The organism is Sphingobacterium sp. MYb382 (assembly GCF_037572665.1).
Classification (GTDB): Bacteria; Bacteroidota; Bacteroidia; order Sphingobacteriales; family Sphingobacteriaceae; genus Sphingobacterium.
This window is the reverse complement of record NZ_JBBGZT010000008.1, coordinates 57,672-115,342: the sequence shown is the minus strand read 5'-3', so window position 1 is coordinate 115,342 and position 57,671 is coordinate 57,672. Positions and strand designations below refer to the sequence as shown.

45 protein-coding genes and 1 other RNA gene (2 of these 46 cut by a window edge) are annotated in these 57,671 nt (G+C 40.8%); 24 read left to right on the top strand and 22 right to left on the bottom strand.

What is annotated here, in order from left to right; translation table 11 throughout:
* Positions 1 to 1,874, top strand: the 3' portion of a protein-coding gene (locus WH223_RS02400) for a TonB-dependent receptor (RefSeq protein WP_340045929.1). The gene continues 982 nt to the left of window position 1, outside the view; 1,874 of the gene's 2,856 nt are visible here — the last part of the coding sequence; the start codon falls outside the window, past its left edge; it ends in the stop codon at positions 1,872 to 1,874.
* A gap of 60 nt (positions 1,875 to 1,934) precedes the next feature.
* Positions 1,935 to 3,086 carry a Ca2+-dependent phosphoinositide-specific phospholipase C gene (locus tag WH223_RS02395; protein WP_340045928.1) on the top strand — a complete coding sequence of 384 codons (1,152 nt, stop codon included), beginning with the start codon at positions 1,935 to 1,937 and terminating at the stop codon, positions 3,084 to 3,086.
* 1,437 nt (positions 3,087 to 4,523) lie between these two features.
* On the opposite strand, the gene hemB is transcribed toward WH223_RS02395, so the two are convergent.
* From hemB to WH223_RS02375, 4 genes are all read right to left on the bottom strand, one after another.
* On the bottom strand, positions 4,524 to 5,498 hold the full coding sequence (gene hemB / locus WH223_RS02390) for a porphobilinogen synthase (protein WP_340045927.1): 975 nt from the start codon (positions 5,496 to 5,498) through the stop codon (positions 4,524 to 4,526).
* Between the two features lie 60 nt (positions 5,499 to 5,558).
* A complete protein-coding gene (hemC, locus tag WH223_RS02385; RefSeq protein ID WP_340045926.1) occupies positions 5,559 to 7,145 on the bottom strand; it encodes a hydroxymethylbilane synthase in 1,587 nt (528 codons plus the stop codon).
* Between the two features lie 105 nt (positions 7,146 to 7,250).
* Positions 7,251 to 8,492 carry a glutamyl-tRNA reductase gene (gene hemA / locus WH223_RS02380; protein WP_340045925.1) on the bottom strand — a complete coding sequence of 414 codons (1,242 nt, stop codon included), beginning with the start codon at positions 8,490 to 8,492 and terminating at the stop codon, positions 7,251 to 7,253.
* A gap of 293 nt (positions 8,493 to 8,785) precedes the next feature.
* A complete protein-coding gene (locus WH223_RS02375; RefSeq protein WP_340045924.1) occupies positions 8,786 to 9,766 on the bottom strand; it encodes a helix-turn-helix transcriptional regulator in 981 nt (326 codons plus the stop codon).
* A gap of 173 nt (positions 9,767 to 9,939) precedes the next feature.
* On the opposite strand from WH223_RS02375, the gene WH223_RS02370 reads away from it, so the two are divergent.
* The 5 genes from WH223_RS02370 (at position 9,940) to WH223_RS02350 (ending at position 18,271) form a co-directional block, all read left to right on the top strand.
* Complete coding sequence (locus WH223_RS02370) at positions 9,940 to 10,758, top strand: siderophore-interacting protein (protein WP_340045923.1); 819 nt, start codon at positions 9,940 to 9,942, stop codon at positions 10,756 to 10,758.
* A 653-nt stretch (positions 10,759 to 11,411) separates the two neighbouring features.
* Positions 11,412 to 14,642 carry a SusC/RagA family TonB-linked outer membrane protein gene (locus WH223_RS02365; protein ID WP_340045922.1) on the top strand — a complete coding sequence of 1,077 codons (3,231 nt, stop codon included), beginning with the start codon at positions 11,412 to 11,414 and terminating at the stop codon, positions 14,640 to 14,642.
* A gap of 11 nt (positions 14,643 to 14,653) precedes the next feature.
* On the top strand, positions 14,654 to 16,183 hold the full coding sequence (locus WH223_RS02360; protein WP_340045921.1) for a SusD/RagB family nutrient-binding outer membrane lipoprotein: 1,530 nt from the start codon (positions 14,654 to 14,656) through the stop codon (positions 16,181 to 16,183).
* Between the two features lie 12 nt (positions 16,184 to 16,195).
* Positions 16,196 to 17,725: a DUF5689 domain-containing protein gene (locus WH223_RS02355; protein WP_340045920.1), complete on the top strand. Its 1,530-nt coding sequence runs from the start codon at positions 16,196 to 16,198 to the stop codon at positions 17,723 to 17,725.
* Between the two features lie 141 nt (positions 17,726 to 17,866).
* Complete coding sequence (locus WH223_RS02350; protein WP_340045919.1) at positions 17,867 to 18,271, top strand: hypothetical protein; 405 nt, start codon at positions 17,867 to 17,869, stop codon at positions 18,269 to 18,271.
* 26 nt (positions 18,272 to 18,297) lie between these two features.
* Here WH223_RS02350 and WH223_RS02345 read toward each other — a convergent pair whose 3' ends face one another.
* From WH223_RS02345 to rbfA, 4 genes are read right to left on the bottom strand one after another with little or no spacing between them, the layout of a single operon-like run.
* On the bottom strand, positions 18,298 to 18,954 hold the full coding sequence (locus WH223_RS02345; RefSeq protein ID WP_340045918.1) for a hypothetical protein: 657 nt from the start codon (positions 18,952 to 18,954) through the stop codon (positions 18,298 to 18,300).
* Between the two features lie 9 nt (positions 18,955 to 18,963).
* A complete protein-coding gene (locus WH223_RS02340) occupies positions 18,964 to 20,040 on the bottom strand; it encodes an aminotransferase class V-fold PLP-dependent enzyme (protein ID WP_340045917.1) in 1,077 nt (358 codons plus the stop codon).
* Complete coding sequence (aat, locus tag WH223_RS02335; protein WP_340045916.1) at positions 20,030 to 20,686, bottom strand: leucyl/phenylalanyl-tRNA--protein transferase; 657 nt, start codon at positions 20,684 to 20,686, stop codon at positions 20,030 to 20,032. The genes WH223_RS02340 and aat overlap by 11 nt, the downstream gene beginning before the upstream one ends.
* Before the next feature lie 35 nt (positions 20,687 to 20,721).
* Positions 20,722 to 21,093, bottom strand: a complete 372-nt coding sequence (gene rbfA, locus WH223_RS02330) for a 30S ribosome-binding factor RbfA (protein WP_340045915.1) — start codon at positions 21,091 to 21,093, stop codon at positions 20,722 to 20,724.
* 555 nt (positions 21,094 to 21,648) lie between these two features.
* On the opposite strand from rbfA, the gene argH reads away from it, so the two are divergent.
* Positions 21,649 to 22,980, top strand: a complete 1,332-nt coding sequence (argH, locus tag WH223_RS02325) for an argininosuccinate lyase (protein WP_340045914.1) — start codon at positions 21,649 to 21,651, stop codon at positions 22,978 to 22,980.
* Positions 22,981 to 23,020: 40 nt separating this feature from the next.
* On the opposite strand, the gene WH223_RS02320 is transcribed toward argH, so the two are convergent.
* Positions 23,021 to 24,088 (bottom strand): aldose epimerase family protein, encoded by a 1,068-nt coding sequence (locus WH223_RS02320; RefSeq protein WP_340045913.1) that lies wholly within the window; start codon positions 24,086 to 24,088, stop codon positions 23,021 to 23,023.
* A 133-nt stretch (positions 24,089 to 24,221) separates the two neighbouring features.
* Between WH223_RS02320 and WH223_RS02315 the strand changes: the two genes are divergently transcribed.
* From WH223_RS02315 to WH223_RS02300, 4 genes are all read left to right on the top strand, one after another.
* Entirely contained in the window at positions 24,222 to 25,568 is a 1,347-nt protein-coding gene (locus WH223_RS02315; protein ID WP_340045912.1) for a deoxyguanosinetriphosphate triphosphohydrolase, read from the top strand.
* 118 nt (positions 25,569 to 25,686) lie between these two features.
* Positions 25,687 to 27,798: a type IA DNA topoisomerase gene (gene topB / locus WH223_RS02310; protein ID WP_340045911.1), complete on the top strand. Its 2,112-nt coding sequence runs from the start codon at positions 25,687 to 25,689 to the stop codon at positions 27,796 to 27,798.
* A 93-nt stretch (positions 27,799 to 27,891) separates the two neighbouring features.
* A complete protein-coding gene (gene mutS / locus WH223_RS02305) occupies positions 27,892 to 30,468 on the top strand; it encodes a DNA mismatch repair protein MutS (protein ID WP_340046042.1) in 2,577 nt (858 codons plus the stop codon).
* Positions 30,469 to 30,633: 165 nt separating this feature from the next.
* On the top strand, positions 30,634 to 33,825 hold the full coding sequence (locus WH223_RS02300) for an AsmA family protein (protein WP_340045910.1): 3,192 nt from the start codon (positions 30,634 to 30,636) through the stop codon (positions 33,823 to 33,825).
* A 33-nt stretch (positions 33,826 to 33,858) separates the two neighbouring features.
* On the opposite strand, the gene WH223_RS02295 is transcribed toward WH223_RS02300, so the two are convergent.
* Entirely contained in the window at positions 33,859 to 34,950 is a 1,092-nt protein-coding gene (locus WH223_RS02295; protein ID WP_340045909.1) for a hypothetical protein, read from the bottom strand.
* Positions 34,951 to 35,097: 147 nt separating this feature from the next.
* Between WH223_RS02295 and WH223_RS02290 the strand changes: the two genes are divergently transcribed.
* Together WH223_RS02290 and WH223_RS02285 are read left to right on the top strand one after the other, a co-directional pair.
* Positions 35,098 to 35,808 carry a tRNA1(Val) (adenine(37)-N6)-methyltransferase gene (locus WH223_RS02290; RefSeq protein WP_340045908.1) on the top strand — a complete coding sequence of 237 codons (711 nt, stop codon included), beginning with the start codon at positions 35,098 to 35,100 and terminating at the stop codon, positions 35,806 to 35,808.
* 18 nt (positions 35,809 to 35,826) lie between these two features.
* Positions 35,827 to 36,321, top strand: a complete 495-nt coding sequence (locus tag WH223_RS02285; protein WP_340045907.1) for a metallophosphoesterase family protein — start codon at positions 35,827 to 35,829, stop codon at positions 36,319 to 36,321.
* Positions 36,322 to 36,329: 8 nt separating this feature from the next.
* Here WH223_RS02285 and WH223_RS02280 read toward each other — a convergent pair whose 3' ends face one another.
* Positions 36,330 to 36,665, bottom strand: a complete 336-nt coding sequence (locus WH223_RS02280) for a MerR family transcriptional regulator (RefSeq protein ID WP_340045906.1) — start codon at positions 36,663 to 36,665, stop codon at positions 36,330 to 36,332.
* Positions 36,666 to 36,765: 100 nt separating this feature from the next.
* Here WH223_RS02280 and WH223_RS02275 point away from each other — a divergent pair, with 100 nt between their 5' ends.
* Positions 36,766 to 37,116, top strand: a complete 351-nt coding sequence (locus WH223_RS02275; RefSeq protein ID WP_340045905.1) for a hypothetical protein — start codon at positions 36,766 to 36,768, stop codon at positions 37,114 to 37,116.
* Positions 37,117 to 37,187: 71 nt separating this feature from the next.
* Here the strand turns inward: WH223_RS02275 and accD are convergent, their stop codons facing one another.
* The 6 genes from accD to WH223_RS02245 all read right to left on the bottom strand — a co-directional run bounded on the left by accD (position 37,188) and on the right by WH223_RS02245 (position 41,285).
* The gene (gene accD / locus WH223_RS02270) at positions 37,188 to 38,033 is read right to left on the bottom strand and encodes an acetyl-CoA carboxylase, carboxyltransferase subunit beta (RefSeq protein ID WP_340045904.1); all 846 of its coding nucleotides are present in this window, start codon (positions 38,031 to 38,033) and stop codon (positions 37,188 to 37,190) included.
* Between the two features lie 182 nt (positions 38,034 to 38,215).
* Positions 38,216 to 38,313, bottom strand: an RNA gene (gene ffs, locus WH223_RS02265) — signal recognition particle sRNA small type.
* An 82-nt stretch (positions 38,314 to 38,395) separates the two neighbouring features.
* Positions 38,396 to 38,623, bottom strand: a complete 228-nt coding sequence (locus WH223_RS02260; protein ID WP_340045903.1) for a DUF6814 family protein — start codon at positions 38,621 to 38,623, stop codon at positions 38,396 to 38,398.
* 2 nt (positions 38,624 to 38,625) lie between these two features.
* A complete protein-coding gene (locus WH223_RS02255) occupies positions 38,626 to 40,164 on the bottom strand; it encodes an MFS transporter (protein WP_340045902.1) in 1,539 nt (512 codons plus the stop codon).
* Between the two features lie 17 nt (positions 40,165 to 40,181).
* Complete coding sequence (gene dprA / locus WH223_RS02250) at positions 40,182 to 41,060, bottom strand: DNA-processing protein DprA (RefSeq protein ID WP_340046041.1); 879 nt, start codon at positions 41,058 to 41,060, stop codon at positions 40,182 to 40,184.
* Between the two features lie 9 nt (positions 41,061 to 41,069).
* Positions 41,070 to 41,285 (bottom strand): helix-hairpin-helix domain-containing protein, encoded by a 216-nt coding sequence (locus WH223_RS02245; RefSeq protein ID WP_340045901.1) that lies wholly within the window; start codon positions 41,283 to 41,285, stop codon positions 41,070 to 41,072.
* 65 nt (positions 41,286 to 41,350) lie between these two features.
* On the opposite strand from WH223_RS02245, the gene WH223_RS02240 reads away from it, so the two are divergent.
* Positions 41,351 to 41,593, top strand: coding sequence for a hypothetical protein (locus WH223_RS02240; protein WP_340045900.1), 243 nt, complete (start codon positions 41,351 to 41,353; stop codon positions 41,591 to 41,593).
* 49 nt (positions 41,594 to 41,642) lie between these two features.
* Here the strand turns inward: WH223_RS02240 and WH223_RS02235 are convergent, their stop codons facing one another.
* The 3 genes from WH223_RS02235 to WH223_RS02225 form a co-directional block, all read right to left on the bottom strand.
* Entirely contained in the window at positions 41,643 to 41,951 is a 309-nt protein-coding gene (locus WH223_RS02235; RefSeq protein ID WP_340045899.1) for a helix-turn-helix domain-containing protein, read from the bottom strand.
* 162 nt (positions 41,952 to 42,113) lie between these two features.
* Positions 42,114 to 42,749 carry a 16S rRNA (guanine(527)-N(7))-methyltransferase RsmG gene (rsmG, locus tag WH223_RS02230; RefSeq protein WP_340046040.1) on the bottom strand — a complete coding sequence of 212 codons (636 nt, stop codon included), beginning with the start codon at positions 42,747 to 42,749 and terminating at the stop codon, positions 42,114 to 42,116.
* A 22-nt stretch (positions 42,750 to 42,771) separates the two neighbouring features.
* Entirely contained in the window at positions 42,772 to 43,917 is a 1,146-nt protein-coding gene (locus WH223_RS02225; RefSeq protein ID WP_340045898.1) for a glycosyltransferase, read from the bottom strand.
* Between the two features lie 157 nt (positions 43,918 to 44,074).
* Between WH223_RS02225 and tgt the strand changes: the two genes are divergently transcribed.
* The 3 genes from tgt to WH223_RS02210 all read left to right on the top strand — a co-directional run bounded on the left by tgt (position 44,075) and on the right by WH223_RS02210 (position 47,303).
* Positions 44,075 to 45,205, top strand: a complete 1,131-nt coding sequence (gene tgt, locus WH223_RS02220; RefSeq protein ID WP_340045897.1) for a tRNA guanosine(34) transglycosylase Tgt — start codon at positions 44,075 to 44,077, stop codon at positions 45,203 to 45,205.
* 107 nt (positions 45,206 to 45,312) lie between these two features.
* Positions 45,313 to 46,395, top strand: coding sequence for an LptF/LptG family permease (locus WH223_RS02215; protein ID WP_340045896.1), 1,083 nt, complete (start codon positions 45,313 to 45,315; stop codon positions 46,393 to 46,395).
* Between the two features lie 2 nt (positions 46,396 to 46,397).
* Positions 46,398 to 47,303, top strand: a complete 906-nt coding sequence (locus WH223_RS02210) for a DMT family transporter (protein WP_340045895.1) — start codon at positions 46,398 to 46,400, stop codon at positions 47,301 to 47,303.
* 81 nt (positions 47,304 to 47,384) lie between these two features.
* Here the strand turns inward: WH223_RS02210 and WH223_RS02205 are convergent, their stop codons facing one another.
* Together WH223_RS02205 and gltB are read right to left on the bottom strand one after the other, a co-directional pair.
* Complete coding sequence (locus tag WH223_RS02205; RefSeq protein ID WP_340045893.1) at positions 47,385 to 48,851, bottom strand: glutamate synthase subunit beta; 1,467 nt, start codon at positions 48,849 to 48,851, stop codon at positions 47,385 to 47,387.
* Positions 48,852 to 48,871: 20 nt separating this feature from the next.
* Positions 48,872 to 53,386 (bottom strand): glutamate synthase large subunit, encoded by a 4,515-nt coding sequence (gene gltB, locus WH223_RS02200; RefSeq protein WP_340045891.1) that lies wholly within the window; start codon positions 53,384 to 53,386, stop codon positions 48,872 to 48,874.
* Positions 53,387 to 53,701: 315 nt separating this feature from the next.
* Between gltB and WH223_RS02195 the strand changes: the two genes are divergently transcribed.
* From WH223_RS02195 to WH223_RS02175, 5 genes are all read left to right on the top strand, one after another.
* A complete protein-coding gene (locus tag WH223_RS02195; protein ID WP_340045890.1) occupies positions 53,702 to 54,799 on the top strand; it encodes a mandelate racemase/muconate lactonizing enzyme family protein in 1,098 nt (365 codons plus the stop codon).
* 64 nt (positions 54,800 to 54,863) lie between these two features.
* Positions 54,864 to 55,880, top strand: a complete 1,017-nt coding sequence (locus WH223_RS02190) for a LacI family DNA-binding transcriptional regulator (protein WP_340045889.1) — start codon at positions 54,864 to 54,866, stop codon at positions 55,878 to 55,880.
* Between the two features lie 105 nt (positions 55,881 to 55,985).
* Positions 55,986 to 56,966 (top strand): deoxyhypusine synthase family protein, encoded by a 981-nt coding sequence (locus WH223_RS02185; RefSeq protein ID WP_340045888.1) that lies wholly within the window; start codon positions 55,986 to 55,988, stop codon positions 56,964 to 56,966.
* Positions 56,967 to 57,027: 61 nt separating this feature from the next.
* A complete protein-coding gene (locus tag WH223_RS02180; RefSeq protein ID WP_340045887.1) occupies positions 57,028 to 57,579 on the top strand; it encodes a hypothetical protein in 552 nt (183 codons plus the stop codon).
* Positions 57,580 to 57,604: 25 nt separating this feature from the next.
* On the top strand, positions 57,605 to 57,671 hold the 5' portion of the coding sequence (locus tag WH223_RS02175; protein ID WP_340045886.1) for a non-canonical purine NTP diphosphatase. The gene runs 506 nt beyond the window's last position; only the first 67 of its 573 coding nucleotides appear in the window; it begins with the start codon at positions 57,605 to 57,607; its stop codon lies beyond the right edge, outside the window.

Sequence of the window (57,671 nt, the reverse complement as noted above, 5' to 3'; positions counted from 1 at the left end):
GACGCACATTGGGATTTAATGGTGCGCTAGACTATAAGTTCAATGATCGTCATAATGTTTATTTTAAGGGTTTATATAGCCAGTATTTGGATCAGCAGAATGTACGTGAAACATATTTTAACTTTAATCAGAACAACGTAAACTTGCAGGCTCGTCATGCTGATTATGTTACAAGTTTGTACAATCTACAGATTGGCGGTAAATCTAAGCTTAACGACCGATTAACCTTGGATTGGTCAATGTATACAGCACGTTCTTCTTTTAATTTTGATTCGCCAAAGAACGTGGAGAAAGAAAATCGTGGTTACCCAATTGTGAGCTTTACACAACCGATGGAGTACCTAAACTTGGCAGCTGATGGTAAAAAGTATCAGGATATCGATTGGCCAGAAAGCAAGCTTAATGACAAAACGATTTTGCCGTATACAGCAACAGCATTGGACCCCACGAAAATGAAGTTGAATCAAGTGGCATTAATTCAAAACCTGCAAAATACAGATCGTGATTATGCTTTTAAATTTGATTTGAAACAGGAAGTCTCTGATAAGTTTACTTTGCAGACTGGTTTCAAAGGATTGAACAAGCGTAAAGATTTAAGGGCGCAAACACTCGTGTCTCGACCTGCGTCGGGCTTAGGAATGCCGAATACCCCTATTACTTACCTTAGCCAGTTGGAGACGGAGGCATTTCCTGCCAACGGTGGTTTCTTAACGGAGCTTAATCGTCCTTTTGACAATGTCATTATTGACCAGATTAGTAATGCACAGATTGATGAGTTTTATACACCAGAGGGTAAAGAGAAATATAAGCTTGTCGAGGTGCAAGGTCCTAAAGCAGCGTCAAATTTAGCGAATAGCTATTATGGTCATGAGAACGTATATGCGGCGTATGTAATGGGAACTTGGCGCGTAACAGAAGGATTTCAGTTGTTAGCCGGATTACGGAATGAGTATAATGATATTACTTTCAATGGTAAGAAAGCGACCAATACTGCTACAGGCGTAAAAGAGGAAGATGTAAAAAATAAAAACCACTACAATCTCTTGTTGCCGATGCTGCATGCTAAATGGGAGCTTACGGATAATAGCTTATTGCGTGCTGCTTTGACACGTTCGTTTGCTCGTCCCGACTTTAATAGTTTAAATCCAGGGACGGTTGTCAATGAATTAAATAATACGATTACTGAAGGAAATACCTTCCTTAAGCCTACAGTTTCTAATAACGCTGATCTGATGTTTGAGCATTATTTTGATAACGTAGGTATCATTACCGCTGGTGCTTTTTATAAGAATTTGCGCAATATTATTTATGATAACCAATCGGTGGTAACCATCAACGATAAGCTTTATGTGAAATCTACACCTGAGAATTTAGACAAAGGCCGATTGTTAGGTTTCGAATTAGGAATTAGTAAGCGTTTTGTTGAGTTGCCTGGTTTCTTATCCCGTTTTGGTGTGGAGGTAAATTATTCTTTTGTAGACTCGAAGATGGATTTACCGAAGTATGATAAAGGAATGCAGGTAGGCGTGATTGCGACAACCTTACCAAAACAAGCAAAGAATATTTTTAATACCATTTTATTTTATGAAGATGGAAAATTGATGGCGCGTATTGCTGGAAACTACAAGGGAAATTACCTTAATGTAATCCGCAGTCAAGCGGGAGAAGGCCATTATCAGTGGTTTGACAAGAACTTTACGGTAGATTTCTCGGCTTCTTATGCCTTGAAGAGTAACCTACGTTTGTTTGTCGAGATGAATAACATTACAAATGAGCCTAACCGTTTTTACCACGGTATAAAAGATAGAGTAGAGAATGTCTCTTACGTTTCGTTTAGAGGGCAAGTTGGTATCAGTTTCAATTTAAAAAATTAAGCATTACATCTTATGAAAGGTATATATAAGCAAGGATTATTTTTGTGGTCCTGTATAAGCATGATGAGCACTGGAGTTGCTCAAACAAAAAATCCAGCATTGGAAAGTTTGAAAATCAATCAAATTCAGGTTTTGGGTACGCATAATAGCTATGCACGTCCGGTAGATCCTCGGCTTTTTCAAGCGATTAAGCCCATTTTGGATAATATGGAGAAGACCTATTTCGCGAAAATGCCTGCTGCGCAGAAAGAGAAATTTTTGGAGTACCATCCGAATGGGATGAGTCTAATCGAAGGATTGAAGTATGACCATCCTCCTTTATCCGAACAACTAGATTCAGGCCTTCGTAGTTTAGAACTTGATGTGTATAACGATCCGGATGGTGGACGATTTGCTGAACCAGCAGGCTATGTAGCACTCCGCAAAGCTGGTGTGCAGAACCTTGCCTACATGGATAAAACAGACCTTGAAAAGCCAGGGTTTAAGCTTTTGCACATGGCTGATCTCGACTTCCGTACGTATCATACCACCTTGGTTAGTGCGCTGAAAGAATTGAAAAGCTGGTCGCAACAGAATCCTGACCATGCACCAATTTTTATTATGATTGAGGCGAAGGATAATGGTATCCCTTTGTTTCCAAATGCAACTCAGGTGTTGCCGTTTGACCAAAAAGCATTTGAATTGCTTGATCAGGATATTTTACAAACCATGGGTAGAGACCGTTTGATTCTTCCTGACGATGTGCGTGGAGGCTACAAAACCTTACGTGATGCGGTTAAAGCGGGCCATTGGCCAACAGTTGCTCAAGCCCGCGGTAAGTTTGTGTTTTTACTGCTACCTTCTGCTGCTGGACTCGGCGAGGAGGGAGGTGCCTATGTGAAAGATGCACCTAATTTGGAAAAGAAAGTGATGTTCGTGCAGTCTTCGCCCGAATCAAGCTTTGGTGCTTTTCTATTGCTTGATAACGCTAAAATGCGCCAATCTGAAATTCAACGCTATGTAAAAGAGGGTTTCCTCGTACGTACACGTGCTGATATCGAGACTTACGAAGCTAAGGTGAATGATTACTCTCGAGCAGAAGCCGCCTTCAGCAGTGGAGCGCAAATCATATCTACCGACTTCTTTAAGGCGACAAATACGTATGGAACACCTTACCGTGTTCAGCTGCCTAAAGCGCGGGATATGCAAGCAAACCCTATTAATGCACACTAGTTATTAACAAAATGTTGATAACCTCGTTGGTAACCAACAATGCCGGGCTTATTACGCTCGGCATTGTTCATTTTTAGGGATAAGCTTTGCGGAATATGCGTGTATACGATTTTTGTTTAGCTAGTGGATTGCTTGTTTTGAACAGTTGTTGTACGGAGTGTTAGCTAACGCTTTGGTTTATAGTTGCTAATATCGCTATTTTTTCCTGTTTGATTCAATTCCCCGTTGCTCGGTCTAGTCAAAGGTGCTTAGTTATGCACAGTAGTTATTAACAAAGTGTTGATAACATCGTTGGTAAACTAGCCTGCTAGGCTCGTTAAAGCTGGATATTGCTCATGTGTAGGAATAGCTTTGTGGAATAGTGCTGAGCTCCTTTTTAATTTAAAGCTATTTCAACGCGTCCATACGTAACTTTTCATAGTTGCGGGCTGAAATTTCATTAACTATTTGATTTGTAGCAGAAAATGCTACTTGGGCTGTACGTTTAACGCTGCTTTTGCGAACGCGATAAAGGGAAGAATGTTCAGTTATACACAGTAGTTATTAACAAAGTGTTGATAACATCGTTGATAAACCTGCCTACAAGGTTCATTAAAGCTTGCTGTTGCTCATGTATAGCGATAGGCTTTGTGGAATAGTACTGAACTTTCTTTTAGTTCAGCTACTGCATAGCCTAATTCCGACTGTTGGATCTTGTTATTTATCTAAGCTATTGGTTTATAGATTTAAGGATGGTTCTTATTGCTTATTTAATGCTGTTTTGTAAGGAAGGTCTGGTTAAAAGTAGCTAGTTATGCACAGTAGTTATTAACAAAGTGTTGATAACATCGTTGGTAAACCAACCTAAAAGGCTCCTTATAGCTTGCTGTTGTTAATTTGTCGGAATAAGTACTGTGGAATAGTCCAGAACTTTTTTTAATTCAGCTACTGCACAGACTAATTTCGATTGTTGGATTTTGTAACTAATCTAAGTTGCTGATTCATAGTTGGAAGTATGGCTTACGTTTCTTGTTTAGCGCTATTTTGTAAGGGAGGTCTGGAGGAAAGTGGCTAGTTATACACAGTAGTTATTAACAAAGTGTTGATAACATCGTTGGTAAACCTGCCTAAAAGGCTCGTTGTAGCTTGTTATTGTTCATGAGTAGGACTAAGTACGGTGGAATACGTATGAAGTTTTATTTTATTCAGTAAGCGTATAGGTGGTTTTTAACAGTATTATCTTTTTGATGCGCTAACAGGTTGTTTCAGAGGTTTTACGGTCTGTAGCACGGGGTGTTGGGCTTCGCAGGATTAGCTAGGTATCGCTAAGAAGAGCCTGTTATGCACAATAGTTATTAACAAAGTGTTTATAACATCGTTGATAAACAACAATGCCGAGCTCGTTAAAGCTCGGCATTGTTTATTTTAAGGAAAATCCGTGTGGAATAAATCTGAATTTTATTTTAACCAACCTTTTTCTAACACTTCTTTAGCGTGGTAGGTTAATATAGAAGTCGCACCTGCACGACGGAAGCTCAATAGCGTCTCCATAATAGCGCGTTCTTCATTCAACCAACCATTTTGTGCAGCAGCTTTTAACATCGCGTATTCGCCTGATACGTTGTAAGCAGCAATAGGTAAGTCAAAATTATCGTGCAATAACTTGATGATATCTAAGTATGGCAATCCTGGTTTCACCATCAAGAAGTCAGCTCCTTCTTCCATATCCAACTGCGCTTCGATTAAAGCCTCACGTGAGTTTGCTGGGTTCATCTGGTATGATTTTTTATCACCAGCTTTTGGTGCTGAGTTTAAAGCATCACGGAAAGGACCATAGAAGGCTGAAGCATACTTCGCTGTGTACGACATTAAGGAAACATCGGTAAAGCCATTTTGATCTAAGGTTTGACGGATATAACCAATACGTCCATCCATCATATCTGAAGGAGCAATGATATCAGCACCAGCTTCAGCATGTGCTAAGGCCATTTTTCCTAAGATAGCTAAGGTTTCATCGTTCAGGATTTCTCCATTTTCAACGATACCATCATGCCCATCAGAGCTGTATGGATCCATTGCTACGTCGGTAACGACACAAGCTTCTGGGAAGTTTTTCTTTACCTCTTCAATCGCGCGTAGGTATAAACTTCCTTTCTGGTAGCTTACCGTTGCATATTTGTCTTTTAAGGCATCTTCAATATTTGGAAATAGGTCGAATGCCTTTAAACCTAGTTTTAAGCAGCTTTCTACTTCACGCAAAAGGTTGTCAACAGAATAACGAAAGATGCCTGGCATGGACGATACTTCAGTTTTTTGATTTTGACCATCTACGATGAATAAAGGAAAGATCAAATTGCTCGCAGCTAAATGGTTCTCTTGAACCATATCACGGATAACAGCTGATTTTCTATTTCTTCTAGGACGTTGTAACATGATATGAATATTATGATATGTAAAAAGGGGCATAAATAATGCCCCCTTGTGGTAATTTTTTTATGCTAAACCAAAAATAGCTTCTGACAAACCGATTTCGTCAGGCGTAAATGGAAGGGTATACGGAAGGCCCATTGCTTCAATTACTTTGGCAGTGGAATAACCAATACAGATTATCTTTTGTCCTGGATCAATCAAGTTTTCTTGAAAATAAGCCTCTACATTGCTCGGGCTAGTGAAAATTAAAACCTCTGCATTTGTTTTATCTACATTCTCCTCGAGTACGGTCTCATAGATTGGCATATCGATGACCTGTGTTTCTGGTGTTAATGCATTTTGGATAGACATTAACGAGTCTTTGGCACGCGGAATAAATACCGTTTGTCCATCTACAAGCTTCGCAAATTCTTTCGCTATATCTTCCGTTTTAATGCCTAAGTTGTCGCCAGAGAAATCAGCTACGCGATCATACTTGCGTAAAGCATCTTCAGAGCCACGGCCTAAAACGGCAATTTTAGTTTTCTTCAATATCAACGGCTCTAGTTTGAAGAAGTGATCAATAGCGTTTTTGCTATTGAAGAAAATCCAATCTGCGCGCTTAAGAATAAAAGAGTCTAAGTTGTTTATGGTAGGGTAGATGCGGATTAAAGAGCGCGCGTCTACTTGAATTTGGTGTTTCGCTAAATAGCGACCTAAATAGGAGTTCTCATCCAAATCGCGCGTGATAAACACGCTACTAGGTAATTTTCTATCTTTTTGGTATTTGGCGAAAATTGTTTCAGCCATACCTTCTGTTGTGTCCGATTGTAGGTAAAAACGATCTGGGAAATCTTCATTATCTTCTGCAATAGAAGTCCATGCTTCATATTTACCATCACTTGTTTTACGACAGTAGCAACCTAGCGGTGCATGGCAGCCTGCCTCAAACATATTTAAAACTTTACGCTCTACAGCGATTGTTTTAGCTACCTCTTCGTCGTTTATTTTCTGTAAAATAGCAAATAGCTCTGGGTCGCTTTCGCGAATTTGAACTGCCAACACTCCTTGTGCTGGTGCAGGTACGACTTCAATAGGTGGAATCTCTTCGATATGGAAAGCACTTAAGTCCATATCCAAACGTGCAATACCAGCCTTAGCCAATACGATAGCATCATATTGTTCGTCTACAAGCTTCTGAAGGCGTGTCTGAAGGTTTCCACGTAGGTCTGTAAATTCTAAATCAGGACGTAACGATAGTAATTGTGCCTTACGACGATTAGATGAAGTACCTACTGTCGCGTTGTGCTTTAAGGAAAGTCTTTTCTTAATATCTACACAGTCTTTATGCACGATAATCAATTCCGAAGGGTCTTCACGGTCTGATACAGCCGCGATGATAAGTCCCGGTGGATTGACTGTTGGCAAATCTTTATGTGAGTGTACAGCTAAGTCAATTTGACCATTTAATAGTTCTTCTTCAAGCTCTTTGGTAAAGAAACCTTTACCCTCTAGTTTATCCAAACGCAAGTGCTGGATAATATCACCTTGGGTTTTAATAATCTTTAATTCAGATGATACACCTATTTCGGCTAATCTGTCCTTAATGAAGTTAGCTTGCCATAGGGCTAATTGACTACCTCTGGTTCCAATTACAAGTTTTCTGTCCACTACTAATGATTTATATTGAAAATTCTCACAAATTTAACCAAATAGTCATACAATCCCGACGTTCATTGTCAGAATTAGGCTAAATTTTGTAGAAAAATGTGCTTATTAGTTATTATCGATGTGTGCGTTGTTAACCATGATTTCTTTGGCCATCACCATAGGAACTTTAATACATTTCTTTTCCATATAGTTCATGACTTTCTCAAGGACCTCGCGCGCTTGTGGGTCAAGTGCTTGCACATCTTGTGCGAATACCTCATTCAAAGCAAACGATTTAATCTCTTTAATCTTCTCCGGTACTTGGCGCATAGCAACTTCTACACGACGCTGTTTCAAGAGAGGAAGGAATTCCTGAATATTTTGCTGAATGATAACACCGGCACTATCCAACTCATTATAACGTTCTTGTTTATTTTTTTCAGCGATAGCTTGTAAGCTGCTTACTTCGATATAATGTACAGGGAACTGTTGGATTACTTCTGGAGCTACATCGTTTGGAATTGCTAAGTCAACAATTATTTTACGATCAGTCTCTCCATTAAGAAGCATACGGTATAGATTGGCATCGATAATAGCCTCAGGAGATCCTGTGCATACAATCATGATGTCAAATCCTTTTTTATATTTTCCAAGTTCCGACAGTGGGTAAGCTTCCGCATTCAATTCTTTAGCCATTTTTTGTGCATTGGCTATCGTACGGTTGAAAACTACAAAGTTGGAATGTTGGTGTTTCTTTAAGTATTGAACTAAGTTTTGGTTTGTTTCACCAGCACCAATTACCATAATGCGTGCGTTATGTGGTAGTTTGGTTTCTTTAAGTTTGCGGTAAGCAAGGGAAACAACAGAAATAGGGTTGCGTGAAATGTCGGTATGTGTATAAACTTCTTTCGCCGTTTTTACTAAACGATCCATAATCATACGCATATAATCGCCCGTGAAGTTTGCTTCTCTACAACGCTCGTATGCTCTGCGTACTTGCGCTAAGATTTCTTTTTCACCAACAACTAAACTCTCTAGCGAACAAGACATGCGAAGTAGGTGGTTTAAGGCCGCCAAACCTTCGTAACGTGTTACTTGTCCTAAATAACATTGTAAACGTTCTGCCGGCACACAGAAATTCATTTTATGCATGAACTCCGCAATGAAATTATCCGACAATTCGTGAGCTCCATAGAACACAAATTCCACACGATTGCAGGTAGCGATATAAAAAATCTCAGGTATATCTAAGGTGTTTTTCAATGAAACTAAACGCTCCTCTAACTCCTCATTACAGATAACCAAATTTCCCAGGTCTTTTAATTCGACATGCTTGTGGGTAAATGCTATAACTTTTAAATTCTTCAAAGTCTTATTTTGCTCAATAATATTATCTGCAAATGTATAGCAAAAGCCTTGCTCTAATGTCAGAAATCTGTCAACAGAGCGAATTTAGAACGATTATAAATAGTGTTTTATTTTTATATTGTATTGATTTTTAATTAATTATGAATTAATGTTCGTAAAAAGGTGATGACAATCATTTCTCTGTATTGTACGAAAAATGAAAGATTACTAATTTATCGACTATTATTGGGTAAATAGGAGCTCAGCGTTGCTCCTGCTGTAGCGTCTATTTTTTTGTTTTTAACCTTTAAAATTTACTTTTTTAGCTGGCTGGGGAGTATTCCAAATTTCTTTTTAAAGGCTGTTGTAAAGTGACGCTGATTTTTATAACCGATGGTTTCTGAAACTTCTTGCACGTTGGCTTGATGTGAAAGAAGGAGGTCTTTTGCCTGTTCCATTTTAGCATCATTCCAGAAGCCAAAAACAGTTTTACCAAAAATTTCTTTAAATCCCTTTTTTAGCGTGAATTGATTGGTGCCGACGAGCTGCGCTAAGCCCATTAGGCTGTTGCTGCTATCTAGATGAGCCAACATATAGGTGCGGGCAGCATATATCTTATCTATATCAGCCTTCTTCAGCGTGTAATTGGGTGATGCCACTGTTTCCAGTTGCTCAAATTGTAGTAATAATAGTTCAAGAACCTTTACTTCCAGAAACATCTTCTTGAAATGTCCTTTTCTGTCGCAATTAATAATCTCATTTAGTATTTGATGCATCTGGTGGCTGATATGCCTATGATTGGTCGATAGGATAGTCGATTGACCTTGATCTAAGGCTTGACGAAACTGCTGAAACAAGGTGCTATCTTCCGGAAGAAATCTTTTAAAAAAACGTGGAGACATGTTTATCTCGAAAATTTGAAACTCCTTACTGTTCCATTGAACCTGACCGGCTATTTCTTTTGAATAGATTATATTGTGTTGATTGGTATCAAAGGTAACTTCCTGGTGAAAGTCGGAGCAGGAGACACTATTTGAACCTTTTAATGCAAAATGCATCTCTATACTTTCTAGGTCGCTTTCAAAACCTAGTTTTAAGGTTTTGTTTAAGACGGCATTGCCATAACCAATATGTACGCCTTCAAAGCAAATTTCTTGATAGAAACCTTTTGCCACGTAACTGGGTAATATCGTCTTATGCTCAATAATGTCGGTTTCGTATGCTGAAAAGGGCTTTGGGTAGGTCTTTTCAACGAGTAAGTTGTGATGATTGCTATCGTACAAGCGTAATGCCATATTCTTTAATTATTATTCCGTTTCGCGGACATTTTATTCCTTTTGACGTCTTTTAAATTCGTCTTAAAGTCCTATGTTTGTGCAAATCTACAAATTATTTAGAATGATTCTTAATTGCTATCTTGTGCTTAGGTATAAGATTTAAGTTAGGCAGTCATAAAATTTAATGTAATATGAGTAACAAGACGATGAAAACCATTCAAGCTGCTTTGCGTGTTTCGCGTAAGGTATATTTAACAGATCATTATTTAAGGGTGTATTTGACAGGAGACGATGTTTATAAATTTGAGAATACAACGATTGGCGTTAATAACAAGATTTTAATTCCACCGCTAGGTGCTACAGAAGTTCATTTTCCAGAGTTTGATTACGAAACGATGCAATGGAAACCTCAACCTGAAGAAATTCGTTCCATTGTTAGAACGTATACGCATCGCGGGATTGATTTAGCAAGCAATGAAATCTGGATTGATTTTGTGGCCCATGGTGATGAAGGACCTGCTTCCGCTTGGGCAATTCGTGCGCAAGTAGGCGATCCGTTGGGGGTATTGATGAAAGATGGTAAGCTAGAATTGTATGCTCAGGCTGATCACTACCTTTTAGTAGGCGATGCTACCGCCATTCCTGTATTGGGCGCTATCCTCGAAGATTTACCAGCAACCGCCCGTGGTACCTGTATCATTGAGGTATCAGGTGTTGTCGATGAACAACATCTACGAACGAAAGCTGCTATAGATTTTATTTGGCTGTACAATCTACATCCACAAGATGGAAGTACCCTCGCTGAACATGTTCGGCGGTTGACGCTACCTGCCGAAAATCGATTCGCTTATGTTGCTGCCGAATTTAATTCCGTAAAGGATATCCGTGCTTACTTACGTAAAGATAAAGGTTGGGCGCGCGAGGAATTATATGCCTACTCGTATTGGAAATCCGGGGTTGCCGAAGATAAATCGGTGGCAGACCGTCATGCGGAAAGTGATAAAAGTTAAAGCTTATTTTTTAAATTCCCCATATTCTATTTCTCCAAATTGAAATCATTTTTTTAATAGAAATGTATGTGTTTTTCAGCATACGTTTCTATTTATATGCTTCTCTTTTTCTTCCATTAGCTGTCGCTATTTTCAATAACGTGAATCGTTCTCTCTAGACTTGTGATAGTCCGCAAAGTCACGTTATATTTTTGTCCCTAAAATTTCTCCTTTAGTAAGTGTTATTTCTTTTTATTGCATTGTCTTTCGTTTTTATGTTTTAATCGAAACGAAATGTGTGCAAATCGAAATCTTAAAGAATTGGCAATAGTTTATTAACATACGGGTAATATAGCGAGGCTATGTTTGTGCCATTATTAATTTAGTTATGAAACTTATGCCGGGCTTATTAACATTATTACGAATAATACCATTGTTTTTTAAAAATATTTATTTTTTTAATACACTGATTATTAGTGTTTATGCTGATATGAAAAGAAATGAAACTACATTTTCTTTCGTATTGCATAGGTTATTGTTCCATTATAAACGACCTAACCTTTCTCTTGGTCATTTATAACGAGCCCACGCTTCTTTCTATTGATTTAGAAATCAATAGGTAGCTAACCAAACAATCCATCGAATTAACAGAACCTTTTATTATAAAATTAACAATGACTAAATTTCATTTAGGTTTGTCCAAATTGGGTCTTATTCTGGCCGTAGGTTGTACACTTCCGGTGTATGGCTCCGCCAATTTTAAGCCAAAATTAGACTACCGCAATGTCGATCAGGAGCTTATCACGGTACGTGTTAAGGTGATGGATCACCAGACAGGAGAACCTATTCAGGGTGTAAGTGTTTTGGCCAACAACCGTGTAATTGGTGTTACCGATGCTTCTGGGCATATCTCAAAAGAGTTAACCAAAGGAATCGTATTGACAATTAATGCAGTGGGTTATGAGCGTGTAACACTGAAAGTAACGAAGGAGCACGAAATTGTTGCTTTACGCAGTGTTAATGCTGAAATCGAAGAAGTCGTTGTGACCGCACTAGGTATTAAGCGCGAAGAGCGTTCCTTGGGTTATTCGACAACAACCGTAAAAGGTGAAGACTTGACGGATGCTTTGTCAAACAACTGGATGGATGCCTTATCTGGTAAAGTGGCTGGTTTAAACCTTATGCGTTCAAATGCGGGACCGGTGGGAGGTACCAAAATTATTCTACGTGGTGAGAACAATTTAACGGGAGAAAATCAGGCGTTAATTGTAGTTGATGGAATTGTAATCAACGATGGGTCAGGGCGTCGCTCGTCGAACGGCTCTGATGCGGTATATGGTACGGGTTCAGACAATATGCCTGCCGATTACGGATCGGGTATGGATGACATTAATCCGGAAGATATCGAGAGTGTAACCGTACTAAAAGGCCCTGGAGCTGCGGCATTATATGGGGCGCGTGGTGCCAATGGTGCTATTTTGATTACGACAAAGTCGGGTGCTAAGAAAGATAAGGGATTGGGTATTACCCTAAATTCGAACACGGCTTTTCAAACTTTAAATACGTCCCCTGATTTACAGTATGAGTATGGTCAGGGAACAGGTGGTGCTGCACATTACTCCTTTGGTACATCCGTAGATGGGCCCGGAACAAGCGGCACGAGTTCAGCGTATGGACCGCGCTTCGATGGACAGAAATTTTTCCAATATAACCCAGAAACACAATCTGTGGGTAGCGAGCGCACTCCATGGCGTGCCTATGATAATATCAATGATTTCTGGGACGTGTCGAAAACGTACACCAACACGGTGACTATCGATGGTGGTACGGAGCGTACAACGGCACGTTTTTCAGCAACCAATGTGCAAAACACATGGATACTACCAAATACAGGCTACAAACGTAATACGTTTGCATTATCTGTAAATTCTAAAGTGAGCGATAAATTATCAATATCTTCAAAAATAAATTATAATAATCGTTGGTCAGACAATCTGCCAGGTGCTGGATATGGTAACCAATCGGTTATGTATTGGTATATTTTCTGGCAACCTAATGCTGATTTCAATTGGTTAAGAGATTATTGGAAATTAGGGAAAGAGGAGTTGTTAATTCAGTATCCTTTCAGCAGCTATCCAGAAAATCCATATGCCGTGAGTTATCAGTTTATAAATGCCAATGATCGGAATACGTTCACAGGTAATGCACAGGCAGCTTATCAATTTAATAAGAAGTTTAGCGTACAATTACGTGCTTCTTTGGATTTTTCTACTGAAAACCGCTTTCAGAATAGACCTTATGATGCGGGATCTAAATTGAATGAAGGCTCGCACCGTACACAAGAGATTTTTTCGAAAGAATCGTCTGCCGATTTCTTGCTGAAGTATGCGGAGAAGATTAATAAAACATGGGACCTATCCGGAACCTTGGGGGGAAGTACGCTGCGCAACGAATATCGCATGGAGAGTCTTTTCTCTGATGGTTTAACGTTTCCTGGTGTCTACAACCACAACAATAATAAGTACGGTACTAAGTTTGAAAAGCGCATAGAGAACATGGAGACCAATAGTTTCTATGGTTTGTTTACTTCAGGCTACAAGGATTTCCTTTACTTAGATGTGACTGGGCGCGTGGATTGGGCGAGTACTTTAGCCGCTCCAGGATTTCCAGATAAATCCAAAAGCTTCATATATTATTCAGCAAACAGTAGTTTTATTGCTTCTGAGGTGATTGATTTCCCAGAGTTCATAAACTTCGCTAAGGTTCGTGCTTCTTTTGCTAATGTAGGGTCGGGGGCACAGAGGCCTTATCAGACACAATTTTCTTTTGTTAACCCTAATAGTTTATTGCCTGGAGGCTTGGCAAATCCCTCTACCTTGGTTAACCCTTATATTGAACCGCTACGTACGCAATCTATTGAAGGAGGTTTAGATGTTCGTATGTTTAAAAATCGCGTAAATGTAGATCTAGCGGTATATAAAGGGAATACCTACAATCAGCACCTTTATCGTGTAATCGATGCTTCATCAGGCTATAGGAATTATTTCATGAATGTTGGTGAAGTAACAAACTCAGGCTTGGAGTTGGCGGTAAATACCAAGAATATCGTTAAAAAAGGAGGATTCAACTGGTCAACCAGTATTACCTATACAACGAATAAAAATAAAATTACCGAGTTAGCAGATAGCTCCATCGTACTACAACAACGTCCTGTTGGAAATGGACAGTTGGTGGGTGTTGTCGGCGGTAGTATGGGCGACTTATATGGTGTCGGCTACCAACGTGCTCCAGATGGGCAGGTGATTTATGATCCGAATACAGGCTATGCTTTATTGACGCCTGATGTTAAGCTTTTGGGAAATACCATTCCTGTCGGAAAGGCTAGTATTGGAAACATGTTTACCTACAAGAACTTCCGTTTGAACCTGTTATTTGATGCACAATGGGGAGCTGTAGCACACTCCTTGACGCACTACAAATTGGCCGAACAAGGGAAAACAAAAAATACACTTCCCGGTCGCTATAGCGGTATGATTGGAAATGGTGTATTGGCCAATGAAGATGGTACCTTCCGTAAGAATGATGTCATCGCTAAGAATATTGATGAGTATTACCGATCGCATTATGGTTATGATAATGCAGAGGGTAACATTTTCAAAACTGATTTCATCAAATTTAGAGAGGCACGTTTAGATTATACCTTAAATAAAGCTTTGGTGAGTAAGCTTAAATTACAAAAAGCAACAGTGGGTGTTTATGGGCGTGATCTATTTATTTGGTCTAAATGGCCAGCTTTTGATCCAGAATTTGGAACAATTAGCGGTTCCGATATTGTAAAGGGTTTCGAAGTAGCACAGTTTCCTTCAACACGGACTTTTGGATTTAACCTAGTAGTTGGCTTTTAATTCTAGAAACAATGAAAATAAAATATTTAATATACATACTCGTGGCAGGCGTATTTATGCTTCAATCCTGTGATAAGAATTTTGAAGAGCTTAATACGGATCCTACGAAAACGACAGAGGCTTACCCTAAGCAGTTTTTGGCGAATGCCTTAATCAATACGGTGAATTATAATATGACCCGTAACCGTACTTTTAACAATGAGTTGATGCAAGTGACGGTTTCCATTGGTGATGGTGAAGGAAAGGTTTTTCGTTATGATTTCCGTAGAAATATGTCGGATTATAGCTGGAACGGACATTATTCGCAGCTTTCGAATTATAAAGATATGGGAAAGAAAGCGCTAGAAGAGATTAACTTCAGTCGTTCCTACCAAGCGATCTCGTTGATTATGCAGGCTTATTCCTATGCTTTATTGACGGATACTTATGGTGATGTTCCTTTTAGCCAATCTAACTTAGGCAGAGACTCTCTGATTTTAGAACCTAGATTTGACCGTCAGCAAGATATTTACAAAGGTATTTTTGTGATGTTGGATTCTGCGAATAGCTTGTTGCGTACGGGAGCTACGGCTATTGATGGGCCTAGTGACCCTTTGTTTAATGGAGATTTGGGTAAGTGGCGTAAGCTTGGTAACTCGTTATTCTTGCGTCAGTTATTACGTGTTTCTCATAAAGCAGAGTTGAAAGACTATGTTGTTCCTAAGATTCAGGAGATTTTAGAAACCAATACGGCAACCTATCCAATTATGAGTAGCAATGCTGATAATGCCATTTTGCAATGGACGGGTTTAGGTGCTTTCGTTTCTCCTTATGCAGGCGTTCGTGTTCAAGATTTTAGAGCTACCGCTATTTGTAGCTTCTTTATTGACTATTTGCGTGATACCAATGACCCGCGTTTAAACATTCCTACCTATGGAAAGAATGGTACCACACGTTGGGGGATTGCTCCAGTTAGTGGCGATTTTGTTGGCGTACCTAGTGGATATGCGGCGGGTTCAGAGGATTTTTCACGTATGTCTTATTTCTTCTCTAGTGATCAGAATAGTGGGAGTGGCAATACTTTGCAAACGGAGCCTTTGACAGGTATTATTATGAATTTTTCTGAGGTGCAGTTTATTAAAGCTGAAGCCGCTTTACGTGGTTGGATATCGAATGGTACTGCCGAAAATTTCTTTTACAGTGCTGTTGAGAATGATATTAAGCTATGGGTACCAACTTGGACAAGCAATGCAAAAGATCATTTAGCAGAGTCTGACATCTTTTGGAATGAAAAAGCTTCGTTTAACAATAAGCTGGCATTGCTTCATAAGCTCAAATATTTTGCGCTGTTCCTCGTAGATATGCAGCAATGGTATGAGTATCGCCGTACAGGATATCCTGTATTATCTAAAGGTGCTGGTCTAAAAAATAATGGTGAAATGCCTGCGCGTTTGCAATACCCATTGTATGTGCAATCGTCTAACCCGACCAATTATAAGCTAGCTGTCCAAGAACAAGGAGCGGATGAAATTAACACGAAAGTTTGGTGGCAAAAACCATAAGAAAACTAGAACATGAAAAAGTATTTTAAGAGATTTTTACTATTTACAGCATCCATCGGAGCAGCTTGGAGTTGTTCGGAAGGAAACTATCCAGGAGGGGAGATTAGTCCTTATGTTGGTTTGTTTGATGTGCGTAATATTTATAAAAGTGAAGCCGTACAGTTAAATTCCCAAAATTTGGACGGATCGAGTAAGATTGCTGTTATGGTGACTTCAGCCCATAACGGAGGAAATTTACCAGAAGATTTGGTATTTGTACAAGATGTACGACGTTTGGGATTGTTGAGAGGCTTAGCATTGAACCTCGGTGCTGAAGCAAAAAATTACGTGGCAGGTGACTCTATTGTTGTTGATATTAATGGAGCTACTTTAAATCGGGTAAATGGTATTTTGCAGCTTAGCAACATCAATGGACAGCAGGTTACGAAGGTTGCTTCTGGTAAGCCAGTTTTGGTTCAACGTGTCAATGTTTCCCAGCTACTAGCTAATCCCAATGATTATGAGAGTACCTTATCCATCATTGTAAAAGGTAGTTTCAATCCGATTCCGGATCCGAATGCTACTTTACGTGGTGATTGGATGTTGAACGATGGGTTTGGCAATATACTGTTGTCGACAGATGCTAAAGCTACTTTTGCCAATAATAAGCTTTATCGTATGGGGAATTATATGGGCTTAGTGTTGAATAAAGTCGTTGCGGGCGATTCTCTAATGCCTTATTTGAAGCCGCGTGTCAATGACGATATTATAGCTTTAAATTCGGTGTATAGCATTCCTAAAGTTATTATCACAGGTTGGTCTAATGACCCTGCGGGCACCGATGCGAACTATGAATATATGCAGTTTATGGCAACAGAGGATATCGATTTTGCTAAAACACCCTATGCTGTAATTGTGTGTAATAATGCTGGTGCATCCACACCGACAGGTGTTCCTGCTAGAGGATGGATAACAGGAGGGATGCGTACCTATAAAATTAATCTGACTAGCGGAACGACAAAAAAAGGTGAACTCTTTTATGTTGGTGGTACAGGACAAATGATTAACGGACCAAGCTCGACAAGTATCGCTGAAGTAAATTGGATAAATGCTTATGCATATAATACGAAAGATGGCTATGACGGCGTCGGTACAAAAACGACAAATCTACTCGCTAACAGCGGTAATGCTTACGGTGTGGCTATTTTCCTTGGTAAGGACATTACAGCAAACTCAATTCCTGAAGATGTGATGTTTGTCGCCACGGGCGGTACTTTGGTGAGCGCAACAGCAGGGTATCGCATTGCAAACACGGATTTCTATGATGTGATTAACCCAATTAGTTTGGCATCACAACCGTTTTACAGTAGTGGTACGAATAAAATGGCATTGACGTACAACACACCTTCGGATGCAGGTTACTTCAATATGATGGGGGGTGAGTTTAATATGACTTTAGGACGTTGGACAAAAGCGCGTGCGAAATATGCTCCCTTACTAACCAAAGATTCTAAACTTTCTGAAATTGAAAATCCTGAATACAGTACAAAATTGGTTTACTAACTGGTTTTATTAATTTCTAGAATCCGCTTTTACGTTCGCTTCGGAGGACGGCAAAGGCGGATTTTTTTTTGTAATAATATTGTTGCTTAGCATTGTTTTTGTTTCTAAAAAGAACAACATTTGCATATAAATAATTGATGTATGTATATTCTTCGAAAACCCTTGGCTTTGAGTGGGATGGCTATAGTAGCCTTGTCCACTATCCTTACGCCTTTCCTGCGTGTGCCTATTAAAGGAAACTGGAACCTTTATGAGGTCGATGCTAGTTTGTTTATGGTTACCTATGGACTTTTGGGTTTGTGTGTTTTGGCTTTTTTCCTACGTAAAGTATCCTTCTTTAGATTGGCTAGCCGTATTTTCTTTGGTTGGTGTATTATCGGATTTCTAGGTGTTTATTTTAAGATAAACAATTTCTTCGGGATGAAATTTTTCGATGGCCTATTGAGTAAAACATTACATCTTAAATGGGGATGGTTTGTTTTCTTCTTAGGCGCTTTGTTGATGCTCTTCAGCGTGCGTAAAGTGAAGCCTTTACCAACGGTTTAATAAAAAAATAGGTAGCCAAAGGCTACCTATTTTTTATGGGGTCTATGCGAGATAAAATGATCCTTCAATTTATCAAGACCAATATTTTCTTCGGGTTTATCCAACTCGAATCGCCATACCTTGGCATTGATGATTTCATCTTCCTCTTTAGAGTTAATAAGCGCTAAAGGTTTAACCCGGAATTCCTTATTTATAGGTAATAACGGCGTACGCTGGCTATTGCTGTGTCGCAAAATCTGAATCTGAAAGGTAGGCCATTTGCCGACATTACTGAAGTTTGCCGAGTAAAATTGTAGAAAGTCTTTTTTCATTATTTTCTCCGCAAATACCCCTGTGCTTTTTGTGCCCGACACTTCAGCGATGCTAACTAAAAGGTCGTATGAGCTATGGTTAACGATAAAGAATTTTGCTAATCCATCTTTCTGCTCACCTTCTAACGCTAAGTAAATGCCAAGTTCTGCAAAAGGTTGGTTGCTTGTAGCCACACTTGGATTTACAAAGTCTACATCATCGTCAGCACGTTTCATGTTGCCATGTACTAAGGTAATTTTGCTGCGCTGAACAGGAATTTCAAAGCCCGTTTCATCGGTGACGCCTATGATATCTTCCGCTTGGAAAGAGGTGATATGTCCTTCGATAGGTTCGTCTACAAAACGAACCAAATCTCCTATTTTATAATTCATATGCTGTTTTTATATTTTATCGATAATGGCCAATAGTTGGTCAATATCCTGTTTGTCATTGTAAAGGTGTAAACCGATGCGTATGCCTGTTCCACGTGGGAAGCAGCGTACCTGTTGCGCCATTAAGGTTCCGAAATGATTCGGATCTATTTGTACGTTAATAAGAGACGACTGTGTTGCGCGTTGTGCGGCAATCGGTAAAAGTAAATTATGCTCTTGAAACTTCTCATAGGCATAGCTTGTTGTCTCTTGCAGTTGTTGTTGTACCCTGCTTAACCCCAGTTCAGTAAGGAAGTGTAGCGATTGTTGGAGCGTTCCATGGCTCAGCGTATCTTGATGCCCTGGCTCAAAGTAGGTGTGTAGGATTGTTTTGCTACTCCACATCGCCTCCTTTGGTCGCTGCTTTTGCTGCGCTTCTTGATAAATAAGAGCTTGCATTTTTTCATTAAGAATGGTGTAGCCGTTGCCAAAGCCCGCCATTAACCATTTATAACCGCTACCACCAATGGCATCAAATCCTGATGCTGGAAAAGAGAAAGGCTCCGTTCCAAAATATTGGGTGCCATCGCCAATAATCAGTAAATCTGGGAATGCCTCCTTTAGCTTCTTGATGAAGCTGAGGTCAATCTTTACACCGCTTATATATTGAATAATACTGATTGCTAGGACATCTGGTTTCTGTTGTTCCACATGCTGCCAAATATCTACTTCAAGCGTTATGCTCAGTTCGACAGTGTCATAAGCAAACCCACGGCTGATGATTGGATAGTTTAAAGAAGGGTAATCGCCAGCAATCAAAAGGAACTTTAAATGCTTAGGCAATCCATCGAGAAGCACATTAAAACCAAAAGAGAAGTTCGGCGTGCAGTACACGTGCTTTTCTGTCGTGTTAAAGAAAGTAGCCAAGCTCTCGCGTACGCCTTGTATAAAAGGAGTCTGCTCTTCGCGCAGTGTGACACGCGGATCAAAGAACGTTTGGTCGCGTTCGACACGCCACTCGCGTATTTTTTTTGGTATTAGGCCGTTGCCCGGCGTATTCATATAAATCATTCCCTCGGGAATGATAAAGTGTTCTTTAAATCCCATGTGCCGTATATTCTTGCTGTTGGAGAATTTGATAATAAGCTTCGCCGTCTATAAATTCAGCACCCAAAGATGCTAAATGCTCCGTATGTACCTGACAGTCGATCAGCTCAATACTTTCTTTTTGGCAAAGGTAGATGAAAGCTAGTTTCGAAGCATTACTTTTTTTAGCAAACATACTTTCTCCGCAGAAAACATTTCCAATTTTTATACCGTATAAACCGCCCACCAAATCGCCATGCTCATCGTATGTTTCTATGCTATGAGCAACCCCGAGTTTATGGAGCGTACTATACGCCTTTTGCATATCGTTGGTGATCCAGGTTCCATCTTGGTCTTTACGTAAGCTATCTGCACAATATTTGATGACCTGCTCGAAGTTCTGATTTTCGCGAACGGTAAATTTGCTGTTGCGTATAAATTGACGCATACTCTTGCTAATTTTCAGTTTCTTAGGGTCTAGTACAAAGCGTTGATGCGGTGCATACCAAAGTATAGGTGTATCATTCGAAAACCAAGGAAAGATGCCGTGTTGATAGGCCAAGAGTAGTCTGTCGGTAGAGAGGTCTCCACCGATGGCCAGCAATCCATCGTCATCAGCTAACGAAGGGTGCGGGAAAACCAGTTGTTCATCAATTGAATAAGCCATAGACGCAAAAGTAAAGGTAAAAAAAAACCAGATGTTTAATCTGGTTGTCTAGTTTCTTTACTTATCTCTTCGAATATTTTATCCATGTGTTCCACATATTCGTTCGTATCATCGAGGAAGAATTCCAATTGAGGAACAATCCGCGCTTGATGTTTGATACGTTCACCTAGTTTGTATCGAATTTCTGTTGTTTTCTTACGCACCTGCTCTAAGTCTTCTTTAGCAGTTTTAGTGTTTAAGAAACTTAGGTAAACGCGAGCGATAGCCAAATCGGGAGTTACTCTAACCTTGGTTACGGTTAAGAAAGCTCCTGGTGCCCAGTTGCTCCCGTCACGTTGAAAAAGTTCGGCTAGATCTTGCTGGATTACTCCCGCAAAGCGTTGTTGTCTCTTGCTTTCTGTTCCCATAGTTGTAATATTATGATGTGATTACCTATAATCACCTATGTAACAAAGATAGCAATTAATCGTAATTATCGATTAATGTAGCTTTAAATTTGCGTTAACAACACGAAGAATGAGGTATAACAAAAAAGCGTATCACAGGTCAGGATACGCTTTTCAGAACAAAATTAGTTTATAAATGGTTAGTTGTATTTTTTTAAGTTTTAAGACCTCCGTCTATCAAAATTAGTTTTTTACTTGGTAAATAAAGTTGTGAGTATTAACTCACTGTGCTTCATTTTTGTATTTTCCATTTCCCCTTTACATTACAAACATAGGTATATAAAGTATTTGTGCAAAGAGTTATTTTAAAAAAAAGTGAGTGGTTACTTTTTATCTTTGTTTTCTGCGCAGAAACGAAGATAGTTTAAGAATTATCTTGTAACTACATGTTTAAACATGGTTTTTATTTTCAGTATTTATCGCAATTCAGGATGTTTAGTTTTTGAAAATCTTTCCGTGATATTAGGCTGATTATTGTTTAAGATTCAATATTTTTGCGATAACAAAACCATAAGCATGAAAATTTGGCAGAAAAATATTGATGTAGACTCTTTTGTAGAGTCCTTTACGGTGGGCAATGATCGAGCGATGGATCTTCATTTGGCGGAAGCCGATGTTTTAGGCTCCTTAGCACATACCCGTATGCTGAATAGCATCAACCTGATGACCGACACTGATTTGGCGGTTGTACAAAAAGAACTTAAGGCTATCTATAAAGAGGTGCTTGCCGGTGATTTTGTGATTGAAGATTCTGTAGAGGATGTACATTCGCAGGTAGAGATGCTTTTAACGGAACGTATAGGGGAGGCTGGTAAGAAAATCCATTCTGGACGTTCCCGTAATGATCAAGTGCTGGTGGATTTGAAATTGTACTTCCGCTCGGAGATTCAACATTTAGTAGGACAGACGGAAAAGCTATTCAACCAGTTGTTGAAACTGAGTGAGGAGCACAAGGCAGTTCTATTGCCTGGATATACACATTTGCAAATCGCTATGCCATCTTCTTTCGGGTTGTGGTTTGGTGCTTATGCAGAGAGTTTAGTAGACGATTTAGAGCTGTTGAAGGCTTCATGGAAAATATGTAACAAAAATCCGTTGGGTTCTGCTGCTGGTTATGGTTCTTCGTTTCCGCTTAACCGTACGATGACGACGGAGCTTTTAGGCTTTGAAGACTTAAATTATAACGTCGTTTACGCACAAATGGGGCGTGGTAAAACGGAGCGTATCCTCGCACAGGGGATGAGCGCTATCGCGGCTACTTTGGCTAAATTCGCCATGGATGTTTGTTTGTTTATCAATCAAAACTTCGGTTTTATATCGTTCCCTGCACATTTGACAACAGGGTCGAGTATTATGCCGCACAAGAAAAATCCCGATGTTTTTGAGCTTATTCGTTCGCGTTGCAATAAGATTCAAGCATTGCCAAATGAGATCGCCTTGATGACGACCAATTTACCATCAGGTTATCACCGCGATTTACAATTATTAAAAGAAAATCTTTTCCCAGCTTTCCGTTCGTTGAGCGACTGCTTGGAGATTGCTACTTTCATGCTGGAAAATATCAGTATTAAAGATCAGATTTTAGATGATCCTAAATACGACTATTTGTTTAGCGTTGAAGTCGTAAATAATGAAGTATTAAAAGGAGTACCGTTCCGTGAGGCTTATCGCCAGATTGGATTGGATATCGATAATGGAACATTTAAGCCGGCAAAAGAGGTCGCACATACCCATGAGGGGAGTATCGGCAACTTATGCAACGACCAGATTCAGCGTATGTTTGATGAGGTTAAAGCAGGCTTCGGCTTTGATAAAGTCGAAAAAGCATTAGCCGAGTTAGTACGTTAATCGCTAACGTATTGTGGTTTTAAAAAAGTGGTTTAATTTCTTAAACCACTTTTTTTATGCAGAATTTATAGCGTGTTTCCGACAGGTAGGTTTCACCAACATCCAAAACGGTAGATGGAAAATTTTCCTGATTCGGGCTGTCTGGATAATGTTGTGTCTCGAAACAAAAACCTGTGCGAGCACCATAGGTCGTTCCTGATTTACCGGTGTCCTTACCGGATAGGAAGTTACCCGTATAGAATTGTATGCCTGGTTCGGTCGTATATACTTCGAGTTGAATACCTGATATCTTCGAAAAAGCTGTGGCCGCAACCTGTGAAGGGTTTTGTGTGTTGATATAGGTATGGTCAAAACCATTGCCGCGCGTAAGCTGTTCATCGTCGGCCAGTATTCCTTCAGAGATGGGTTTCGCTTCGCGGAAGTCGAACGGACTTTCTTCTACCGACGATTCGAAACCGAATGGGATGGCATGCTCGTCGATGGGCAGGTAGTCGGTGGACGGTATATGTACAAAATGATGTAAAATATCGCTATGCCCTTCACCGTTGAGGTTGAAGTAGGCATGGTTGGTCAAGTTGACGAGTGTTTTCTTTGTCGTTTCCGCTTTGTAGCGAATGGTGATTTCATTGTCGTCGTTAAGCTCGTACGATACATTGACTGTTAGCGCACCAGGGAATCCTTCTTCCCCGTCGGGGGAAACATAATAAAAGTCTACTCTATTTTTGAAGGATACCTGTCTATCCCACACTTGATTATGAAACCCATTGGGGCCGCCGTGTAGGTTGTTGTTGCCGTTGTTTTTTGCCAAAGTATAGGTTTTTCCATCTAAGGTAAACTGTCCATTAGCAATACGGTTTGCGTAGCGGCCAATTGTTGCGCCGTGATACTGCTCGTCAGCCTTGATGTAGTCCGCCAAGGAGTTGAATCCTAGCACCACGTCGGTAAGGTTTCCGTTGGTGTCGGGCACTAAAATACTGACAATACGCGCACCATAATCTGTTAAGGCCACTTGCATGCCTCTTCTGTTTTGCAGAATCAATAAATGCGTGTTTTTGCCTGCTATTTGCTGGTTGAAGTCGCTTACGTCGGGTAGTTTATAATGTGCCATAATATGAGAGGTCTGTCTTATAAAAATACAAAAAAATAGGGACATTTAGAAAAATCATAGCTAAGAGTAGCTAATCTTTTCCCTGCCTCTGTTTAAGAAATCTTATATTTGCTACAAGCATAAATTTTGTTAGATGAATTGGAAACAGCTGCTATCCGCAAAACGTTGGGGGTATGAACATCGTGAAGTTAAAGATCCATTGGACGCTCGTTCGGAGTTCCAACGGGATTATGACCGTTTAATTTTTTCATCCCCTTTTCGGCGTTTGCAGAATAAGACGCAGGTATTTCCTTTACCTGGAGCTGTGTTTGTGCATAACAGATTGACACATAGCTTGGAGGTTGCCAGTGTAGGCCGTTCGTTGGGTCGTTTGTTTTATAAAGTTATGAAACAAAGAGACCCTGCTGTAGACGAGAAATACCCTTTCTTGCAAGAGGTAGGAAATATTATTTCTGCCGCTTGTTTGTCACACGATTTAGGTAATCCGGCCTTTGGACATTCCGGCGAAGCCGCAATTTCTTCCTACTTCACCGAAGGGGAAGGGCAGAAGTACCGCGATCAGGTGAGTAAAGAGCAATGGGAAGACTTAACACACTTCGAAGGAAATGCTAATGCATTGCGTATTTTGACGCATGCTTTCCCTGGTAAAGATGAAAAAGGATTTGCCTTAACCTATGCTACGTTGGCTTCTATTGTGAAATACCCTTGTGCCGCTATTGACGGGCATGTGCAGGGAAGTCATCATCGTAAAAAATATGGTTTCTTCGAAGGAGAGCGTTCTATTTTTGAGCGTATCGCTGTAGAGCTCGGTTTGGAGAAAGATCCTGCAAATCCAGCATGCTACCTGCGACACCCATTGGTATACTTGGTGGAGGCTGCTGATGATATTTGCTATAATATCATTGATTTAGAAGATGCACATCACCTTAAAATATTATCTTACCAAACGGTAGAAGAATTGTTGCTTCCATTATGCGGAGGGGAAAATCTTCGAGAGCGCTTAGACGGCCTTGCCGATCCAGGTAGCCGTGTGGAGCTGTTGCGTGCTAAAGCCATAAACACCTTGATTCAAGGTTCTGTGGAAGTTTTTGCGCGCGAGCAAGAGAAATTGCTCGCTGGTCGATTTGAGAGCTCCTTGATGGATGCTTTGGATGCGCCAATTGTGGCACAGATGAAGAAGATATCGAAGCTTTCGGTCAGAGAGATTTATAATGCACCTACGGTTGTTCAGATTGAAGTTGCAGGTTTTAAAGTGATGAATGCTTTGTTGGAAGAGTTTGTACCAGCCTACTTAAAGACTAGAAAAACATTGCTGGACAAAAAATTAGTAGCCATGATTCCTGCGCAATTCCATACCGATAAAGAGGATCCATACAGTAAGATTCGTGCCGTTTTGGATTACGTATCGGGTATGACGGATGTATACGCGGTGGATTTATACCGTAAGATTCAAGGAATATCAATTGCTTCCTTGGATTAGGAAAAGCCTAAACTGATTAATTATAAAAATAAATAATTCGGCTGCTACATGCTGTGCGCTAAGGGGCATTGGCGTCTGTAGCAACCGAAGGATAATATATGCAATACAGAGGAGATAGATGATAGTAGTCATAGCAGAGAAACCTTCGGTAGCAAGGGATTTGGCGCGTGTGATGGGCGCAAAAGAAGTGAAAGACGGTTACATCAGTGGTAATGGCTATGCTTTTACCTATGCTTTTGGGCATCTGGTGCAGCTATGTCAACCACAAGCTTATGGCTATGCGACATGGTCAATAGCCAATTTGCCTATCGTGCCAACGACTTTTCGCCTAGAAGCAAAAAAGGTTAAAAAGGACGGTAAACAGATGGATGATGCTGGCGCCGTTAAACAATTGAATACAATCAAAAGACTCTTAGATGAGGCTACGGAAGTTATTGTAGCAACGGATGCGGGGCGCGAGGGAGAATTGATTTTCCGTAACATCTATTATTTTTTACAATCTAAAGTGCCTTTTAAACGCTTATGGATTTCTTCGCAAACGGATAAAGCCATAAAGGAAGGGTTTGCCAACCTGAAGGCAGGAACGGAATACGATAGTTTATATATGTCGGCACGTTCTCGTTCTGAATCCGATTGGTTGATTGGTATTAATGCAACACAGGCATTGACGTTAGCTGCTGGTAATCGTGGATTGCTATCGCTAGGTCGTGTGCAGACGCCAACCTTAGCCATGATTTGTTCACGCTATTTAGAGAATAAAGATTTTAAGCCGCAGGCATTCTTTAAAATTCAAGGAGGCTTCGAAAAGGATAATATAGCATTCAAAGCGACGTCCAATAAGATTGATAAAAAGGAAGATGCCGAAGTGGCACTCGCTAAGATTACGGTGGGTAGCGAGGCTAAAGTCGTGAAAGTCGAAGCAAAAGAGACGAAGGAGCAGCCTCCTTTACTTTTTGACTTGACCTCACTGCAGCAGGATGCTAATAAGAAATATGGCTACTCGGCCGATCAAACTTTAAATATTGCACAAACCTTGTATGAGAAAAAGGTAATCACCTATCCGCGTACAGGTTCTCGTTATATTGGCGAGGATGTTTTTGAGCAAATTAATGACCTCTTTATTCATTTGGCGGATACCGCCGAAGAGCATATAGCGGCTATTTCACGCAACCTGATCGGGGCAAAGCTTAATAAACGTTCCGTAGATGAGAAAAAGGTAACAGATCACCACGCCCTTTTGGTGACGGATGAGAAGCCAGGGCCAATGCCGAAAGAGCAGCAACAGATATACAATATGATTGCCAAGCGGATGGTGGAAAGTTTCTCGGAGGTTTGTTTAAAAGATATTACAACCGTTTTAATTGATGCTGCTGGACTGGAGCTTATCGCTAAAGGAACGGTAATCCGTCAGTACGGATGGCGCCTATCTGCCGATCAGGTGGAGCTTCCTGACGACGATAAAAATACCGAAGATCAAGATCAAGAAAATGCGCAGTTGCCAAAGCTTATCGCAGAGGAGATGCTCACGATTTTGAGTTTAGAGCTTGCTGAGCGTTTTACTAAAGCACGCCCTATTCACACGGAAGCATCTTTGTTGAAAGCGATGGAGACTTCCGGTAAAGAGATTGATGACGATGAGATGCGCCAGGCCATGAAAGATTGTGGATTGGGAACGCCGGCTACCCGTGCAGCAACCATTGAGACGCTCTTTCAACGCGACTATATAAAAAGAGATAAGAAGAAGTTAATCCCGACAGACAAGGGATTGACGGTGTATAACCTAGTGAAGGACCGTTCGATTGCGAAGGTTACCCTCACGGGAAAATGGGAGCAGAAGCTTGAAGAGATGCGCGCCAATAAGGTTTCTTACGATGTGTTTATGAAGCATATCAAGGACTATACGGAGCGTATCACGAAGGAGTTGCTCCAGTTGCGCATCAGCATTCAGCATGAGGAATTAAAGCCGCTGCAAAAGGGGAAGATTAAATGTCCTAAGTGTGCATCAGGTCATATCCAATTGTACGATAAAGTAGCGCAATGTGATTGCTATGCACGCGGTTGCGACTTTAAGATTTGGCGTACTTTGCAAGGGGTATTCCTCGAAGAAAAAGAAATGAAAAATCTGTTGGAGAAAGGGCAGACTTCGGTGTTGAAAGGGGTGCAAACGCCTGAAGGTGCTATCGGAGACCGCGCCCTGCGCTTTCAAGATTTTAAAGTTATGGTGGTCTAGGTTTACAACTTGTCAAATCCAGCCATTTCCCTTATTTTTACGGTTTACTAAAATCCACATACATCGGTGAAAGAGAAGAAGCAAACTCCTTTAATGCAACAATATAATACAATCAAGGCCAAGTATCCTGGTGCCTTGTTATTGTTCAGAGTGGGGGATTTTTATGAGACATTTGGAGAGGATGCCATTAAGGCTGCCGGGATATTGGGTATTGTCTTAACCAAACGTGGCAACGGATCGGAATCGGAAACCGCATTAGCGGGTTTTCCGCATCATTCCTTAGAGACGTATTTGCCTAAGTTGGTGCGCGCCGGTCAGCGTGTCGCTATTTGCGACCAGCTGGAAGATCCTAAGCAAACGAAAACTATTGTGAAGCGTGGAGTAACCGAGTTGGTGACACCAGGGGTTTCTTATAGTGACAACATCGTTCAGCAAAAATCAAACAATTACCTTGCTTCCGTATTCGGAGAGAAAGGCCTATATGGTGTTTCTTTTTTAGATATCTCTACCGGTGAGTTTTTAGTAGCCCAAGGAAGTGAAGGATATATCGATAAACTGCTGCAAGGGTTTAAACCTACAGAGGTTATTCTACCGAAAAAACAATACAATGAGTTTGTTGAGCTTTTTGGCGGTAATTACTATACGTATACCTTAGACGAATGGCCATACACGGGTGATTATGCTTCGGAGGCTCTATTGAAGCACTTCGAGGTCATGTCTATGAAAGGCTTCGGTATCGAGCGCATGACGGTCGGTATTGTGGCGGCGGGCGTAGCCCTGCACTATTTGAATGAAACGGAACATCGTAACTTAAGTCATATTTCCCATATAGCACGTATCGAAGAAGATCGCTTTATGTGGTTAGATCGTTTTACGATTCGCAACTTGGAGTTGATTGGCTCCGCCAATGAAAATGCGATTACCCTATCGGATGTGTTGGACCAAACGGCTTCACCGATGGGTGCTCGTTTGTTAAAGCGCTGGATTGTGATGCCGTTAAAAGATCTTAAGTCTATTCAAGAACGCCTCAATGTGGTGGAATACTTGTTTAAAGAGCAATCGTTGCGCGAGGAGCTAATTTCACATATTAAGCAGGTCGGCGACTTGGAGCGATTGATTTCGAAAATCGGTTTGTTGAGAGCTAATCCACGTGAAATAACGCAGCTCAAAAGAGCGCTCTATGCGGTAGAGAAGCTAAAAGAATTAACGGATATAAAGGCTTCACCAGCATTAACGACTATTTCTGCGCAGCTGGATGCTTGCCATGATATTCGTGCTGTTATTGAAAAGACGGTACACCCAGAGCCGCCAGTAGCCATTAATAAAGGAGGCGTTATTGCCGATGGTGTTGATGAGGACTTAGACAAGTTGCGTAAAGTAGCTTTTGGTGGTAAAGGTTATCTTTTAGAAATTCAGCGTCGTGAGTCGGAAGCAACAGGTATTCCTTCTTTAAAAATAGCCTTTAATAATGTCTTCGGGTATTACCTTGAAGTTACCAATACACATAAAGATAAAGTTCCTGAAGGATGGATTCGTAAGCAGACTTTAGTCAATGCGGAACGTTATATCACGGAGGAACTTAAAGAGTACGAAGAGCAGATTTTAGGTGCTGAGGAGAAAATACAAGCTATTGAGCAACGTATTTACGCTACATTATTGGCCGATATTGCGGCTTACATTAAGCCTATTCAGCTTAATGCTCAGCTGATTGCGAAGCTTGATGTTTTATTGAATTTCGCATTGATTGCGGAGAAAAATTATTACGTAAAGCCTGAGATTAGTACAAGCCGTCTGCTGGATATTAAAGGCGGTCGACATCCCGTTATTGAGCGTAACCTGCCGATAGGTGAAGATTACATCACCAATGATACGTTCTTAGACCCTGAGACACAACAAATCATTATCATCACTGGTCCCAACATGGCGGGTAAGTCGGCTTTGCTACGTCAAACAGGGCTTATCGTGCTGATGGCGCAGATAGGATGTTTTGTACCTGCTAAGGAGGCACATATCGGTTTGGTAGATAAGATTTTTACCCGTGTAGGGGCTTCCGACAATTTATCGTCGGGCGAGTCTACATTTATGGTGGAGATGAATGAAACAGCGAGCATCATGAACAATCTTTCTGATCGTTCCCTTATTTTGCTGGATGAAATTGGTCGTGGTACGAGCACCTATGATGGTATTTCCATCGCTTGGGCTATTGCGGAGTTTTTACATAACCACCCGACAGCACGCGCGAAGACTTTATTTGCCACGCACTACCATGAATTGAACGAGCTGACTACCTCGATGGCGCGCATTAAGAATTTCAATGTAACTGTCAAAGAGCTTAATAATAAGGTTATCTTTTTACGTAAGCTTGTTCCTGGTGGCTCTGAGCATAGCTTTGGTATCCATGTCGCTAAGTTGGCGGGTATGCCGGCTAAGTTGATTGGCCGTGCTGGAGAGATCTTGAAGCGCCTTGAACAGGAGCGCACGGGCGGTGAGCAGATTAAAGATAGTATGCGTAAGATACAGAAGCAAGCTTATCAGCTACAGATGTTTGCAATCGATGATCCTGTTTTGGAGAAGATTCGCGATATGCTCAACAATTTAGATGTGAATACACTAACGCCTGTTGAGGCTTTAATGAAATTAGATGAAATTCAGCGCTTGCTGAAACATTAATAAAAAAATCCCGATCTAGACCGATCGGGATTTTTTTAACCTGACTTTTCTAGCTTTCTGCACAAATTATTGTTTTTTAGTTGTTTATAATAAAGGGGGGATTAAACGGGGCTTTCCTATTTTATGTATCTTTGCCGCGCTTGGTAGGCAGTTTTACATCCATATATGAAACAGGAAAATCTTCTTAGAATCCTTAAAAAAATAGCTAAAGTAGTGGGTATCTTTTTAGCCGTAGTGTTGATCGCTATGGTCAGCATTCCCTATTTTTTCAAAGATAGCATCAATAAAAAAGTTAAAGACATCATCAATGAGAATCTGCATGGCAGCATTGATTATGGAGACATGGACTTAAGCTTTTTTCAGCACTTTCCGGTGTTAACGGCTACCATTCATCAGGTGGATTTAAAAGGGTCAGCTCCTTTTCAGCAAGAGAGCTTAATCAAAGCGGAGCGTTTTAGTTTAGGTATTGATTTGTTGAGTCTCTTTTCGAATCAAATTAAGATTGATGGTATCTACCTGCAAAAGGCGCAAATTAAAGTGCAAGTAGCCGAAAATGGAGAAGCCAACTATAACGTATATAAAGGTACGGATAGCAAGGGGGATGATAACAAGGAGGACGATTCTTCTTCAGGTTTGGCCATTAAGCGAATTCAAGTGATAGATTCGGATTTTTCTTATGCAGACGCTTCCATACCGATGGAAATCAGTACTACAGGATTTAATTACGATGGTCAAGGGGATTTAAGTAAAGCGGTATTCGATTTAAAAACACATGCCGATATAGAAGCGCTTACCTTAAAATACGACGGAGAAACCTACGTCGATCAAAAAGAGGTACACGCTCAGTTGCTTACCAAGATTAATACAAACAATTTAGCATTTGTCTTCGAGCGTAATGATTTAAAAATTAATAAACTTCCGATAAGCTTTAAAGGGGCTTTCAGCTTTTTGTCTAATGGCTATGATATCGACTTACAGTTGAAATCGGAGAAAAGCACCTTTGCCAATCTACTGTCATTGGTTCCGAAATCATATAATCACTGGTTAGCGCAAACTGACCTTAAAGGAGACGTTGCCTTGTTCTTGAATCTTATCGGGAAATATAGCGTTGAAGAAAATTTAAAGCCTGATTTCAATTTCGGCTTGCAGATTGACAAGGGGCTTATGGCTTACAACAAGACGGCGGTACCGTTAGAAAATCTAGAACTCGACTTTAAGATTGATATGCCGGCGCTTAATTTTGACTCGCTTAAGGTAGACTTAAACAAGATGGCCTTCAAGCTGGGGTCGGGATATTTCAATACCACGACCAATATCGGCGGATTTAACCCGTTCACCATTAAATCGACCACCGATTCCCATCTGTTGCTCGACGATCTACAAAAGGCAGTAGGCTGGAACGGTCTTACCGCTAAGGGCGACTTTATCTTGAAGGCTTTGATAGAGGGTACTTATGAAACAGAAGACCTCACAGCAGCCGTTAAGAAAGGTAAACAGGTGTCGAAAATCCTTTCGATTCCTACTTTCCAGATTGAGAGCTCTTTAAAAGGAGGGTACTTAAAGCTTGATCAGATGCCAAAAGCGATAGACCTTGCCGAGTATGAACTAACAGCCGTTTCTAAGGATCATAACGTAGCAAACATCGATACTAAAATTCAGAACATCCAGATAACAGCGCTATCAAACTACCTCAAAGGCTTTATCCATTTAAAAGGGTTGACTTCTTTTGATGTAGAAGCAAATGCAGAGGCTAAAGTTGATTTAGGGGATATAAAAGATATTTATCCATTGGAAGATATGGATATCAAGGGTAATTTATTTGCCGAGGTGATTACTAAAGGTAAGTTAGATTTCAGCAAAAAGATTATTCCTGTTATCAATACCACCATCAAGATGAATGATGGTTATTTGAAAGTCGCTGCATCGCCAGTGCCACTTACCAACGTGAAGGTCGAAGCCTATATAAAAAGTGAACGTGGCTCTATGCGCGACCTGTCGGTGCGTATTGTACCTATCTCTTTTGAAGTCAATAAGCAGCCATTTTTCTTAAATGCCGATTTGAAGAATTTCGATAACATCCGCTATGAGGTCGTTTCTAAAGGTGTTGTTGAGTTAGCTCCTTTATATAAAATTTTCGCTGTAGATGGGGTTAATGTAAACGGACGTGTTAAGACTGATTTCCAATTAGCAGGTCTACAAAGTGATGCGGTCAGTGGCCGTTATAATCGTTTAAAAAATAAAGGAAGCATCGATGTAGGTAACATTCAGGTGAAGCATAGCGCGTTTCCAAAACCGTTTGTTATATCCCAAGGGAATTTCCGTTTCAACAATGAAAAGTTAGACTTTGTTAATTTTAAGGGACGTTACGGGAAGAATAAATTCACCGCTAAAGGAGCGCTAGATAATATCATTGCTTACGTGACTACTGACCAAACGGTTAAAGGGAGTTTCGAAGTGAATAGTAATGCTTTAGATATTGATGATTTTATGGCTTTTGCAGGCCCATCATCGGTTAGCACGACGAGTCAACAAGCGGCATCGGGGGTGGTTATGTTACCTAAAAATGTTGATTTAACACTGAAAAGTAGCATTCAGAAAATGCTCTATAATAAGATAGCAATCAAAAACTTTAAAGGAAAGGTTCTCCTTAATAAGGGACGATTGGAGCTTGATAGTACTGGATTTCACCTTGCGGGGATGGATGTGCTGATGGCGGGAGTCTATAAGCCTATTCATGCGAAGAAAGCTTATTTTAATTATGAAGTTAAAGCTGATAAGTTTGACATACAAAAGGCGTATCATGAAATCCCGTTGTTTAAAGAAATGGTGACTTCTGCGAAAAGTGCTTTTGGTCTTGTGTCCTTAGACTATAAGCTGGGCGGTCTCTTGGATGATAACATGAGTCCAATCCTTCGCTCGTTAGAAGGAACGGGTACATTAACGCTAGAAGATATTTCTTTTAAAGGATTTAAGTTATTGAATGCTATTGCTAAAGAAACAGATCGTGATCAGCTGATAAACCCGTCTGTAAACAAAGTAGTCGTTCGCTCATCAGTAAAAAATAATACCTTGACACTAGAGCGTACAAAGATGAAAATGGCTGGTTTCCGTCCACGATTCGAAGGGAAAGTAAGTCTTGATGGTAAATTGGATTTAGCGATGCGCCTAGGGCTGCCACCATGGGGAATCCTCGGTATTCCTTTTTCTGTTAAAGGGACGCAAGAGCACCCTATTATAAAGATGAGACGCCACAAAGCGGATGAAGAGATGGAAGATGAAATGGATGACGCTGATCGTGTGCTATACCTAAAAGAGAAAGAAGAACAAGCTAAACTAAAAAACGAATCTCCGCAATAGAGATTCGTTTTTTTTATTTGTTAGACAAACTGCTTAAAAGCGATAGAACAACTGTAAGCTTGCGTAGTTCGGTTGAATATTTGTGAGCAGGCTGTTATCCCAATTGTAAGGGATATAATGGTAGGATGCTTCTAAACCGATATATTGTTTGCCTTTTATATGGCGCATTGTTGCAAAGCCTAAAGAGCTGCGCATCGTGTTTACATTGTGAAATTTGATGCTACTCGAGTTGTAATACTCATTGCCCCACCAATTATCGGAATCGATGACCTCCGATAAGCCTGTGGCAGTAGACTCCCAGTATATACCTACCTTAGGGTAGAAAATCCAATCGTTATTGTCGTATAGTTTATAACCAAGGCTACCACCAAAGCTGTAGCTAGCACTCGAATTTATTGTTTCTGTTCTTCCATACAGTAGATAGTCAAAATCACGATCATTGCTGTTGATACGAACTTTTGCACCTATTTCATAAAGAAAATCGCTCGATAGCCTTGAGGAGAACATCAGACCGAACGTAGGATTGGTGCGGAATATTGGTCTAGAGCCTCCAATCGATGTCTCTGCTCCGGCATAGATACTTACCCCTGAACGTTCTTTATCAACAAAGGACATATTTAATGGGCTTGTTTTTCTTCGCGGCAATGCAGTGTTGTTATTCTTTTCGAAGAGGTCACTAAATTCGTTTATGCGATCGGCGAATAGTAGGGTGATTTGTTTTTCCTCTGGCTTTAAATTGAACGTAGGCGATTGTAGTAGAGCCTGCGATTTCAGCTGTACCAAGGAATCAATAGCGTGGCGCAGTGGAACGAAGTTAAAGTCGGCTTTATTATTATGGTATATTTCTGCTCTTTTTTGCTCCACACTGTAGTCCCAACGCATAATCAGAACCTCTGGATAGTTTTTAGCATAATAACTGTTGATAAGAGGCAATGTTTCTTTTTGCTCCAGTAAAGCACGTAGGATACGGAGGCGTAGCGTAAACTCACTTTCGCCACAATCGTTGTCGACACTAGCGAGTATCGTTTCTAGTTCCTCAAAATGGTTTTTTGTAAACATTGGCACAAGCTTGTCTAGCGCCGTTTTTGTACTTTGCTCGCAGCCTGTAGGCGGCGGATTTTCCATTCCAGCAAAGCTGAAAATAGGAAAATATAAGAATAGGGAAATAAGATATAGTCTGAACATAAAGTAGATATCTGCACCAAATTATGAATTTTTATTTGTTTCTTAAAATGCAGAATTTGCTTTCAAATTTAAGAGTAACTTTGCGCTATGGGTTCTGTTTTTAAATTTAAACAATTTGTGGTTGATCAGGGCAACTGTGCCATGAAGATTAATACAGATGGTGTGTTGCTGGGTGGATGGGCTACAGAAGCCAATGTGAGCGCTGTTTTAGATATAGGAACAGGCACAGGCGTGATAGCGCTTATGCTTGCTCAGCGTTATCCTGGCGCAGCAGTAGACGCCATAGAGATCGATGAGGTTGCTGCGCAGCAGGCTGCTTATAATTTTGAAGTTGCTCCTTTCACCAATAGCATGCAGGTATTGGAAGGTTCTTTTGAAGCTTATCAGGATAGCGATACGCGGTATGACTTGATTGTTTCTAATCCTCCTTTTTATACCAATGCGCTGCATAATCCCGATGCACGCAAAAAATTAGCTCGACATGCCGACGCTCCCTTTTTTGAGAAGCTTATCGCTTTCGTTGCAGCAAAATTAAACGATAATGGAAGTTTTCATTGTATCGTACCTACGGAGCTTGCTGATTGGATGGTGGCAACACTATTGCCTATGCATCAGTTGTTTCTTCAAGCGGAGCTTGAAATACGTTCTTTTGCCGAAGAGCCTGTGATTCGTAAGATTTTAAAAATTGGTAAAGAAGAGAAGAGATTACAACAGGATGGCTTGGCTATTTATGCAGAACGTGGTGTTTATTCGGAAGCTTATAAAACGGTGTTAAAGCCATTTTTTCTAGCTTTTTAAATTTGTGTTAAGAATTATATGAAGAAGATAGGACTTTTATCGGATACACACAGCTATTTGGATGATGCTGTATTTCGTCATTTTGAAAATTGCGATGAGGTATGGCATGCCGGCGATTTCGGATCCATAGAGGTGGTGGATGCATTAACCGCTTTTAAGCCTTTTAAAGGGGTATATGGTAATATTGATGGCGGGCCGATACGTCAGGCTTGTCCAGAGCATTTACGTTTTCGGTGTGAAGAAGTCGATGTATGGATGACACATATCGGTGGATATCCAGGGAGATATGCTGCTCAGGTGAAACCAGAAATTAGCGTAAATCCGCCAAAACTGTTTATCTGTGGGCATTCTCACATTTTGAAAGTGCAATTCGATCCCAAACTGCAACTTTTACATCTTAATCCAGGTGCTGCAGGCAAGCAGGGGTGGCATCAAGTGCGCACGTTAATGCGTTTTGATATTGATGGGGATCGTATAGAAAACTTACAAGTTATTGAATTGGGGACACGCTAGGTTTCCCCTTATAGGTTGTCGCGAACTTCTAAAAGGAAGCCTTTTAATTTCTCCAAAGAGTCGATAACACGCTGATTTTCTTTTACCTCATTCTTGTTACTGCGCAAATGCTCACGCGCTCCTTGAAGTGTATATCCTTTGTCTTTTACTAAGTTGAAGATAATCTTTAAATGGGTAATATCTTCTTGTGTGAAAAGACGATTTCCTTTTTTGTTTTTCTTAGGCTGAAGTACATCAAACTCACGCTCATAGAAACGAATTTGCGAGGCGTTGACACCGAACATCTCCGTCACTTCTCCCATGGTGTAGTATAACTTGTTTATTTCGCGTTCTTTGTAAGGCATAGTTTAAATTCTACTTTAAGCAAATATACAATGTATGTTTGATTTTTAAAATTTTCACACTGGGAATAATTTTGTATGCTTGTACTATAATGTTACGCCAATGAAGGGAAAGATTATCGTTAGTAAGTTTTGGACAAATTTGCTGTCGCGTAAACAGGCGGTAGCGATTACGCTTTTTCCTTTTATTTTGCTCTTGGATAAGTCGTTGAAGAATGATCGTGTATTGCTGAATCACGAACGCATCCATTTGACACAAGCACTAGAGCTTTTGGTTGTTCCTTTTTACCTGTGGTATTTTATCGAGTTTTTTATTCACTATATCGCTGTGCGTGATATGAGAAAAGCTTACTTCCGTATTTCATTTGAGCGTGAAGCCTATAGTAGAGAGCATGACCTTGCTTACCTTCAGCAGCGTAAGCTCTGGGCTTTCTGGTCTTACTTGAAGCGCTAGCCATGTATGATAAAAAAAACACCATCCTGTATGAAACGGGATGGTGTTTTTTTTATTGGTATGAACCTACGTTATTTTTTAATCAAACGTAAGTATGCAGATACTTTTTCTTTTAAGTTTCGTCTGTCGACGATAAAATCTAAGAAGCCATGCTCCAATAGGAATTCAGAAGTTTGGAATCCTTTAGGAAGGTCTTTCTTGATGGTCTCCTTGATAACACGTGGACCAGCGAAGCCGATTAATGCACCAGGCTCAGCGATATTGATATCACCTAGCATCGCATAGGAAGCCGTTACTCCACCTGTTGTAGGGTCTGTTAATAAACAAACGTACGGAAGTTTCGCTTTCGCTAATAAAGCAAGCTTAGCGGAAGTTTTTGCCATCTGCATTAAAGAGAAAGCCGCTTCCATCATACGTGCACCACCAGATTTAGAGATCAACATAAATGGAATTTTGTGCTCAATTGCATAATCAATAGAACGTGCAATCTTCTCACCTACGACAGAACCCATAGAACCACCAATGAAGGTGAAGTCCATACAAGCAATTACGATATCCTCGCCGTTCATCTTTCCGTGACCTGAACGCAATGCGTCCGTTAATCCTGTTTTCGCTTGGCTATCCGCTAGACGTACAGGGTAAGGTTTAGTATCGGAAAACTGAAGAGGGTCTCCAGAACGTAAGTTTGCAAATAATTCCGTGAAGTTGTTATCATCAAAAAGGATGGAGAAATAAGCAGCGGAACCAATACGGATATGGTAGTCACAATATTGACAAACGAATTTGTTTTCAACCTGCTCGCTATTCAATAAAGGCTTCTTACAGTTTGGACATTTATTCCACATCCCGTCTGGAGCTTCCTTTTTATTTTCAGTTGCGGTATTAATACCGGCTTTGTTTCTTTTAAACCAACTCATGTTTTTTCGTTAATTCGGACTACAAAGAAACGAAAAATATCCTAGTTATGTAAAAAGTGCAAATTAAAATTAATCAATAAGCTTAATAATGAGCTTAAATAAGACTAGATAAAGAAAGATTGTTGCTGTTGTTTGTGTGGAAATGTAGGCTTGAGGAATGATGCCCACTTTTAGAAAAAAAAAGTGGGTAAGCTACTTCTATCGCACCGCTCAACCAAATACCCTTGCTTTGTTCCCAACCTGGGGGAGTCATCGGGAGCTGGTCGTAGAAGACTTACCCGCGACAAAAGTAGGAAAAAGTTAATACTATGCAAAGTATTTATGCATTCTTTGCATAGTATACTGATATACAGTGAATAAATTTACATCTTTTCTTTGTCGTAATCTCCACGTAAGGCATAATATCCGAAAAAGATGAGCCCAACACTAATAATTGGTGTTAAAATAAAGAGAATAATAAGCCCAAAAACCAAATCTTCCTGTTTCCCGGAGGTAATTTTTGGAAGACCAAGGTAAGCGATGCTCAAGTAAGCGGTAAATATGGCCAATGCGATCCATAGGATACCTAATATTTTTTTTAGCGTTTCCATGTTTATTGTTCTAATTTATTTGCCGTCATATTTTTGCTGATGTATAAGGCCCCAATGATGAAGGATACCCCTGCAATAATAATCGGGTACCACAGCCCTGCTAAGTAGAAGTTGCTGTCATTCTTCATTTGTGCGTTGGTGGCTAGGTAGGTTGATACAGCCGGTAGTAATCCTCCGAAGACACCATTACCGATATGGTATGGTAAAGACATAGAGGTGTAGCGTATGGAGGTCGGGAATATTTCAACTAAGAAGGCCGCGATAGGACCGTAGACAAGTGTGATGTAGAATACTTGAATAAAGACGAGCAGTATCAGCTTGAAATAATTGCTTCCGTTGATGTGGACACTACTTTTAAGGGTTTCTACAGGCTTGTCATCTTTTAATATAGGCTGTTTTTGATGATCTAGCTTGGTTGTTTTTGTTTGCTTAAGTAATGTGCCATCGGCAAAATGTTGGGTGCTAACATCCAGCTGGTCGTAACCATGGTCCTTGGGTTTTACCAGTTGGTCTACACCGTGTGGCTGTTCCGTCGCTATTTTTGTGCTTAGGTTGGTTATTTGATACATGGCCTCATAAATAGGCCTGTAGGTAAGCAATGCAAGTAGCATACCTGCTAACATTAACCATTTGCGTCCTAGTTTGTCGCTTAATTTACCAAAGACTACAAAAAATGGCGTAGCAAGGAGGAGGGCTATACCTAAAATCATATCTGCCTGATTGCTCTCTAGCAGCATGACTGTCTTCATAAAGCTCATGGAGTAAAACTGTCCCGTATACCATACGACACCTTGTCCCATGGTGGCTCCAAATAAGGCTAGTAGCACAAATTTCAAATTGTAGCTGTTGCCAAAACTTTCCTTCAGTGGATTTTTTGCTGTTTTACCCTCTGCTTTCACCTTTTTAAATTCAGGTGATTCATCCATGTTCTTACGGATTAAGTAAGATACATAAACCATAAATATAGAGATGACGAATGGAACACGCCATCCCCAGTCGTCAAACTGCTGTTCTGAAAGTAGGTATCGTGTAGCGAGGATTACGGCTAGGGATATGAATAAACCAAAAGTCGCTGTTGTCTGTATCCAGGAGGTCCAATAGCCTCGTTGGTCTTTAGGGCTATGCTCAGCTACATATGTTGCTGCTCCGCCATACTCGCCTCCTAAGGCTAGTCCTTGCAATAGGCGTAAGCATAAAACAATCAAGGGAGCGAAGAAACCTATAGACTCATAGCTCGGTGTTATCCCGATTAGGAAGGTGGCACCTCCCATAAGCATCAAGGTGACCATAAAGGTGTATTTCCGACCGATAAGGTCGCCCAGCCGACCGAAGAACAAAGCCCCAAAGGGACGGACTACAAATCCTGCTGCAAAGGTTGCCAAGGTCGATAAAAAGGCCGCCGTAGGATTGTCTGAAGGGAAAAATTTGGTGGATAACACCACGGATAGACTCCCAAATATAAAGAAGTCATACCATTCAATTAGGGTGCCTAAGGAGGAGGCGCCGATAACTTTTCGTAAAGTTTTTCTTTCGGTTTCCATAATGTTGATATATAGGTTTACAATAGGTTTTTGTACTGTTTGCCGGGCAAGGCTATTATGTATTCATTTATTTCCATTTCTAGAAGGGTGCTCGCGAGCTTGCTCATTGGCCAATTTAGCTGTAAGGCTATTTCATCAATGCCAGCTTGTTTTTTATCTTCTAAAAATTGATGTATCATTTTTTCATCCGGGCGGAGTTGTGGAGGTAGTAGGTTTAATTGTTTGCCGCCTCCAGGCCTTGGCCGTTGTGCCCATCCCATAAGCTGTATGAGGTCTTCACCATTTTGAATGAGATGTGCTCGATGTGTTTTTATGAGGTAGTTGCAGCCTGCCGAATACGTTTGGTCAATCGCCCCTGGAAATGCACATACATCGCGGTTATAGCTATTGGCTATTTCTGCTGTAATAAGTGCTCCTCCCTTTTTTGCGGCTTCAATGACGACAGTTACATCGCTTAAGCCAGCAATGATGCGGTTTCGGGTCGGGAAGTTTGTGCGGTCGAGTTTTGTTTGCGAGGAAAACTCGGTGATTAGCCCTCCATGTTCAATCATTTCTTCTGCTGTACTTTTATGTGCCGCAGGATATAACTGGTCAAATCCATGGCCGAGGATACCAATGGTTGGGATATGATGTTTAAGCGCTAAGCGGTGGGCATGGATATCGATGCCATAGGCAAGTCCGCTAATGATTTGAGTCCCTGCTAAGTGAGATAGGGTTTTCACAAGTTCATCGCCTATTTTTCTGCCGTAGGCAGTCGCATTTCTAGTGCCTACAATACTGATGCAATGTTTTGGGTTGAGGTCTACAGATCCTTTATAATAGAGTAGTAGTGGGGCGTCTTCACATTGTAAAAGCCGCCTTGGGTAATCATCGTCCGTAATCCAACGGAGTTGAATATTATTTTTTTAAATGAAATATAGTTCTTCCTCTGCCTGTTGCAAATATTCTTTGGATAGGATGGCATCCACGGTTACTTGACCAATATTAGGAATAGCCAACAGCTGCTTTTTTTTAGCTTTGAAAATTTCTTCCATAGAGCCACAATGTGCCAGCAAATTGCGAGCGTTTTTAGGACCTATGCCTTTGATTTTGGTGAGTGCTATTTGCAGCAGCCTGTTCATAATTGGGTACTTAAAAATAAGAAATTAGTTTTTAAAAAACTAACTTTGTAGGAAAAACAAAATTTATGGAGTTACAAGGAGCCAAAGAACCATTCGATATTGAAATTGGTGCCACTGTTTATTCAGTTTTTCCGGAAGAGGAGGAAGTTTTTATGGTTTTTAAAGACGGATTAGAATACGTCAAAATTATTAAAGATACCGATAAGCTTTGGTTAAAGCTGGATCCAGAAACGGAGCTTCCATTGTTTGGAATGGATGAAGAAATAAACCTTATTGGCCAAAAGATTTTAGAAATCATAGGCGAATAAAAAAGGCTATGATTTTAACATAGTACGGAAGAGGATGTGATGGCGGTTTCTAAAATTTGATTGATAAGTCTAATCGGCCGCCTAAACCTTCTTCAATAATTTTTTTTATTGTTGAAAAGCGTACGTCTTTTACATTATTCTCAATTTTTGAGATATTACCCTTACTGGTCCCTATTTTTTCAGCAAGCTGTTCTTGTGTCATGCCTTTTTCTTTACGGGCTTGTTGAATGATAACGCCAATCTTAAAATCAGTATAACCTTCTTCAAACGCATCACGTGAAGGAGTTCCTATTTCTCCAAATTCATCATTAATAAGTTCTTCTAAAGAAGTGAGAATTTTACTTTTTTCCACTTTCATACTTTAAGTCATCTTAATTAAAGATAATTAAAAGTTGTCTAATAATATAACTTTAGGTGTTCGTATTTTATTCCTGTTGGTTTTAGAGATTATTTTTTAATAAAAATGCCCCCAGAAAGTGTCTAACTTTTTGGGGGCATTGTATTCATGGAGCCTTTTTTATTACATTGGTATGTAGACCAATTGTTTCGTTTCAAAGAAATCTTCTTCGAAGTAGGAAGATAAAGAATGTAGTTCTGCACGAACTCTAGCCTCTTTAATTTCTTCTTTCAAATCTCCTCCTTTAAGGTATAAGATGCCGTTTGGCAATCCATTTTTATCTTTCTTTTCAATTTTGTTGCGTACCCAAGGCATGAAATCAATCAATCGCGTTACAGCACGTGAAACAACAAAGTCGTATTTTTCTTCTAATTCTTCCGCACGTAGGTGAAAAGCTTCTACGTTTTCTAATCCGATAGCCGCAGCTACCTCCCGTACCACTTTAATTTTCTTACCAATAGAATCAACTAGCTGGAATTGTACTTCCGGGAAGAGGATGGCTAAAGGGATGCCTGGAAATCCACCACCAGTTCCTACATCTAAGATTTTGGTGCCTGGTGTGAAGCTGGTCATAAACTTGGCAATGCCTAAGGAGTGGAGCACATGGTGTAGGTAGAGCGAAGATATGTCTTTGCGCGACACTACATTAATCTGGTCATTCCAAAAAGGGTATACCGTTTCTAGTTCAGCAAACTGTTTTTTTTGTTTTTCCGTTAATTTCGGAAAGTACTTGAAGATTATATCTACCGTAGGGTTCATCATAAGCGTATTCATTAGGGAATTAAGACCAGGAGACTTGTTTTTTCTTTCTGGTGAATAATCCGTTGATGCAAATATAGAAATAGTAAAAAAGGTCTAGAAATGGAAGCCATAGTAAAAGATCTTTTACCCCTAGTTTTCTATATATTTTGCTAAAAATAATATATTGAGCGATTAAGCGTAGTAAGTAAATGGCTACAGGTACCTGCCAGTAGCTCGGGAATATTGCTGCAAAGGCAAATAGGGCTACATAGAATAAGACGGCAGATAGCAGCTGTGTAGCAAGCATTCTTTTATGTGCTGATTTGTAGAGTACAGAAGCACCAGCATGTCTTCCTTTTTGTTTGTAATAGCTTTTCCAGGTTGTCTTTGGAACAGAATAAGTGAAAGCATCCTTATCGATGGCGATGCGTACATTCTTCTTTGTCGCATTATGGTTGACAAATAAATCGTCATCGCCTGATTTAATATGCATGTGCTTGTTGAAGCCTTTGCCACGGAAGAAAAGACTCTTTGTGTAGGCAAGGTTTCTACCAACACCCATGTAGGCATTTTTCTTTAGGGCATAAGCTAAGTAGCTCATTGCTGTGTGGCTGGTCTCGAAGCGAATAATCCTGTTGAGCATTCCCTTATGGCGGAAATATGGGGAGTAGCCCAATACAATCTCGGTATCTTCGGTAAAAGCACCTGCAATTTCAGCTAGCCATAGCGGTGAGCTCGGCTCACAGTCGGCATCTGTAAATACCAGATGTTCGTACTTAGAAGCCTTGATTCCCATTGTTGCAGCGAATTTCTTGGAGTGCTTCAATTGGATATGATCCTGAATGGTGGTCACTTTAAGTTTATCTGGATATTGAGCTGAAAATTCTTGCAATACCCACTCTGTATCATCACTGGAGCAGTCATTAACAACAACGACTTCAAAAGTAGGGTAGTCTTGTGTTAAAATAAGCGGTAAGAAACTACGTAGATTCTCCTCCTCATTGCGTGCACAAATAATGATGCTGATAGGCTTTTGGTCGCCATTATCACGCTGTGATTGTACCCGATGGCCAGCGAGCCTTCCATATACAAAAAAGATGTAATAGAGCTGTATACCTAAAAGTAAAACTAAAATTCCCAGAGGTATGACGGGAATAGTAGTGAAGTATGACATTAGCTGATCCATAGTATTTATTAGCGAGTTCAAAGATAAGGTCTTCTAAGAAGATTAGACGGAGAAAAAGGTAAGTTTTATTAAGATTTTGTTCCTTAGTCGTTTCCTCGCATTTTTTATTTTATTTTTGCAGGGATTTTGCCATTAGGGTAGGAGGGACAAGATAACTATGAAATTTACGCTTCAAGCACAAGATAAAGCATCAAGCGCCAGAGCTGGTGTATTAGAAACAGCACACGGACAGATCCAGACGCCGATTTTTATGCCAGTAGGTACAGCAGGTACTGTGAAGGCTGTTCATCAGCATGAGTTGGTGAACGATATTCAGGCACAGATTATTTTAGGTAATACCTATCACTTGTATTTACGTCCAGGATTGGATGTTATTAATAAAGCAGGTGGTTTACATAAATTTATCAACTGGGATGGTCCAATCTTAACCGATTCGGGAGGCTACCAGGTATACTCGTTGACAGAGGTACGTAAGATTCGTGAGGAAGGTGTTACCTTCCGTTCGCACGTTGACGGTTCTAAGCATTTGTTTACACCAGAAAACGTGATGGATACACAGCGTGTCATTGGTGCTGATATTATTATGGCTTTTGATGAGTGTACTCCTTATCCATGTGACTACAATTATGCACGTAGATCATTGGATATGACACACCGTTGGTTGAAGCGTTGTGTCGATCGTTTTGATTCTACCGATCCGCTTTATGGCTATGATCAAACCCTTTTTCCGATTGTTCAAGGGTCAACGTATAAAGATTTACGTGCCAAGTCGGCAGAGGTAATTGCTTCGTTCAACCGTGAGGGAAATGCAATTGGTGGTCTTTCTGTTGGTGAGCCTGCAGATGAGATGTATGCAATGACCGAGGTGGTAACGAACATTCTTCCGAAAGATAAACCTCGTTATTTGATGGGTGTTGGTACGCCAATCAACTTATTAGAGAATATTGCTTTAGGTATTGATATGTTTGACTGTGTGATGCCTACGCGTAATGCACGTAACGGGATGCTTTTCACGCAGAATGGTATTATCAATATTAAAAATGAAAAATGGAAAGCAGACTTCTCGCCAATTGAGGCAGAGAGTGATTTGTTGGTAGATCAGATCCATACCAAAGCATATTTACGCCACTTGATTCGTTCACAAGAAATTTTAGGTGCACAGATTGCATCACTTCATAATTTACATTTCTACTTATGGCTTGTGAAACAAGCGCGTGAGAAAATTATTGATGGTACTTTCTATGATTGGAAAGAGAAAATGGTGAAGACATTAGGTCAACGTCTGTAAGGACGGTAGCCATCGTAGCAGGTTAAAAGAATAAGCTATTAACTTCTTTTAACCTGCTTTTTAAATTTGATTTTTTACATTTGAGTTCACACGCATTTAATTAGGGAATGAATATTATTGATCGCTATATCATCAAAAAATACCTGAGCACCTTTGCCTTTACGGTTGGTATTTTTATCGTAGTGATTGTGGTATTTGACGTATCGGAAAAGCTAGATGACTTCTTGAAGTATAAGGCGCCGATGAGTAAGGTCTTTTTTGAGTACTATGCCATGGGCAGTATTCCTTTTTTCCTGAATATGCTAACACCACTGATCAACTTTATTGCCGTTATCTTCTTCACCTCGAAGATGGCCGATCAGACGGAGATTGTCCCGATTTTAAGTGGCGGGATGAGCTTTAATAGATTCCTAAGGCCTTATATGATTGCCGCAGGGATCATTTTTACATTTACCTTTGTTTCCAATATCTGGATTATCCCTTATACCAATAAGGTTAAGATTAACTTCGAAAATGTATATGTGAAGCCCAATCGGGTAAGTTCTTCGACGTTGTCGACACACATGCAGATTGATTCAAATACGTATGTGTATATCGATAACTATGATATTCGCTCGAATGTAGGCTACAATTTTTCTTTGGAGAAGTTTGATGGTGATAAGTTAACGGAGAAGCTAATGGCTAATCGTATAACGTGGAACCCAGAGCTTGAAAAATGGAAGATTGAAGATTATACCGTACGTAAGATTGATGGCCTTAAGGAAACAATGGATCAAGGTACGGTGCGTGACACCACATTAGACATGCTACCTCGGGATTTTGAGGTGTACGACAACGTGTTTACCGCCATGGATACCAAAGAGCTTAATCAACGTATTGAGAAAGAAGAGATCCGGGGAACGGGGATGATGACTGATTTACTGTTGGAGAAATATAAGCGTTATATCGGTCCTTTTTCTGCGTTCATCTTGACCTTGATGGGGGTATCTTTATCGTCCAAAAAGGTGCGCGGAGGTATTGGTTTAAGTTTGGGTATTGGTATTGCCTTGAGTTTCACCTTCCTGTTGTTGGTTCAGTTTTCAACCATGTTCTCCCTAAAAGGAGGACTACCACCTCTACTAGCAATTTTAATTCCTAATGTCCTCTTTTTGGCCTTAGGTTTCTGGCTTAAACATAAAGCTCCTAAATAAAAATGCGCGGCATTTCTTTCAACAAAAATATCCTCATTTTACACCTAACGGTATTAATTTGGGGATTTACAGGTATTCTAGGGGATTTAATCTCCGTATCTGCCCTTCATCTTGTTTGGTATCGCGTGCTAATCGCTAGCCTTTCCTTGATGGCTTATTTTCTATTCACAGGACAATCTATGCGTGTTGACCGTGGGCGACTCATTCAGTTTTTGCTGGTGGGTGGTGTTGTCGGCTTACATTGGGGTTTGTTTTTTCACGCTATTAAAATCTCTACGGTATCGGTTACACTGGTGACTTTATCTGCCTTAACGCTATTTACGTCTATTTTAGAACCACTAATTAATCGAAAGAAGTTTTCGATAGCTGATGTGATTGTTGGGCTAGTAACTATTTTTGGTATTTACTTGATATTTAAGTTTGAGTTTCAGTACCTATGGGGGATTATATTTGGTCTTTCCTGCGCTTTTTGTGCGAGCTTTTTCTCGGTGATGAACGCGCGTATGGTGAAGCATAGCAGCGCTCCCTTGATTACGTGTTACGAAATGATAGGCGCCTTCTTCTGGCTGTCTTTATATATGCTTTTTACAGGAGGCTTTACCGCGGATCTTATGCTCAGCACGCATGATTTAGGCTACCTCTTACTGTTGGGCGTTCTCTGTACCGCCGTAGCTTATGTGTTGGGGGTATCGGTGATGAAAGAATTGAGTGCCTTTACGGTGGCGCTAACGACGAATATGGAGCCTGTATATGGTATCATCCTTGCGCTACTAATTTTTGGAGAGAAGGAAACGATGAGTACGGGGTTTTATATGGGTGCTATTATTGTGCTTTGTGCCGTATTTGTATACCCTTACCTCAAGACAAAAATGGAACGTAAAAGCGCTGCAAAAGCAAGTATATCCTAAGGAAATTTTATAAAAAAATAAAGCCGGATTGGGGATCCGGCTTTTTTACTTATGGACAGGGATGTCCATAAGTATATGAAATTAAGCGTATGAGACTAGTTTATCTTTAGATGCTAACTCGGTGTAACCCATTAAGTATTCATCTACTTTGCGTGCGCATTCGCGTCCTTCGGAAATCGCCCATACAACAAGCGACTGTCCTCTGCGCATATCACCTGCGGTAAAAATATGATCTACCGAAGTTTTGTATTGACCTTCTACAGCATCAACATTGCCACGTGCATCCAATTTAAGACCCAGCTGCTCGATTAACCCTTCGCGTTGCGGATGTAAGAAACCCATCGCTAGTGTCACCAACTCGCAAGGAATCTCGCGCTCGGAGCCAGCTACCTCTGCGAATTTTGTCGGACGGCCTAAGGAATCGGTTTCCCATTCAAGGTCGACCACCAAAGCGGCACGTAATTGGCCTTTTTCGTCACCCAAGAAAGCCTTCGTGCTTACACTCCAGTAGCGTTTACAGCCTTCTTCATGCGAGCTTGTTGTCTTAAGCAACATTGGGTAGGTAGGCCATGGCATCGCCGCAGTACGTTGTTGCGGTGGTTGTGGCATCAACTCAAATTGAGTGACCGATTTGGCACCATGTCGGTTAGAGGTTCCGACGCAGTCGGAACCTGTATCTCCACCACCAATGACTAATACATTTTTGCCTTGTGCATGGATTTCAGTTTCTTCAAAAGAGGAGTTTCCTACTCTTTTGTTTTGCTGCTTTAAAAATTCCATAGCATAATGTACGCCTTTGAGTTCTCTTCCTGGGATTGGTAGGTCGCGCGGAATGGTTGATCCTCCAGCTAAGACAACGGCATCATAAGCCTGTAGTTCGCTAGTAGGTACATTTTTACCCACTTCGGCATTCGTACGGAACGTAATACCCGACTGTTCCAAGATGCTTAAACGACGGTCGATAACCGATTTATCAAGCTTGAAGTCTGGAATTCCATAGCGTAAAAGACCGCCAATCTTATCGTCGCGCTCGTATACAACAACCTCATGACCTGCGGCATTAAGCTGCGTTGCGGCAGCCAACCCTGCAGGGCCAGAGCCTACGACGGCCACCTTTTTGCCCGTTTTTAGTTGGCTCTTATTTGGCTGTACGTAGTTGTTTTTATACGCTATCTCGATAATATGTTTTTCAATTTCTTCAATAGAAACAGGCGATTTGTTAATGCCCAACACGCAGGCTGCTTCGCAAGGTGCCGGACAAATACGACCCGTAAACTCAGGGAAGTTATTGGTACTTGTTAATATTTGGTACGCTTCTTCCCAACGTCCATCATATACGGCATCATTGAATTCTGGGATAACATTGCCCAGTGGGCATCCCGAGTGGCAAAAAGGAATACCACAATTCATGCAACGTGCTGCTTGCTGATTAAGTTGTTCGTCGGAATAGCTATGTACAAATTCCTGATAATTTTGTTTTCTGCTTTCTGCCGCATCTTTTTGCGGAAGCGTTCTTTCAAATTCTAAAAATCCTGTCGGTTTTCCCATGATCTGTTTTCTTTGCTTGCTTAGGCTTCCACCAATTTTTTACGTAAAACTTGTTTGTACTCACGTGGGAATACTTTGATAAAGCGGTTTTTCTCCTCCGACCAACGTTGTAAAATATCATTAGCAATTTTACTGTTTGTCAAGTGGATATGACGTTTCAGTAAGGTGATAATTTCATTTTCATCGCTCGTATCTAAAGGATCAAGGTCGACCATTTCGGGATTGCAGTTCTCTTTAAATGTGGCATTCTTATCATAGATCCAAGCGATACCACCGCTCATTCCGGCAGCGAAGTTGCGACCTGTAGGACCTAAAATCAAGGCTCTACCCGCTGTCATGTATTCACAACCGTGGTCGCCAATACCTTCTACAACGGCTGTAGCGCCTGAGTTACGTACGGCGAAGCGTTCGCCAGCCATACCGTTAATGAAAAGATGTCCTGCTGTTGCTCCATATAGGGCCACGTTACCAATGATGATGTTCTCATGTGCCGTAAGTGGACTATCTTTCGTTGGGTAGATTGCTAATTGTGCGCCCGACAATCCTTTTCCGACGTAGTCGTTGGCTTCACCTTCAAGCTCGAAAGAAAGACCTTTAGCACCGAAGGCACCAAACGACTGACCTGCGGAACCTTCAAATTTGAAGTTTATGCTATTGTCAGGAAGACCGTCAGCACCGTAGCGTTTAGATATCTCATTAGACAATAAGGTTCCTATTGTACGGTCTGTGTTTTTAACATGGAAGGTACCAAATACAGGCGTTTTACTTTCTAATGCTGCTTCCGATTGGCGTAGCAATCCCCAGTCAAGGATCATGCTCATGCCGTGATCTTGCTCTTGTGTATTGTATAAAGACTCATCCGGCTCGTTTCTCGCCACATAAAGGATTTTCGAGAAATCAATTTTTGAAGCTTTCCAGTGGATGTTATTTTCTTTTTTCTTTAAGAACTGTGCTCTACCCACCATTTCGTTGATGGTACGGAAGCCCAATTCGGCCATGATTTCGCGAATTTCTTCTGCCAAGAAGCGGAAAAGATTGACGATCTCTTCAGGTTTACCTGTGAACAATTTACGCAATTCAGGATCTTGCGTCGCCACACCTACCGGACAGGTATTGAGGTGACATTTACGCATCATGATACATCCACCAGCAACTAAGGCTGCGGTAGCTACGCCCCATTCTTCAGCACCTAGTAAAGTAGCGACAACGATATCACGTCCTGTTTTCATCTGTCCATCGGCTTGTAATACGACACGACTTCTCAATTTATTCTGAACAAGTGTTTGTTGTGCTTCGGCAAGACCAAGTTCCCACGGCAGACCTGCATGTTTCACTGAACTCAATGGAGAGGCTCCTGTACCACCATCATAACCAGCAATCAAGATAACATCGGCGTGTGCCTTAGCTACACCGGCTGCAATAGTGCCGACACCAGCTTTCGATACCAACTTCACGTTGATACGTGCTGCACGATTCGCATTCTTCAAGTCGAAAATAAGCTGTGCTAAATCTTCGATAGAGTAAATATCGTGGTGTGGAGGAGGGGAAATTAAACCTACTCCAGGTGTTGCATGACGCAGACGTGCGATAAAGTCATCAACCTTATGGCCCGGTAGCTGTCCACCTTCACCAGGTTTTGCCCCTTGCGCCATTTTAATCTGAATTTCATCGGCTTCCGTCAAGTAATGCGATGTTACGCCAAAGCGTGCCGAAGCCACTTGTTTGATGGCCGAGCGCATAGAGTCGCCATTTGGCAGTTTGGTGAAACGCGCTGCATCTTCACCACCTTCACCGGTGTTGCTCTTCGCACCAATGCGGTTCATGGCGATGGCCAAGGTGCTATGTGCTTCCGTGGAAATGGATCCCATCGACATCGCGCCCGTCGCAAAGCGTTTCATAATATTTTCAATCGGCTCTACTTCTGCTAGCGGAACTGCTGTTCTATGTTTAGCGAAGTCCAACAAACCACGAAGCGTGAACATGCTTTCTTTTTGGTTGTTGATTTTAGCTGAATATTTTTTATAAGATTCAAAATCGTTCTCACGACATGCTTTTTGTAGAAGGTGTACCGTGTCAGGATTCCAAAGGTGACCTTCACCTCTGCGTTTCCATTGGTAGATACCACCTTCAGGAAGAAGTTGTTTTTCTACACGGCTGTCGCCGAATGCACGCCAGTGTTTAGCTAACGACTCTGTTGCGATATCATCAAGGCTTAGCCCTTCGATACGAGAAACAGCACCACAGAAATAGTTGTTTACCACATCGCTGTTTAAGCCTAACACTTCAAATATTTGAGCGCCATGGTACGACTGTAGTGTTGATATTCCCATTTTAGAGAAGATCTTCAATAGTCCAGCGCAGATAGCCTTAACGTAGTTTTTCTTTAAATCATCCCATGTCAAGTCTGTTTCCATCAAGCCTTGTTCTTTTAAGGTACGGATGGATGCTAAAGCCATGTATGGGTTAATCGCTGTTGCACCAAAAGCTAGTAAACAAGCGAAGTGGTGTACTTCCCAAACGTCACCCGCTTCGACTACTAGACCTACAGCACCACGGTTTCCTGTTTTAATCAGGTGGTGGTGTACCGCAGATACCGCTAGGATAGAAGGGATAGCCGCATGTTGTGAGTCGATTGCACGGTCGGAAAGGATAATAACTTCAAATCCATCACGTACAGCATCGTCTGCATAACGGCATAATCTTTCGATTCCTGCCGCCAAAGAGCCCGCTTTGCCATCAGCTTTGAAGTACAGTTGTAATGTTTTTGCTTGGAAAATACCGGTATCAATAGAGCGTAATTTTTCAAGCTCACTCGATGTTAATATCGGGTGTTCTAGGGTCACACAGTGACAGAATTTCTTATCCTCGATAAGGATATTTCCCGCATTACCGATGAAAGTCGCTAAGCTCATCACCAAACGCTCACGAATAGGGTCGATTGGCGGATTTGTTACCTGCGCAAAAAATTGTTTGAAGTAACTCGATAAGTGTTGCGGCTGATCCGATAAAATAGCAAGTGGAACATCGGTACCCATAGAACCAATAGGTTCATAGCCGCTGAGGGCCATAGGCGTCAAGATTGTTTCCAAATCCTCGCGCGAGTATCCGAATGCTTGCTGATACTTAAAGACCGCTTCTTTTTGTAAATAGGTATAGGTTACACGTGGATCTTCGAGTTCATCCATGCGTATTTTATAGTTATTCAACCATTCGCCGTATGGCTGTTGATTGATTAATGCTCCTTTTACTTCTTCGTCACTACGGATGCATCCTGCTTCCATGTCTACGACAAATATTTTACCCGGTTGTTGTCTTCCTTTTTTGATGATGATACTTTCCGGAATAGGTAATGCGCCTGCTTCAGAAGCCACAATTACGCGGTCATCAGCCGTGATTGCATAGCGTAGCGGACGTAAACCATTACGGTCTAATGTAGCGCCAATTGTTTTTCCATCGGTAAAACATAAGGCTGCAGGACCATCCCATGGCTCCATCAAGGTAGCATGGTACTCATAGAAAGCACTTTTCAGTGGATCCATTTGCGTGTTGCCGTCCCATGCTTCAGGAACCAACATCAACATCACATGTGGAAGGCTACGACCACTGTGTAGTAAGAGTTCAACAAGGTTGTCTAAACAGGCCGAATCCGATTGACCAGCATCAACTACAGGGAGTAAAATTTGCATTTCCTCTTCTGTGAAGTATGGTGATGATAGGGCACGCATACCCGCATAAAACCAGTTTAAGTTACCTGTTAAGGTATTGATTTCACCGTTGTGTGCAATATTACGGAAGGGCTGTGCTAAAGACCAACTTGGGAATGTATTGGTAGAAAAACGAGAGTGAACCAAACCAAATGCAGAAACAACGCGTGGATCTTTAAGGTCTTCAAAATAAGTACCTACTTGATACGTTGTCAACTGTCCTTTATAGATGATTGTTTTACAAGAAAGGGAAACAATATATAAAGGAAGCGGGAAGGCTTGAAACTGCTTAACTTTTTGAATGATAAGGCGTCTTAAAACGAATAGTTTACGCTCAAAGTCTTCCGTATTGACGATGCCTTCAGGGCGTGAAACAAAGAATTGTACAATCTCAGGCTCAGCACCTAAAGCTGTAGGGCCAATACCATCTCTATTGACAGGTACGGAGCGGAAGCCTAAAAACTTCATGCCTCTTTCTTCTGTCGCTTCGATAATGGTATCACGGCATAGTTTATTTAAAGGCTCTTCCTTAGGTAAAAAAAGCATTCCTGTGCCGTAGTAACCAGGTTCCTCTAGTTGGATGCCTAGGCTGATACAGGTTTCCCATAAAAATTCATGAGGTAATTGAATCATAATACCCGCGCCATCTCCACTTTCAGGGTCACATCCACATGCACCACGGTGCTCCATGTTTTCCAACATGGTCAGCGCATCGCGTACCTGCTGATGGGATTTTTGTCCTTTTATATGGGCTACAAAGCCAACACCACATGCATCGTGTTCGTAGTCGGGGTGGTAAAGCCCCTGTTCCGGTATTCTTTCGTTTAGCATTGTCTCTTCAAAATATTAGGTTGCTAATATAAAAACAAAATTATCAATTATTTTAAAATATTTTAAAGAAAATTTAATTTTATTATGTTTTTGCTAATTTATATTTGTGTTTACCATTATTATTGTATTTATTTTGGTGTTCTTTGTTAAAATGGAAATATCGTTCAGTAACAAGGGATATTTTAGCGAACAGGATACTTTAGCGGCTATAAGCGGAAAGAATAATCTTCTTTGGGGCGATGAATCTGCTATTTTCTTTGCCTACTCTTGTCGTAGTATTTGTATATTTAGCAAAAAAATGCTTTTTTACTAACCATGAAAATTACATCCGTAGAAATTTATCGATTGAGCATTCCAATGGAACCTTTTGTCATTGCAACGGGTACGATGGACTACGCACAAAATACCTATATACAAGTGATTACTGACAGCGGTTTGATCGGTGTTGGTGAATGTTCAGCCTTCCCAATGATTGTTGGTGAAACTCAAAATACATGTATTGCCGTAGCGCAAGACTTTGCTAAAATTTGGAAAGGTAAAGATCCTTTAGCTTTAGCAGAACGTTTAGCAGAGCTGCATGCGTATATCGCGGGTAATGCAACGATTAAGTCGGCCTTTGATATGGCTTTATATGATTTGGCGGCTAAGCATGCTGGTTTGCCTTTATATAAATTCTTGAAAGGGGAGCGTCGCGAGATTATGACGGATATTACCCTCGGTATTGATACGCCGGAGGCGATGGCTGCTAAAGCGCTGGTATTAAAGGATGGTGGTGCTTTCGCCCTGAAAGTGAAATTGGGTAAAGCCCCTCAGGATGATATTGCACGCATTAAAGCGATACGCAAAGCGGTAGGTTTTGATATTCCTATCCGTATTGACGCCAATCAGGGTTGGTCGTTTGACGGTGCTTTGGAAGCATTAAAAGGTTTGGAGCCTTATAAAATCCAATTTTGTGAACAACCGATGCGTACTTATGACGACCGTTTCCTCGTGGAACTTCGAATGCAGACAGTGATTCCTATCATGGCAGATGAGTCTGTTTACGACCAGCATGATGCTGAACGTTTATGTAAAGCAGATGGCTGCGATTATATAAATATTAAGTTTTCAAAGTCTTCCGGTATTCATGAGGCTTTAGCTATTCAGGCTGTAGCAGCAGAGTACCAGATTCCTTGTATGATAGGCGGTATGTTGGAGTCGCGTTTGGCTTTAGCGGCTAAAGTGCATTTTGCCTATGCTGCACCTAACGTTAAGTTTTTTGATCTTGACACCTGTATGGTTGGCCATTTGGAAGATCCTGTAGAAGGTGGAGTGCAGTATACTGGTTACCACGTTTCGGTTTCTGATGCTATAGGTATCGGTGCTTCCATCAAACAAGAGTTTTTAGATACATGCGATAAGTGGGTGATTTAACACCCATTTGTTGCTAATTTTATGCAGCATACTAAAGTCTTCATCTTTTGAAGCAATCTAAATTATGACCAAAATTGATATTATCCAACTAGCCAAAGTCTTAAACCTATCCAAATCTACTGTTTCGCGGGCATTTATGGGTAGTAGTGATATTAAACCCGAAACGCGTGCGCGTATTTTAAAAGTAGCCGAAGAGCTGAATTACCGCCCGAATCATTATGCGAGTAATTTGCGCAAGCAAAAGAGTAAGATTATCGCCGTAGTGGTCCCCGAATTGGGTAACAACTTTTTTTCACAGATTATTCGCGGTGTTGAGCGGGTAGCGAAGGCTAAAGATTATCATGTGTTGGTTTATACTACCGATGGTGATATACAGAAAGAAAAAGACTTCCTAAATAGTATTTCTAATGGTCGAGTAGATGGCGTGCTAATGTCCGTATCTGGGGCTGCTGGCGATTCGGCGCATTTGAAAAATATAGATGTCAATCGTCTTCCTATTGTGTTGTTCGACCGTACTTATGCCGATGTGAATTTGCCTAAAGTGGTTACCGATGACTACGAAAGTAGCTATACAGCAACACAGCATTTGCTAGAAAACGGCTGCAAGCGTATCGCCTACCTGGTTGTCAATAAAGAACACTCTATTGGTAAAACAAGGCTTCAAGGGTATCAAGATGCCTTGAAAAAAAATGGTTTGCCCGTCTTGGATGAGCTTATCGTGGATTGTGCACACGCCTATGCGGAGAATGCTACGCGAATGGAAAGCCTGTTTCGGGAGGTTAAACCCGATGGGGTGTTAGCTTCTGTTGAGCGGTTAGCTTTTTCTACGTACTATGTTTGTCAAGCGTTGAATATCCGTATTCCAGAGGATTTGAAGGTGGTTGCCTATTCGAGTTTAGAAATTGTACAGCTTTTAAATCCTAGTTTAACGACCATTACGCAGCCTGCTGAAGCGGTTGGTGAAGCGGCGGCGACACTCTTGCTAGATCGTTTGATTGCTGGCGAGGAACCCGAGGAGCCTCAGCATGTAATTCTCCCTTCCAATTTGTTGATTCGTAAATCTTCGGCTTTAGAGGCCTAATTGTAGGGACTACGACCGGTTAAATAGCTGGATGAAATAGATATTTCCCCCTAGCATATCGTTCCGATTATGTACCTTTGTATTTGTATCTGAAAATAAAAGATTATGACTACACAAAAAGGTCCTATTTCTCAATTTATAGAGAAAAACTACCTGCATTTTAATGCTGCGGCATTAGTAGATGCGGCAAAAGGTTATGAAACACACCTATTAGAAGGTGGTAAAATGTTAGTTTCCTTAGGTGGTGCGATGAGTACAGCTGAATTGGGTATTTCTTTAGCGGAAATGATCCGCCAAGATAAAGTCCAAATTATTTCTTGTACGGGCGCAAACTTAGAAGAAGATGTAATGAACCTTGTTGCACATTCGCACTACAAACGTGTTCCGAACTACCGTGATTTAACGCCGGAACAAGAGCGCGAATTGTTGGATCAACACTATAACCGTGTTACGGACACATGTATTCCTGAGGAAGAAGCATTCCGTCGTTTACAAAAACACTTGGAAGACGTATGGCACGCAGCAGAAGCTAAAGGCGAGCGTTACTTACCACATGAGTATTTATACCAAGTGGTAAACTCTGGTATCTTAGAGCAATACTATGAAATCGATCCTAAGAACTCTTGGATTGTGGCTGCTGCTGAGAAAAACCTACCTATCGTTTGTCCAGGATGGGAAGATTCTACTACAGGTAATATCTTCGCTTCTAACGTTATCAAAGGTAAATTGAAAGCTAGTACCGTGAAATCTGGTATTGAGTATATGATTTACTTAACAGAATGGTACCGTGAGAACTCTTCAGGTAAAGGTGTTGGTTTCTTCCAAATTGGTGGTGGTATCTCTGGAGACTTCCCAATCTGTGTTGTTCCAATGATGTACCAAGATTTAGAATGGGAAGATGTTCCTTTCTGGTCGTACTTCTGTCAAATTTCTGACTCTACTACTTCTTACGGTTCGTACTCTGGTGCAGTTCCAAATGAGAAAATTACTTGGGGTAAATTAGATATCGATACACCTAAGTTCGTTATCGAATCTGATGCAACAATTGTTGCTCCATTGATTTTTGCATACCTTTTAGGTCAATAATATTCAAGTAGGTGCCTGTATATAGCAGGCACCTCTTTTCTTGCTTTTCATTTCTGTTGTCATGCAAAACCTGTTAACTCGTAATCCTGCAGCTTTACAAGCACTCATGTCTGAAGCCTTATTCTCAACAGGCGAGGATTTGTCGGTGGCACCTGCTGTTGAAGCTGCTATAGCCGTCGCTGACACTGCTGTAGCCACGCCTCAAGTGACCTCGGAACAGGAAGAGTTTATCTATCAGGGAGATAAATCAACGGGTGTTTTGTTTATTTTGCGTTACCCTGCTTATCCTTATTTTTCGCCTGCGGCGGAAGAGGCTTTCGTGAAAACCATTGGTGCTTTGCAGTTGAACTTGCAAAATGTAGCTGTTGTCAACCTGGCTAATGCACATAATCCGAATGATTTCAAGCGAATCATGGCTTTCTTCCAACCCAAGAAAATTACTCTGCTAGGTGTTGAACCTGCTTCATTGAAGCTGCCTGCCATTGCGCATAATGCGTATATGAAAGGTAAGATTGCTACGGTATTCAATACTTTTAGTTTCGAGGAGATGTTTGCCGATATTGCAAAAAAGAAAGCCTTTTGGGGCGAATTTAAAAGTTTTTTATCGGTATAGTCCTATACCTTAAATACCAAACCTTATGTTAGAATTAGTTTTCGCTACTAACAATGCCCACAAATTAGAAGAAGTGCAGGCGATTGTTGGAG

What these genes read in the sequence shown, in the direction of transcription:
- WH223_RS02395 (WP_340045928.1), top strand. Translation starts at nt 1,935, where the DNA reads ATGATGAGCACTGGAGTTGCTCAAACAAAAAATCCAGCATTGGAAAGT.
- hemB (WP_340045927.1), bottom strand. Translation starts at nt 5,498, where the DNA reads ATGTTACAACGTCCTAGAAGAAATAGAAAATCAGCTGTTATCCGTGAT.
- WH223_RS02375 (WP_340045924.1), bottom strand. Translation starts at nt 9,766, where the DNA reads ATGGCATTACGCTTGTACGATAGCAATCATCACAACTTACTCGTTGAA.
- WH223_RS02370 (WP_340045923.1), top strand. Translation starts at nt 9,940, where the DNA reads ATGAGTAACAAGACGATGAAAACCATTCAAGCTGCTTTGCGTGTTTCG.
- WH223_RS02365 (WP_340045922.1), top strand. Translation starts at nt 11,412, where the DNA reads ATGACTAAATTTCATTTAGGTTTGTCCAAATTGGGTCTTATTCTGGCC.
- WH223_RS02360 (WP_340045921.1), top strand. Translation starts at nt 14,654, where the DNA reads ATGAAAATAAAATATTTAATATACATACTCGTGGCAGGCGTATTTATG.
- WH223_RS02355 (WP_340045920.1), top strand. Translation starts at nt 16,196, where the DNA reads ATGAAAAAGTATTTTAAGAGATTTTTACTATTTACAGCATCCATCGGA.
- WH223_RS02350 (WP_340045919.1), top strand. Translation starts at nt 17,867, where the DNA reads ATGTATATTCTTCGAAAACCCTTGGCTTTGAGTGGGATGGCTATAGTA.
- WH223_RS02345 (WP_340045918.1), bottom strand. Translation starts at nt 18,954, where the DNA reads ATGAATTATAAAATAGGAGATTTGGTTCGTTTTGTAGACGAACCTATC.
- WH223_RS02340 (WP_340045917.1), bottom strand. Translation starts at nt 20,040, where the DNA reads ATGGGATTTAAAGAACACTTTATCATTCCCGAGGGAATGATTTATATG.
- aat (WP_340045916.1), bottom strand. Translation starts at nt 20,686, where the DNA reads ATGGCTTATTCAATTGATGAACAACTGGTTTTCCCGCACCCTTCGTTA.
- rbfA (WP_340045915.1), bottom strand. Translation starts at nt 21,093, where the DNA reads ATGGGAACAGAAAGCAAGAGACAACAACGCTTTGCGGGAGTAATCCAG.
- argH (WP_340045914.1), top strand. Translation starts at nt 21,649, where the DNA reads ATGAAAATTTGGCAGAAAAATATTGATGTAGACTCTTTTGTAGAGTCC.
- WH223_RS02320 (WP_340045913.1), bottom strand. Translation starts at nt 24,088, where the DNA reads ATGGCACATTATAAACTACCCGACGTAAGCGACTTCAACCAGCAAATA.
- WH223_RS02315 (WP_340045912.1), top strand. Translation starts at nt 24,222, where the DNA reads ATGAATTGGAAACAGCTGCTATCCGCAAAACGTTGGGGGTATGAACAT.
- topB (WP_340045911.1), top strand. Translation starts at nt 25,687, where the DNA reads ATGATAGTAGTCATAGCAGAGAAACCTTCGGTAGCAAGGGATTTGGCG.
- mutS (WP_340046042.1), top strand. Translation starts at nt 27,892, where the DNA reads ATGCAACAATATAATACAATCAAGGCCAAGTATCCTGGTGCCTTGTTA.
- WH223_RS02300 (WP_340045910.1), top strand. Translation starts at nt 30,634, where the DNA reads ATGAAACAGGAAAATCTTCTTAGAATCCTTAAAAAAATAGCTAAAGTA.
- WH223_RS02295 (WP_340045909.1), bottom strand. Translation starts at nt 34,950, where the DNA reads ATGGAAAATCCGCCGCCTACAGGCTGCGAGCAAAGTACAAAAACGGCG.
- WH223_RS02290 (WP_340045908.1), top strand. Translation starts at nt 35,098, where the DNA reads ATGGGTTCTGTTTTTAAATTTAAACAATTTGTGGTTGATCAGGGCAAC.
- WH223_RS02285 (WP_340045907.1), top strand. Translation starts at nt 35,827, where the DNA reads ATGAAGAAGATAGGACTTTTATCGGATACACACAGCTATTTGGATGAT.
- WH223_RS02280 (WP_340045906.1), bottom strand. Translation starts at nt 36,665, where the DNA reads ATGCCTTACAAAGAACGCGAAATAAACAAGTTATACTACACCATGGGA.
- WH223_RS02275 (WP_340045905.1), top strand. Translation starts at nt 36,766, where the DNA reads ATGAAGGGAAAGATTATCGTTAGTAAGTTTTGGACAAATTTGCTGTCG.
- accD (WP_340045904.1), bottom strand. Translation starts at nt 38,033, where the DNA reads ATGAGTTGGTTTAAAAGAAACAAAGCCGGTATTAATACCGCAACTGAA.
- WH223_RS02260 (WP_340045903.1), bottom strand. Translation starts at nt 38,623, where the DNA reads ATGGAAACGCTAAAAAAAATATTAGGTATCCTATGGATCGCATTGGCC.
- WH223_RS02255 (WP_340045902.1), bottom strand. Translation starts at nt 40,164, where the DNA reads ATGGAAACCGAAAGAAAAACTTTACGAAAAGTTATCGGCGCCTCCTCC.
- WH223_RS02245 (WP_340045901.1), bottom strand. Translation starts at nt 41,285, where the DNA reads ATGAACAGGCTGCTGCAAATAGCACTCACCAAAATCAAAGGCATAGGT.
- WH223_RS02240 (WP_340045900.1), top strand. Translation starts at nt 41,351, where the DNA reads ATGGAGTTACAAGGAGCCAAAGAACCATTCGATATTGAAATTGGTGCC.
- WH223_RS02235 (WP_340045899.1), bottom strand. Translation starts at nt 41,951, where the DNA reads ATGAAAGTGGAAAAAAGTAAAATTCTCACTTCTTTAGAAGAACTTATT.
- rsmG (WP_340046040.1), bottom strand. Translation starts at nt 42,749, where the DNA reads ATGAACCCTACGGTAGATATAATCTTCAAGTACTTTCCGAAATTAACG.
- WH223_RS02225 (WP_340045898.1), bottom strand. Translation starts at nt 43,917, where the DNA reads ATGGATCAGCTAATGTCATACTTCACTACTATTCCCGTCATACCTCTG.
- tgt (WP_340045897.1), top strand. Translation starts at nt 44,075, where the DNA reads ATGAAATTTACGCTTCAAGCACAAGATAAAGCATCAAGCGCCAGAGCT.
- WH223_RS02215 (WP_340045896.1), top strand. Translation starts at nt 45,313, where the DNA reads ATGAATATTATTGATCGCTATATCATCAAAAAATACCTGAGCACCTTT.
- WH223_RS02210 (WP_340045895.1), top strand. Translation starts at nt 46,398, where the DNA reads ATGCGCGGCATTTCTTTCAACAAAAATATCCTCATTTTACACCTAACG.
- WH223_RS02205 (WP_340045893.1), bottom strand. Translation starts at nt 48,851, where the DNA reads ATGGGAAAACCGACAGGATTTTTAGAATTTGAAAGAACGCTTCCGCAA.
- gltB (WP_340045891.1), bottom strand. Translation starts at nt 53,386, where the DNA reads ATGCTAAACGAAAGAATACCGGAACAGGGGCTTTACCACCCCGACTAC.
- WH223_RS02195 (WP_340045890.1), top strand. Translation starts at nt 53,702, where the DNA reads ATGAAAATTACATCCGTAGAAATTTATCGATTGAGCATTCCAATGGAA.
- WH223_RS02190 (WP_340045889.1), top strand. Translation starts at nt 54,864, where the DNA reads ATGACCAAAATTGATATTATCCAACTAGCCAAAGTCTTAAACCTATCC.
- WH223_RS02185 (WP_340045888.1), top strand. Translation starts at nt 55,986, where the DNA reads ATGACTACACAAAAAGGTCCTATTTCTCAATTTATAGAGAAAAACTAC.
- WH223_RS02180 (WP_340045887.1), top strand. Translation starts at nt 57,028, where the DNA reads ATGCAAAACCTGTTAACTCGTAATCCTGCAGCTTTACAAGCACTCATG.